The organism is Lacimonas salitolerans, assembly GCF_042677865.1.
GTDB lineage: Bacteria > Pseudomonadota > Alphaproteobacteria > Rhodobacterales > Rhodobacteraceae > Lutimaribacter > Lutimaribacter salitolerans.
The window spans coordinates 1-56,802 of record NZ_JBHUDD010000056.1 but is presented as its reverse complement, the minus strand read 5'-3'; the positions used below and the strand labels follow the sequence as shown (position 1 = coordinate 56,802).

The following is a 56,802-nucleotide window of genomic DNA, read 5'->3' as shown; positions in this document are numbered from 1 at the left end:
CTGATGGGGTTCGGCAAGGATAACGCACAAGCCTTCGCCAGGCTTTTGCGCTGAACGACCTTAACGGAGGACACACCAATGGGTCTACTGACACGAGAGATTGAAAGGGCGCCTTGCACCGTCGAGGTCAGCCACTGTTTCGAAAGCCTGCACGCGCATGTGCGGTTCAACAACGGCGCCGTGATCAACCCCGGCGACACGGTGCAGGTGAAAGGCCCCGAGATCATGGCCGCCTTCGGCGAGGTCGTGACCGAGGACCGCGAGGCGATCATCATCCGCGCCAGCAAGGTCGAACAGCTCTGGACCCGCCTGACCGGCGATTTCGAAGTCATGGAACTGTGTGAATTCTCCTTTTCAGACGAGGTGACGCTATGAACATGCTGCCCAAGCATTCCGCCGACGCCACCACCGCCGAAGAGGGCATCGCCATCCAGGAGGAGCAGGCGAAGTTCGACAGCACCGCCGCGACCGAGCTGGCGATGTCGAACACCCTGCTGACGCCGCGGTTCTACACCACCGATTTCGACGAGCTGGACGCGATCGACGTATCGCCGGTGCGCGAAGAATGGGATGCCCTGATCGCGCAGATGCTGGCGGACCCCAACAAGGGCCACTTCAAGAAGAACGAAGACTGGGATCACGTCGACTGGGACGGGATGGAACCGGGCCTGAAAAAGGAATTCATCGATTTCCTGATCTCAAGCTGCACCGCCGAGTTTTCGGGCTGCGTGCTGTACAAGGAAATGAAGCGGCGCGGCAACAACCCCGACATCACGCAGCTGTTCCAGCTTATGGCCCGCGACGAGGCCCGCCATGCCGGTTTCATCAACGACGCCCTGCGCGAGGCGGGCGTGGCGGTGAACCTCGGGTTTCTGACGCAGAAGAAGAAATACACCTATTTCCGGCCCAAGTTCATCTATTACGCCACCTACCTGTCGGAAAAGATCGGCTATGCCCGTTATATCACGATCTACCGCCATCTTGAGGAACACCCCGAGCATCGGTTCCACCCGATCTTCAAATGGTTCCGCGAATGGTGCAATGACGAGTTCAGCCACGGCGAGGCCTTTGCCCTGCTGATGAAGACCGACCCCAAGCTGACCAGCGGCAAGAACGTCTGGTGGATCAAGTTCTTCCTGACTGCCGTCTATGCCACGATGTATGTGCGCGACCACCAGCGCCCGGCCTTTCATGCCGCCCTTGGGGTGGACCCGGACTGGTACGCGCATGAGGTCTATGTGAAGACATCCGAACTGACCAAGCAGATCTTTCCGGTCACGCTGGATATCGACCACCCGCGTTGGCAGAAGAATCTGGAACGGCTGCATCATGCCAATGTGCAGATCGCCGATGCGAAGAAACAGGGCGGCGTTGCGGGCAAGCTGGCGCAGCTGGCCGGCTCGGCCAAGGCGGGGCTGGCGTTTGTCACGCTGTTCACGATCCCCGTGAAAAAGCACCGGGTGCCCGACAGCCCGCGGCTGGAGCCGGTCTATTGACGGGTTTCGGCGCCGCTGGCGCCGACCGGGCGGGGGCGCTACCCCCGCACCCCCGGAGTTTACCCGGCAAGATGAAGAGGACCTGACAGTGCCGAACGACCCCTGGATAGCAGCACTGGCGGCGTTGTTCCTGTGGTGGTTTTCCACGGGGGCCATTCTGGTGATCGTGCGTCTGGCCGATCGCCGGGGCGGGCGCGCGGGGCTGGTGGCGACGCTGGCCGGGCTGCCGGTGCTGGGACTTGGCATCTGGGGTTACCTGGTGACGCTGGACGCCACCGGGGTGGCGGCAGCGTATTACGGGTTTCTGGCGGCGCTGGCGATCTGGGGCTGGATCGAACTGGCGTTTCTGACCGGCATCGTGACCGGGCCGAACCTGCGCCCCTGCCCCGACGACCTGCCCGAATGGGAGCGGTTCATCCGCGCCTGGGGCACCGTGGCCTATCACGAAATGGCGCTTCTGGCGGCGATGCTGTTCATCTGGATCGCGGGACACGGGGCCGAGAACATCTTTGGCCTGTGGACATTCGTGGTGCTGTACGTGGCGCGCATCTCGGCCAAGCTGAACCTGTATTTCGGGGTGCCGCGCATCAATACCGAGTTCATCCCCGGCGCGTTGCAGCACCTGCCCAGCCATTTCCGCATCCGGCGCGCGAACTGGCTGTTCCCGATCTCGGTTACGGGGCTGTCCTTTGCGGTGGCCTGCTGGCTGGAGCGGCTGTTTGCCGTCGACACGCCGGGCGAGATCGTGGGCTTTGCCCTGCTGGCCGCGATCACCGCGCTGGCACTTGTGGAACACTGGCTGATGGTGGTGCCCCTGCCGGATGCGAAACTATGGCGCTGGATGTTGCCCGCGCCCAAACAGACCAAACGAAAAGTGGAGGGTCATCATGGATTTTGACGCCATGTTCACGGCGCAACTGGATACGTTGCGCGATGAGGGAAACTACCGGATTTTCGCCGAGTTGGAACGTGAATGTGGAACATTTCCGCGCGCGCGCAGCCATGATGACGACGCGCCCGAGCGGGTAACGGTCTGGTGTTCCAACGACTATCTTGCCATGGGCCATAACGAGGTTGTGCGCCAGGCGATGAAGGATGCGGTGGATGCCTGCGGCACGGGTGCCGGTGGCACGCGCAACATCAGCGGCACGGCGCGGCATCACGTCGCGCTTGAGGCAGAGTTGGCCGACCTGCACGGCAAGGAAGCGGCGCTGCTGTTCACCAGCGGCTATGTGTCGAACTGGGCCGCGCTGAGCACGCTGGGCAGCCGCCTGCCCGATGCGGTGATCCTGTCGGACGCGCTGAACCATGCCAGCATGATCGAAGGCATGCGCCACGCACGCTGTCAGAAGGTGATCTGGAAGCACAACGACCCAGAAGATCTGGACCGCAAACTGGCCGCCCTGCCCGCCAACGCGCCCAAGATCGTCGCGTTTGAATCGGTCTATTCGATGGATGGCGACATCAGCCCGATGGAAGAAATCATCGAGGTGGCCGAGAAACACGGTGCCATGACCTATCTGGACGAGGTGCATGCCGTGGGCCTGTACGGTCCGCGCGGCGGCGGTGTGTCCGAGGAACGCGGGCTGGCACACCGGATCGACCTGATCGAGGGCACGCTGGGCAAGGCCTATGGCTGCATGGGCGGCTATATCACCGGCAGCCACGCGCTGTGCGATTTCATCCGGTCCTTTGCCAGCGGCTTCATCTTTACCACCGCCCTGCCCCCGGCCGTGGCCGCGGCGGCGCAGGCGTCGATCGCGCATCTGAAACAGTCGGACAGCGAACGTCAGCAGCAGCGCCGGCAGGTGGCCAAACTGCGCGCCAAACTGGACGCGCGCGGCATCCCGCATCTGGACAACCCCAGCCATATCATCCCGGTGATGATCAAGGACCCGGTGAAATGCCGCCAGATCGCGGATATCCTGATGCGCGACTACGGGATCTATGTGCAGCCGATCAACTATCCCACCGTGCCGAAAGGGACCGAGCGGTTGCGTTTTACCCCAGGCCCGCTGCACTCGGATGCCGATATCGACCACCTGGTCGACGCCCTGTCGGTGCTGTGGAAGCAATGCGCGATCGCCCATGCGGTGGCCTGACATGGTTGACCTGCGCTGATCTGTGCTACGTCTCCTCCTGACAGAAACGACTGACAGGGGGAGAAACCCATGAAGACAATTCTGACATCTGCGGCGCTGATGGCGCTGGCCGGGGCCGTCCACGCCCAAGAGATGACAGGCGACGCCGAGGCGGGCGAGCGCGCGTTCAACCAGTGCAAGGCCTGCCACATGGTGCAGACCGACGACGGCGAGATGATCGTGCGCGCCGGACGCACCGGCCCGAACCTGTGGGGCGTGGTCGGCCGCGAGGCCGGGGCGGTCGAGGATTACCGCTATTCCAGCGCGATGGAGGACGCGGGCGAGGCCGGTCTGGTCTGGACCGAGGAAGAGTTCACCGCCTATGTGATGGACCCGACAGGGTACCTGCGCGAGTATCTCGACGACAGCAGCGCGCGCGGCAAGATGAGCTATCGCCTGCGCGACGCGGACGATGCCGCCGATATCTGGGCGTGGCTCGCGAGCGTGTCACCGGAGCCCGAAACGGACGAAGAGACTGAAGAGTCCATGAGCAACTGATACGGCCAGACAGCCAAACACTGACGGCAAGGGGCGCACCACGGTTGACGCATTTCGCCTCGTGGGACAATGTTTCAGGCCTGCCGGCCTGACAGGGACTGGTCGCGATGTGATCCATCGCGGCCGTTTCCTGTTTTGCAAAGCCTCCCTCGCACAATCTGTGGCTGCTCATATGCTTGGGTTTATCCGGGCCACGACGCGTGGCAGGCGCACAGGGCGGTCTTGGAGCACACTCGCCGGTTCCACGCACCATGGTCCCGTCGCGATTGTAAAATCTATTGACGCAAGTCGCGAATGGCTGCCCAGACTTGGTCTTCGACGTTGGATTTTTTTCCGATGAGACGCATGGCCGTCACGGCGATCTGTGTCGATGGCAGGAGATCGTCAACCGCCGTGACCGTGCTTGCAGTCGGTAGCTGCGCCAACATTGTTTCCGGAACCCATGCGACCCCGATGTCGCACGCCGCAAGCTGGAGTGCTGCAACGGTGAGTGCCGTCTCCACCCGGGCATCGATCCGAAAGCTTTCCTGGATACTGGGAAGAATGTGGGTTTCAAGGAGTTTTCCCAGAAAAACATCCGAAGGATAGGCGACAATCGGAAGATCGCCATTTGCGATCGCGCGCCGCACCTTCGCACTGCACACCGGGATGAGTTTCTCCTGGCTGATTAACTTCTCTTCAATGTATTCTTCCGGGATCGTAGATATCTCTTCAACCGATCTGAAGATTACGATCAGATCAGCCTCTTTCGTGATGAGCATTGCCGTACATTCCGACCGATTGGCTGATCGAAGGCGAATGGTTATGTCAAGACCATCGAATTTGTCCGCGATCAGCGTTGGAAGGATTGATGTGGTGATGGCATGTTGGCTGCCGATCACCACCCGGCTGCGCGAGTGACGTTCGGATTTTCGAAGATCCAGCACAAGGGCCCGCAACTCTTGCGCCATTGTTCGCAGCCGGGTTTCCTGCTCGACCAGCGTAGTGGCCGGGCGGGCGGGCTTGCGGCTTCGGTCGATCAGTTCGACCCCGATGTAGTCCTCGATACTGCGCACCCTGCGGGTAAATGCGGGCTGGGTCAGATGTCGTCGCCCCGCAGCCTCGTTCAAGGACTCGCTTTCGAATATGGCAACGAGATCTTCGATCCATTCCAATCGCATCGCTGGCTCCATATTATGTCATCCCTGCATTTTAGTGTGAGAACTTGGCATTTGAGAAGCCTGAAAACTCGGCGCAAGCTGGGCTTGAAACTGTTACCGGAGAAACAAAATGCATTTTGCGCGATTTGACCGTGTTCGCCTTGCTCACCTTCCCACGCCACTGGAGCCGATGGACAGGCTGTCCAAGGCGCTTGGCGGCCCGCGGCTATGGATCAAGCGCGACGATTGCACAGGCGTGTCAACCGGTGGCAACAAGACCCGCAAGCTGGAGTTCCTGTTGGGCGAGGCGCTGGCGCAAAAGGCGGATGTGATCATCACGCAAGGGGCCACGCAGTCCAATCATGTCCGCCAGACCGCCGCCTTTTGTGCCCGGCTTGGGCTGGAATGCCACGCCATCCTTGAGGACCGCACCGGGTTTGACGATCCGGATTATCGGCTGAACGGCAATGTGTTGCTGGATGCGCTGCACGGTGCGACGATCGAGCATGTTCCGGCAGGCACGGACATGGTTGCGGCCTGTGAAACCGCGGCAGCCGAATTCAGCGGCAAGAACAAGACCCCGTACATCATTCCCGGGGGCGGCTCCAATCCGACCGGCGCCCTGGGCTATGCCAATTGCGCGCTGGAACTGGTGAATCAGGCCAATGACATGGGCTTGCCGATTTCGCGCATCCTCCACGCCACAGGCTCGGCCGGCACGCAGGCGGGTCTGGTCGCCGGGCTGCGCGCGATCAATGCCGGTATCCCGCTGCTGGGAATCGGCGTCCGCGCGCCCAAGGACAAGCAAGAGGCGAATGTGTTTGCGCTGGCTCAGGCCACGGCGGACAAGCTGGGCTGCCCGGGGGTCGTGTCGCGCGATGATGTCGTGGCCAATACCGATTACGTCGGCCCCGGCTACGGCATCCCGAACGCGGCCACGATCGCGGCGATCGAGACGTTTTCGCAGCTCGAGGGCCTCCTGCTTGATCCGGTCTATTCCGGCAAGGGGGCCGCCGGACTGATTGATCTTGTGCGCAAGGGCGCGTTCGCAGACGATCAGAATATCGTCTTTCTGCACACAGGCGGGTCGGCGGGGCTTTTCGGGTATCGCAGTTTCTTCAAGGAACCCGAAATCCGAAACCTGGTCACGTGACCGCACGTATCCACTGAACAGGAGCAGGTCATCTGTCATGCCGCGCGTTATCGGAATTCTGGGTGGCATGGGGCCCGAGGCGACGATTCTTCTGATGTCGCGTATCCTTGCCCTGACCCCGGCAGACACCGACAGCGATCACATCCCGCTGCTGGTGGATAACAACACGCAGGTGCCGTCGCGGATCGCGCATCTTGTCGACGGCACGGGAACGGACCCGACACCGGTTCTGATCGGCATGGCCCGTCGCCTGCACCAGGCCGGAGCCGAGGCGCTGGCCATGCCGTGCAACACTGCCCATTGCTATGCCGATCAGATCGCGGCGGCGGTGCAGGTTCCGTTTCTGGACATGGTGGCACTTACCGCCGCGCAGGTCGCCGACACCAGCCCAGCCAGTCCGGTCGGCCTGCTGGCCTCGCCCGCGGTCGAAAAAACCGGCGTATTCGCAACAGCGTTGGCCCGGCACGGTTGCGCCGTCCTGTATCCCGACAATCGCGATGCCATGCTGGGGGCGATCCGCGCCATCAAGGCCGGGCACGAGGACGAGGCGCTGCCCGTCTTGCAGGCTGCCGTTGCGGAAATGGCCGACGGCGGCGCGTCCTCGGCCATTCTTGGCTGCTCTGAGTTCTCCATTCTGGCACCACGGCTGGGCACGCCTCGGCTGTCGCTGACCGACAGCATGGATGTGCTGGCCGCGGCCTGTGTCAGCTTTGCCCTGCCATCGCCTTTCGTGGGAAAAGAGATCACATGACCGTTCGCTTTCTGAAATCCGCAAAACCCGACAGCGCGCAGCAGCAGTCATCCGTGCGCGACCGCGTGCTGGACATGCTGCACGACATCGAACAGGGCGGTGAGGCGGTCGCCCTGCGCTATGCATCCGAGTTGGATGACTGGCACGGCGATGTGGTCGTGAGTGAAGATGAAATCGCCGCCGCTGCTGCCCGTCTGGACCCGTCAGTGCGCGCCGACATCGAGTTCGCGCATGCCAACATTCAAAAATTCGCCAAGGCACAACGTGCGACGCTGCTGGATATGGAGATCGAAATGGCACCGGGATTCGTTGCCGGTCAACGGTCTATCCCTGTTGTGTCTGCCGGATGCTACGCGCCGGGCGGACGTTTCAGCCATGTGGCATCTGCCTTGATGACAATCACCACGGCCAAGGCCGCCGGAGTCGAGTTCGTGGCCGCCGCATCACCGCCGCGGGGGCCGGACGGGATCGCCGACGAGATGGTCTATGCGATGCATCTGGCCGGGGCGCAGAAGATCCTGTGCATGGGCGGGGTACAGGCCGTGGCCGCGATGGCATTCGGATTTTTCGACATTCCCCGGGCCGATGTTCTGGCCGGTCCCGGCAATGCCTGGGTGGCCGAGGCCAAGCGCCAGCTTTATGGCCGTGTCGGCATCGACATGGTCGCTGGCCCCACCGACAGCCTGATCGTGGCGGACCAGTCTGCCGATCCGGCCGTGGTCGCATGGGACATGGTCGGCCAGATGGAACATGGCGCGGATTCCCCGGTCTGGCTGGTGACGGACAGCAGTGCGCTGGCCAGTGGGGTTCTGGCATTGGTGCCCGAACTGATTGCGACCTTGCCGGCATCCAACGCGAAATCGGCCACGGCCGCATGGGAGAACCTGGCCGAGATCGTGGTATGTGACGACCGCGAGGAAATGGCCACGATGGCCGACCGCTACGCGCCCGAGCACCTGCATGTTCAGGCCCGGGATCTGGACTGGTGGCTGACCCGGCTCAGGGCCTATGGCTCGTTGTTCCTTGGGGCCGAGACGACCGTGGCCTTTGGCGACAAGGCCGCAGGGCCCAACCATGTGCTGCCCACGTCAGGTGCGGCGCGCTATACCGGGGGCCTGTCGGTGCACAAGTTTCTCAAGACTGTGACGTGGCAGCGCGCCACCGGCGAAGCCGCCCGGCAGGTGGCCGAGGTGACAGCGCGCATTTCGCGGCTCGAAGGTATGGAAGCCCATGCAAGAACGGCCGACATCCGCCTGACATCACGGTGATCCCGCAACCGTGATCAAGCCTGGCCGCGTGATGCTTAGGCCACGCGCGAGTCTCGTTGTCGGGTTCATCCGGTCAGGAAATCGGGGCGGCCGATAGACGAATGCACCGCTGCCGGTCCCCATCAAACCTCTTCGGCGTAATGACAGGCGCTGCTGTGGCCATGCGCCATCTGGCGCAGGATGGGCGTTTCGCTGGCGCAGCGTTGGGTCGCCATCGGGCAGCGGGTGCGGAACACACACCCGCTGGGCGGGTCGATGGGGCTGGGCACATCGCCGCTCAGTACCGTGCGGTCGCGCGGGGCGTCGGGATCGGGCAGCGGCACCGCCGAGAGCAGCGCCTTGGTGTAGGGATGGCGCGGATGCGCAAAGATCGAACTGCGATCTGCAATCTCCATGATGCGGCCCAGATACATCACGGCGACCCGGTCGCTCATGTGTTCGACCACCGCCAGATCGTGCGAGATGAACAGCAGCGCAAGCCCCAGCTCGCGTTGCAGATCCATAAGCAGGTTGATGATCTGCGCCTGAACCGAGACATCCAGCGCCGACACGGCCTCGTCGCACACGATGATATCGGGTTCGGACGCCAGCGCGCGCGCGATACAGATGCGCTGCCGCTGCCCGCCCGAGAACTGATGCGGCATCCGCCGCATCGAGTCGCGCGGCAGCCCCACCTTTTCCAGCAGATCACCGACACGGCGGGCCCTTTCGGCGCGTCCCTTGACAAGCCCGTGACTGCGCAGGGGTTCGGCCACCAGCGCCTCGACGCTCATCCGCGGATTGAGGCTGGAATAGGGGTCCTGAAACACGACGTTCAGCCGCTTGCGGATCGGTTTCAGGTCTTTCGGCGGCAGGCTGTCGATGCGCTGACCGTCAAGCGTGATCTCGCCCTCGGTCAGCGGAATGAGCCGGGCAAGGCATTTGCCCACCGTGGATTTCCCGCAGCCGGATTCCCCCACCAGCGACAGCGTCTCGCCGCGCGCGATGTGAAAGCTGACATCGCTGACCGCGTGGACCGATTTGCGCGCCCCGAACAGCCCAGATGCCACGGGAAACCGTTTCACCAGATTGCGCACCTCGATCAGGTGCCGTGGGTGTGTCGTGTCGGTTTGCGTCATGCGACAAAGGCCCCTCTGGCGGCGAAGTGGCACGCAGCGAAATGGCGGTCCGCCTTTTGCTCCAGCGCCGGTTCGATGCGGCGGCAGGCGTCCTGCGCCATCGGGCAGCGTTCGGCAAAGGCGCATCCTGTCAGGGGTTTGGACATATCGGGCACCCGCCCCGGAATCTCGGCAAGCCGCACCGCAGCCCCGTCGCCAAGGGACGACCCCAGCTTGGGCAGCGCGTTCAGCAAGCCTTGCGTGTAGGGGTGGCGCGGCGTGCGGAACAGGTCGGTCACGCTGGCCTCTTCGACCTTGCGCCCGGCATACATGACCAGGACACGCTCGGCGAATTCCGCCACCACGCCCAGATCATGCGTGATCAGCATGACAGCCGAGCCGACCTTGCGCCGCAGATCCTGCATCAGGTCAAGGATCTGCGCCTGAATGGTCACATCCAGTGCCGTCGTCGGCTCGTCCGCCACCAGAAGCGCCGGGTTGCAGGCCAGGGCGATCGCAATCATCGCCCGCTGTCGCATGCCCCCTGAAAGCTGGTGCGGATACTCGTCCACCCGTTGTTCAGGCGAGGGGATGCCGACAAGTTGCAGCATCTCGATGGCGCGGTTGCGGGCCACCGTGCGGCTGGCGTTTTCGTGCAGGCGGACGGATTCGCCGATCTGCTGACCGATGGTGAACACCGGGTTGAGCGAGGTCATGGGTTCCTGAAAGATCATGCTGATCTCGTCGCCGCGCAACTGGCGCATCCGCCGTTCCGATGCCTTCATCAGGTCCTGCCCGCGAAACAGGATCTGCCCCGCAACCTTCCCGGGCGGCTCGGGCAACAGCCGCAGCAGCGCCATGGATGTCACCGACTTGCCGCAACCGCTTTCGCCCACGATGGCCAGTGCCTCGCCTGCATTGATGTCAAAGCTCAGCCCGTCCACCGCCCGGTTCACGCTGGTCGCGGTCCGGAAATGAACCTGAAGGTCGCGCACTTCGAGAAGGGCCATCGCTTACACCTGTTTGGCAAGGCGGGGGTCTACCGCGTCGCGCAGCCCGTCCCCCACCAGATTGACGGCCAGCACCGTGATCGACAGGAACACCGCCGGAAAGAACACCACGTTGGGCTTGACCTGCCAAAGCGCGCGCCCCTCGGCCATGATGTTGCCCCATGACGGGATCGAGGTCGGCGTGCCCGCACCGATAAAGCTCAGGATGGCCTCGGTGATCATCGCCGAGGCGCAGATATAGGTGGCCTGAACCGTCAGCGGCGCCAGCGTGTTTGGCATGATATGGTACCAGATGATCCCGAATGTAGAGGTTCCGCAGGCGGTGCCCGCCTCGACATATGGCTGCTCGCGCACCGACAGGACAACCGACCGCGTCAGCCGCGCGACACGCGGAATCTCGGCGATGGTGATGGCAAGGATCACATTGAAAACCGATCCGCCGCGCATCAGCGTCATCAGCGCGATGGCCAGCAGAATGGCCGGGATCGACATCAGCCCGTCCATCACCCGCATGATGATGTTGTCCGCCCAACGCACAAAGCCCGAGAGCAGGCCGATGGTCAGCCCGATGACCGAGGCAAAGATCGCCACACCGGCCCCCACGATCAGCGACACCCGCGCGCCATAGACCGTGCGCGAGTAGATATCGCGCCCCATCATGTCGGTGCCGAACCAGGCCTCGGCCGAGGGCGGCAACACCCGCTGCGCGGGGTTGAGCGCGCTTGGGTCCGATGTCGCCACCAAGGGCGCGAAAATGGCCATCGCAGTGACCAGAACCAGCAGGGCGGCACCGATCCACAGCGTCGGATGTTCGATCAGCATTCCCATCACCCGCGAGCGTTGCGGCGGCGGGGGCAGGATCACCGGACGCGGGGGCGCTGCGGCAAGCTGATCGTCGGCAATGTCGGAATTGGCGGTCAATAGCGTATCCTCGGGTCGATGATGGTGTAGCTCAGGTCGATGAGCAGGTTGATGAACACATAGACGAAGCTGAAGATCAGGATGATCGCCTGAATGACCGGATAGTCACGCCGCAGGATCGAATCCACAGTCAGACGCCCCAGCCCGGGCAGCGAGAAAACGGTTTCGATCACCACCGCGCCCGAGATCATCAATGCGATCCCCAGGCCAACCACGGTCACGATCGGCACCATCGCGTTGCGCAGCGCGTGAACGAACAGCACCGAGTTGTTGGCGACCCCCTTGGCCCGGGCGGTGCGGATGTAATCCTGTTGCAGGATTTCCAGCATCGTCGCGCGGGTGATCCGGGCAATCAGGGCAATATAGACACCCGACAGGGTGATTGCGGGCAACAGCAGACCGCGCAGCCAGGGCCAGACCCCTTCGGCGATGGGGGTATACCCCTGCACCGGCAGCCAGCCAAGCTGAAGCGCCAGAACCCAGGCCAGCATGTACCCCACCACGAACACCGGCACGGAAAATCCCAGCACCGCGACCAGCATTATCACACGGTCCAGCAACGACCCGCGCTTCCACGCGGCTGCCACGCCCATCGGAATGGCGATGATCAGGGCGATGACAAGGGTCACGACCATCAGCGACAGGGTCGGCTCGACCCGGGTCAGGATCATCCGCGAGACCGGCTCGCGGGTGAAGATCGAGCGCCCGAAATCACCCTGCGCAATCCCGACCGACCATTCGACAAAGCGCACCGGAAAGCTGCGGTCAAGCCCGAGCTCGCGGCGGATGTTCTCGATATCCTGCTGCGTCGCCTGATCCCCGGCCAGGATCGCCGCCGGATCGCCCGGCGCTAGATACAGCAGGCTGAACACGAAGATCATCACGAACAGGACAACCGGCACGGTCGAAAGGATTCGTCGGACGATATAGGTGCTCATTGACAGTAGTGTCCTTTGGAGAAGGCCGCGCGACGCTGCACCGGATCAGGCAGCCGGAGTTCAGGGCGTAAGCTGTCCGGAACCAAGACACGGCTCCGGACGTTTCGGCAGTATCGGGGTCAGGCCCGGTCGACGTTCCAGAACAGGTTGACCGACGCTTCCAGCATGCCCGTCAGGTCCGAGCGCACCGCGCCATCGCCAAAGGATTGACCAAGCGGAACGCTGGGCACCTGATCAAGGGCACGGTTATGCGCCTTGTCAAAGAGGGTCTGCGCCTCTTCCTCGGTCCCGGCACTCAGCCAGTCGGCCACGATCTGCTCCATCTCCTCGTCCTTCGACCAGCCCCACCAGCCGTTCTCGCCAAGCCCGCGCGTGGTGGCGTTGGTGGCCGGATTGGCAATCGAGATCGAGGGCCAAGTGGTGCAGGCGATGCTCCAGCCGCCATTCTCGACCGGCTCTTTCGACACCCGGCGCTGAACCACGGTGCCCCAGTCGGTATCCTGCAGATCGACATTCATGCCGATCTTTTCCAGCAGATCCGCCGTCAGCACCCCCAGGGGATGAATCGAGGCGATATCGGTCGGGTTCAGGATCACCACCCTTTCGCCGTTATAGCCAGCGTCGATCACGGCCTGTCTGGCGGCTTCGACATCCAGCGATCCGATAATGCCATCGCCCAGCTCGTTCACGCCGGGCAGTCCGCACGGAAACGAGGCCAGACACAGATCGCGGTTGCTCTCGTCCGCGGTCACGGCCTGCATGAACGGCGTCTGGTCGACGGCTTTCAGGATCGCGCGGCGCAGTTCCACGTTGTTGAACGGCGGTTGAAGATGGTTGAAGCGCATCACCGACACCACACCGAACGGGTCGCTGCGATGCAGGTTCACCTGTGGGTGCATGTCGATGATCGGGGCCAGATCGGGCAGGATCGTGGCAAGCCAATCGACTTCGCCGGCCTGAATCGCGGCGGCGGCGGTTGCCGGATCTGGGATCACCTGCCAGACCAGCCGGTCAAAGTTCACGACCTTGCCGCCCGAGGTCCAGGCCGCCGCCTCGCTGCGCGGAACGTAGCCCTCGAACTTCTCATAGACCATGCGGTCACCCGAAACGTACTCATCCGCCATGAACCGGAACGGGCCCGAACCGATCATTTCCGTCACCTGCGACGAGATGTCGGTCATCGCCAGCCGTTCGGGCATGATCATCGCCGGCGAGGAATGCGGCTTGCCGATCGCATGAAGAAGCTGACCAAAGGGGCGGGTCAGCTTGATCACGATGGTCTTGTCATCCTTGACGCCAAAGCTCTCGGTGGCGGCGCCCAACGCCTGGCCAAAGCCGTCGCGCTTGGCCCAGCGTGCCAGGCTTGCGGCGCAGTCCTGCGCGCGCACAGGCTCGCCGTCATGGAACATCAGCCCGTCGCGCAGGGTGATCTCCCATGTCAGGCCATCGTCCGAAACGGTGTGGCCCGCAGCCATCTGCGGCACGGGCTGCAGGTTGGCATCCATGCCATACAGCGTGTCAAACACGCAGTAGCCATGGGTGATCGACACTGCCGCCGGAGTGAATACCGGATCAAGTACCGTAAGGTTCGACCCCGGCACATAGCGCAGCGTCTTGGTTCTGTTCTGCGCGATGGACGGCAGCGACAGAAGCGGCGTCGCTGCTGCGGCCCCGATAAGTGTTCTGCGGGTGATCATTTTTGTTGTCCTTCCTGTTGGATAGCTTTGTTTTTTGGTTTCAAACGGTCAATCGGAACAATCAGGCGCGGGGGCAGGGGTGGCCATGTCGTCGGCGGGCCAGAACGGGCGCAGGCGATGCGTCCAGTCGACATCCTGCAACCGCAGCGGCGCGCCACCGGGCCCATGCAGGGCGATGTACTGCACACCCGGCCCCAGAAGCTTGCGATAGTTCATCAGATTCTTGAACGAGACAATCTTGCAGTCGGCAATGTCGATGCCGTTGGCGGCATAGTGCTCGTCCATATGCTCGTAGAACGGAAAGCTGCCCGCCACGATCCGCACGCCGCCGACCTTCAGCACAGCGGTCAGCCCGGTCGATGTCGTCGCACCTGAGGCCGGACCACCCTTGTAGGTGAATTTTCCGTCGCCCAGCCGGTGCACCGTTGCCCGCACCGAAAGCGGTTTGAACCAGCGATCATCCTGGCTGGCACCGATCAGAAACTCTGCGGTCTGGCCTTCGCCGATCTCCTGCGCCTTTTGCGCAGCAGCCGGATCAACGATATAGACCGCCGCGGCCGTATCCGGGGCAACGTCCAGCAGTGCGGCCAGAAGCGCGGGCGAGTCGCCCTGCGCACCGGCCCCCATCGAATCCGGGGCGTCGACGATCAACGTCCGACCCTCGGCCGCGACGGCAGCCGTCACCGCCTCTTGCGGTGTCATCGCGGGCAGTTCGAATTCGCGCCGCCGGTCCCAGATCGCATCCAGCACGTCCTGGGCCACTGCATCGGCGGCATCGGGGTCACCATCAGTCACCGCAAGCCCGGTGATCCCGACATCGGCCATGTCCAGCCAGGGCTGAACCGGGAAATAGCTGGCAGACAGCGCACGGCCCTCCGCCTCGGCGGTGCGGGCAATCGCGGCCACCTGCGCCATCGGCTCGTCGCCCAGCGTCGCCCCGCCCAGAACGGGCACGATTGCATTGTACTTGCGGATGCGCGTCACCGGGCGGATGTCCCCCCGCAGCGCCCGCAACAGGAACCCGGCGGCCTTGGCGCCGGTCTGATAGGCATCGACATGCGGATAGGTCTCGTACCCCACGATGATCTGCGCGTCGCGCGCCATGCGCGGCGTGACATGGGCATGCAGGTCCAGACTGACGGCAATCGGGATGTCCGGGTCATTCAGCGTCCGGCGCACCGCCGAGATGATGACACCTTCGGGGTCTTTTTCGGTGCCGCAGATCATGGCTCCGTGCAGGGCCAGATAAACCCCGTCAAGCGGCATGGCCGCAGCAACGCCGTCGGTGATCCGCGCTTTCATGTCTTCGAAAAAGCTGTCCTCGACATGGCCACCAGATACGCAGCGGGCCAGGACGATGGGTTCGATACTGACGCTTTCGGTTGTCAGGACATCCAGCCCGCCGGTAAGGGCCAGTTGCTTGCCCGCCGCCATTTCCAGCATCGCCGCGCCCGAAAAGATGCCAAGCCGTTCGAAATCCTCGCGCCGTGCCACCCGCAGGGACAGGCTGTTGCCCTCGAATTCGAAGCTTGCGACTGCAACTTTCATTCTGATCTCCCAGCAAATCCGCACAGGGCTTCCCTGATCAGGAGTATCGAGCCAGCCCTCAGAAACGTCCGCGTCGTTACGTAAACCCTCGCAGCGGATTGCATAGGTATCAAATGCCAATTGAGATCATAATTATGCATGTTCTGCATCATTTTGCGCATCACCATGCCATGGGGCATGATCTGGCCCGGGTACTTCCCTGAAACATGCGGTCGCAGGATGGCCACGCAACAAGGGTCGCGGCCCCGGTTACGGTTTCGCATCGCGAGGCAAAACCAAAGAGCACCCTGTCAATCGCTCATCCCGGTCGCCAGGCGGCTTTCAAGCAGTTCCGACTCGACCAGCACATAGATGTCATTCGGTGGGGTCGTCAGGCCATGCACCATGACGCCCGGATCGACGCCCATCTCGATCAGGTAACCCATCGTTTCCCCCTGACCGCGCTGGATATCCTCGACCGCAAAGAACACCGGCATGTAGCCGGGTGTTTCATAGTAATGCTGGTGCAGCCCCACCGCGCCGGTCCGGGACACGCGGCGTTCGACGCCGGCGGCCAGGACATAGGGGCACGACGACAGGCAGGCCATGCCGGGCAGGATCAGCGTATCCAGGCTGGCTTCCCGGACCAGCCGCCCGACCGCCAGCGCCTCGTCCACGATGCCGCCGGGGCTGTTCAGGGCGACGGCATCGGGCATGTCCTCCAGATCTGCCAGATAGGCCTCGAACCTGTCGGCGTCGCCACCCGTGATCGCCCCGTTCATCATCAGCAGGGCGCCAAGCTCGGCATCCTGCTGCATCGTGAATTCAAGCCGCGGTGGCAGATCGTCGGGCAGGTTGATCTCGGGCCCGTTGCCGGGGTTGGTGAATTGCGGTCTGGGCCGGGTCGGATCGTAGCGGCGCACCTGATCCCCGGGCGAGACAGGACCGGTCGGCCCGGGCTGGTCGAACCAACGGTCAAACCGCCAGCGCGCCTCGATATCGGTGACCAGCAGGACAACCGCGATCAGCACCTGCACCAGCAGGACCGACCTCAGCCATTGGCCGATCGTCATCGCGCGGCCCCTGTCAACAAGACTGCGCACGGGTCACCCCTGCCCCGGCGTGCGGTCTTTGCCCGGTGGCGCATCCTCGCGCAGACGCCGCAGGATCTCGGTATCCGCATCGCCCATGGATGCCTCGACATCCTTCATGGCGTTGATCGCCGCCTTGAGGTCGGCCAGCGTCAGGGTTTCCTCGATGCTCAGCCCGTCCCGGCCGCTGCGGATCGCCGCCTGCGTGACCGCCAGCACGAACACAAGAACCCCCGGCAGCAGGTCGATGGCGATCGCCCCCGCCCAGGACGGCACGAAGTTGCCCGCATAGCGGATGACCGCATCCGCGCTTGAGATCGGGTTATAGGCGGTCTCCTGCGGGGGCTCCATTTCCAGCACCTGCGCGGCGGCCTGCCCCAGCGTGCGGCTGCGCTGGTCCAGCGCCTCAAGCACCGATCCGATGGTCGTGGATTGCGCCGCGCGGATGCTCGAGGTGCGGCCATCGAGTTCCGGCAGCACCACAGAAGCCGGCAGATCGGCGGCGGCGCGCGCCACCAGCAGCGCCACGGAATACTGGTTGAGGTTCGAGATCACCCCGGCCAGCCGCACGCTTTCCTCGGAAAACGCGACCGAACGCGGATCGACCGGGCCGGGGGCCACGGTCAGGCCGCGCATGCGCCCCAGAATTTCGTTGCCCCGTTCATAGGCAGACACGATCAGGGGCTGTTGCTCGGTGATCTGCGCCTCGAGGCTTTGCAGTTCTTCGGTCTTTTGCCGCAAGACGCGGTAGACCGCGCCCTGCCCCGCCGTCCCCGACAGCTCGCCCGAGCGTTCCTGCTCGGCCAGCGCCTCGAACGCCTCGCGGGCCCGGCGCACCTCTTGCCGCAGGGCCTGCGCCGACAGCGCGATGTCATGGGCCTGTTCCAGCGCGCCCTGATAGTCGCGCACGGTGCGTTCCAGATGCTGTTCCACCGCGGCCGAGCCTGCCAGCGCGGCGGCGTTCAGCCAGCTTGACATGGCGATGATCGCCAGCGACCCCACGATGGTCGAGACGGTCAGACCGATGAACCCGCCCGCGCTGCGCATCGACGGCAACAGGCGCAGCATATAGCTCCAGAACACGAAGATCCCGACCGACACCGCGACCGAATAGGCGACAGCGGCGAAAAAGCTCATCGCGCCGGTGTCTTCCAGCAGCGAGGACACGCCGATATAGGTATAGATGCCCGACGCGATCGCCAGAACGCCCAAAGCCGCAGGCGTGAACGTGTCAAGCCAGACAAGATGGCCCTCAAGCTCTTTGGCGGTACGCAGGCCCTTGGTCTCTGCCGCGGTCAGCCGCCGGTCCGGGTTGGTCATGGATGTATCCTTGGTAGCTGCGATGGCCCGGGCGCAGGCAGGGAAAAAGGCCGGTGCCATTTGAGCCGAGGTTGACGCCGATGTCGACCGGCTGACCGCCCATATCACGCAAACATGTGCCGACCCTGCCCTGAGCCTTCCGTCGTGCCCATGCCCTCCGCGCGCCAAAGGGGCGGCCATGTCTTACGTCTCTGGCACCAGCGCCGCGGCCACCAGATCGCGGGCGGCCATGCCCTTGTGCGCGCCAAGCGCCGCCGCCGCCAGGTTGAAGGCCGAGATCACCCCATCCTGCCAGGTGGACCGCGCATCGCCGATCCGCGCGCTGGCAGCGGCCACCGTGGCGGCGGCAATTCCCCTGCCCTGCAACACCGGCAGGCGCGATGTGGCCGCCCCGCCCGCGTCGTTGAACAGCGCCAGCCACGCATCGACCTTCAGGGCATTGGCCGCGTTGCCCCCGAACACCGCACCGTGCGAGCCGGTGACCACCACCTGACCGGCATCCGCCGCCTGCACCAGGCTGGCGGAATCCACCAGGATCAGACGCCGCCCGCCGGGCACGGGTGTGGTTTCGTGCCGGGCCTCTTGCAGATCCGGGCAATCCCCGCCGTGGGGTGGCGCCACCTGCAACAAGCCCGCCGCCTGCGCGCAGCCCATCCCGGGATGAACGCCAAGCTCCAGTGCAGGCGCATTGGCGTGCGAGATGACCCCGCGCGCCTGCATCACCGCCGCCTCACCGATGGGCGCGCTGTGGTGATCCACCGCCGCGGCGGCCATGCCCTGCGCCGCCAGCCAGTCCAGCCCGCCGATCCCGGCATCGTCCAACCCCACGCCTGCATCGTGGAAGATCGCCGCGCGGCACTCGGCCTTGCGCGCCATGAAAGCGGCGAAAACACCCCCGTGCGAGCCGGTGATCACCACCCGTCCCACCGCCTCGGGGCCCAGACGGGTGACACTGTCCGCCAGCAGGGGCTCAGGCAATCCGGTCGCCTTTCTTGATCTGCGCTGCGCGGCTGTCGGCGGCGGGCAGCATCTTGCCCGGATCGCGGGTCACGATCACGTCCAGCACCGTGGGCCGCCCGGTTTCCGCCAGCGCCCGCGCCAGCGCATCGGCCAGCGCATCGGGGGTTTCCACCCGGATGCCAAGACAGCCCATCGCATTGGCCACACCCGCGTAATCGGTCTCCTCAAGATCCGACGACTGGTAATTGCCCTCGCCATACATCAGATGCTGCAAGGCTTTGACGTAGCCCGAGGCGGCATTGTTCACCACGATGATGGTCGGGGCCAGTCCCATGCGGCGGGCGGTCTCGATCTCGCCCAGCACCATGTTGAAACCGCCGTCGCCGGTGATCGCCACCACGGCCCGGTCGGGCGCGCCAAGACAGGCCCCGATCGCCCCGGGCAGGCCATAGCCGATCGAGGCAAAGCCACGGTCAGGCACGAACCCGCGCCCCGCACGGCGACTGTCATAGAACAGCCCACTCCAATGCGCGGCGAAACCGCCGTCGGCGATCAGGATCGCATCCTCGGGCAGGATCTTGTTCAGCTCGCCCAGCATGCGGCCCATAGATACGGGCACCTCCTCGCTTGTCAGGCGTGCGTTGGCCATGTCGCGCCAGGCGGTCATCCGGGTCACCACATCGTCGCACCAGTCCTTGCGCGCGACGGGGGCGGCCTTGCCCGTCAGGGCGGCGCCCAGATCGCGGATGCCCGCGCGCGCATCACCCCACAGCGGCAGGGTCGGGGCATAGGTGCGCCCGATCTCTTCGGCGACGCAATCCAGATGGATCATCGTCTTGCCCGGCGTGGGCACGGTATAGCGCTTGGTCGCGATCTCGCCCAGCTTGCACCCGATGACCAGCAGGCAATCGCTGTCCTCGATCAGCCCGTTGGCGATCCGGTCATAGCGCCCGAACAGCCCCGCCGACAGCGGGCTGGTGCAGGCAATGGCGCCCTTGCCGCTCATGGTGTGGGCCACGGGGATCTGCGCGGCCTCGGCCAGCGCCTGCAAATCCGGGGCCGCCTGCGAGATATGCACCCCGCCCCCCGCCAGGATCAGCGGACGCTCGGCCGCCGCCAGCAGCGCCGCCGCCTCGGCCAGCGCATCGGCATCGGGGCGGCAGCGCAGGGCCGGGGCCGCCTGATAGCGCGGATCATAGTCAAAATCCCTGTCCTCGAACCCGTAGGTGCCGTGGCACAGATCCTCGGGCACGATCAGAACCACCGGCCCGGGCCGGCCTGTGGTGGCCACCATGAAGGCCCGGCCCAGCAGTTCCGGGATGCGCTTGATCGACTCCACCCGGATCACCTCCTTGGCGGCGGGGCGCAGGATTTCGGCCTGTCGGGATTCCTGCGTCATGTTCTTCCAGGCGTGATCGCGATGGGCATCCCCCACGATGGCGACGATGGGCGAGCCTGCGTTCAACGCCTCGACCAGCCCGGTCACCAGGTTCGTCGCCCCCGGCCCCAGCGTCGCATCCACCAGCCCCACCCGGCCCGTCACCTTGGCATAGGCGTCGGCGGCAAAGGCCCCGCAGCGCTCGTCGTTTATCAGGTGGTGGCGCAGCCCCAACCGTCGCGCAGCGTCATAGAACGGCAGCAACTGGAACCCGCCCATGCCAAAGATCGGCCCGGCGTCATGCGCCAGCAAGGCGCGCACCAGTGCCTCGCCCCCGGTCATTTCGTTTGTTGATGTCATGTAAGCCTCGATTGAGTTCAGGTGATACGATAGCCAAGCACCCTTGGCAGCCACAGGGCGATTTCCGGAAAGGCCAGGATCAGACCCAGCGCCACGGCCATGCCCAGCAACAGCCAGCCGACCCAGCGGAAGGTGGATTCCAGCGGTATGCCCGCGATCCGCGCCGTGACCATGAGGTTGACCGCCACCGGTGGCGTGAACTGCCCCATGGCGATGTTGATCGCCATGACGACGCCGAACCATGTGTAGGACCAGCCGAATGTGTTCACGATCGGCACCAGCAGCGGCAGCGTGATCAGGTAGATCGACACGCCGTCCAGCACCATGCCCGCCAGCAGGATGACGATCATCACCAGCAGCAGGATCACCCATTGATTGTCACTGACCGACAGCAGCAATTCGGCGGTCGCGCTGAACGCGCCCATGGTCGATCCGGCCCAGGCAAACAGCCCCGCAAGCGACAGGATGATCATCAGCACACCCGAGATGCGCGCGCTTTCGGCCAGCACGTTGTAGATGTCGCGCCAGCCCATGGTGCGGTAGATGACCGTGCCGACGAACAGCCCGTAGAACACCGCGACAACGGCGGTTTCCGTGGGCGTGAACAGGCCCGAGCGCAACCCGCCAAGGATGATCACCGGGGCCATCAGCCCGGGCAGGGCAAGGCGAAAGCTGGGCCAGAACGGTGGGCGTTGTTCCGTCTCGCCCGATCCGAACCCGTGCTTGCGGCTCAGCAGCAGGGTCGGCACGGCCACGGCCAGACCCAGCAACAGGCCGGGGATCAGGCCGGCGGCAAACAGCGCGCGCAGGTCCATGCCGGGGATGATCACCGAATAGACGATCATCGCGATCGACGGCGGAATCAGGATCGCGGTCGAGGCCGAGGCCGCGATCACACTGGCGGTAAAGGGCCGTGGGTATCCCGCCTTGATCATCGAGGGCAGCATCACGGTGGCCACCGCGGCGGCATCCGCCGGGCCCGAGCCAGACATGCCGCCCATGATCATGCAGACCAGAATGGCGACCAGCGCCAGCCCACCGGGGCGCGGACCGATCAGGGATTGCGCGAACTGCACCAGATGCGCGGCCACGCCCGAGCGTTCGAACACCGCGCCGGTCAGGATGAACAGCGGAATCGCGATCAGCGGATACTTGGCAATGGCGGCATAGGTGTTCGGCCCGATCATGCCCAACGCGGCCTGATCCAGCCCGAAATAGACGCCCGCGGCCCCGCCCAGCCCCAGCGCCACGGCAATCGGCGCGCCGATGACCATCAGCCCGATAAAGACGCCCAGCAGCAGCAGGTTCGGCAGGATCATCGCGCCGCCCTCTGCCGGACCAGATGCGCCCAGCCCCGCCCCAGCACCCGCAGGATGATTGCGATGCTGAGGATCGGCATCCAGATCGTGTAGATCCACGTCGGATTGCCAAGCCCGGGCGTGGTTTCCTCCCAGTACCATTCCGAATAGGTCACCCGCGCACCGTAATAGACGATCAGCGCGAACATCAGCGTCGTCGCCAGCAGGGTCGCGACCTCGCACAGCCAGTGCAGGCGCGGTGGCAGGCGGTTCAGCACAAAGGTGATGCGGATATGCTCGGCCCGCGCAAACGCGGCGGACGCCCCCACGAAGGTCATGAACACCAGCAGAAAGACCGAGTATTCCTCGGTAAAGGCAAAGGACACGTTGGTGGCATAGCGCGCGATCACGTTGCTCATCGAGATCAGGCAGATCAGCGCCATCGCCGCCGCCCCCAGCGCGTCCTCGATGCGGACGGGAACGATGGTGTGCTCGGCAGACCTGTCGCGGGTGTCGTCGGGCATCGGTGCCTCGGGCGGAATATCACCCATTCCGGCCTCCTGTCTTTCGGGTCATGGGAAACGGGCCCGCGCGTCTGCGCAGGCCCGGCACGCGATCAGCGGTTCGCGATCGACTCTTCGGCCATGTTGACCAGATCGGCCCCGACCTTGTCCTTCCACGCGTCATAGACATCGCGCGTCGCATCGACAAAGGCCTGCCGCTCCTCCTCGGTCAGGGTCACCACGTTGACGCCATAGCCCTTGATTTCTTCGATCAGGCTCTGGTCGCCATCGGTCATTCCCTTGCGCGCGACCTCGATGCCATGGGCACCGGCATCGACCGCCGCCTGTTTCAGGATTTCCTGATCCTCAGGGGTAAAGCTGTCCCAGACCTGCTGGTTGACCGCAAAGATCAGCGGGTCGGCCACATAGCCCCAGAGGGTCACGTTGGTCTGGCCCAGTTCGTGCATCTTCAGCACGCTGTAGATGGTCAGCGGGTTTTCCTGCCCGTCAACCGCGCCGGTGGTCAGCGCAGGTTGCGCGTCGGCCCAGCTCATCTGCGTGGGGTTTGCGCCCAGGGCGGTGAACATGTCGTTGTAGATCGGCGAGCCGACAACCCGCAGCTTCAGCCCCTGCATATCGGCCGGTGTGCGGATCTCGACCTTGGAATTGGTGACCTCGCGAAACCCGTTCTCGGCCCATGCCAGCGGCACCGCGCCCTTGGCCTGCACCACCTCGAATATCTTTTCACCCACCGGGCCTTGGGTCAGCGCGTCCATCGCCGCGTAATCCGGCATCAGGAACGGCAAGGAGAACAGGTTCAGCTCGGTGATCTGCGGCGACCAGTTGATGGTCGAGCCGACCGCCATGTCGATCACACCCTGACGCAGGGCGGTAAACTCGCGGGTCTGGTCGCCCTGCACAAGCTGCACACCGGGATAGACCTTGAGGTTGATCCGCCCGTCGGTCCGCTCGGCGGTCAGTTCGGCCCATCTCTCGGTCGCGATCCCCCAGGGGAACGGTGCGGGCACCACGGTCGAGACGCGGTATTCGTCCTTGTAATTGTCCTGCGCCATCGCTGGGGTCAGCCCCAGCATGGTCATCGCGGCACCTGCGGCGATCACGGTCTTGAAATTTCTCATCTTTTTTCCTCCCTTGGTGTTGATGACGGGCCTCCCAGCACCGCCGGTCTTACGAAACGGCCACCGGGGCCATCAGCCCCCGAAGCGCCGCAATGATCGCCTCGTCGCTGACGCGGGCCTGATCCTCCATACCCGGCGAATAGGCGATCGGAATGCGCGGCGCGCCAAGGCGGCGCACCGCGGCCTTCAGTTGAAAATGCAACGCCTCGGCCACGCTGGCGGCAATCTCGGCGCCAAAGCCCGAGACGGAAACCGCCTCTTGCACGACAAGCAGCCGCCCGGTGCTTGCGACCGAGTCGAACACGGTGTCCCGATCCCAGGGCCAGAGCGTGCGCAGGTCGATCACCTCGGCCTCGATCCCCTCACCCGCCAGCGCCTCGGCGGCGCGCAGGCACCCGTGCCGCATGCCCGACCATGTCACGATGGTCACATCCCGGCCCGCCCGCGCGACATCGGCCTTGCCCAGCGGCACCAGATGTTCGCCGTCCGGCACCGGGCCTTCCAGCGCCCACAGGTTCTTGTGCTCCATGTAGACCACGGGATCATCGCTGCGGATCGCGGATTTCAGCAGGCCCAGGTTGTCGGCAGGGGTCGCCGGGGCGACCACCACAAGACCGGGGATATGCGTGTACCACGATTCCAGCGATTGCGAATGCTGCGCGGCCGAGGACCGCCACATGCCGATGGGTTCGCGCACCACCAGCGGCACGCGCATCTGCCCGCCGAACATGAACCGCGCCTTGGCCGCCTGATTGACCAGCTCATCCACCGCGCATAGCGCGAAATCGGAGAACCGCATTTCCACGATGGGCCGCGTGCCAGTCATCGCGGCCCCCACGGCGGCCCCCATGATGCAGGCCTCGGAAATCGGGGTGTCGGCGATCCGGCCCTTGCCGAACATCTCCTGCAAGTCGCGGTACTGGCCAAACACCCCGCCACGTCCCAGATCCTCGCCAAGCGCCCAGACGCTGGCGTCGCGTTCCATTTCCTCGATCACCGCGCGGCGGCCCGCATCCAGATAGGTCATCTGCATCATCAGTATGCCCTTTCGCGCGGATCGCCGATGTCCTGCACATCGGTGTAGGCCCCGGCGGGGTCGGGCCATCCGGTCTCGCGCGCGGTGCGGGCAATGGCGGCCAGCTCGCGCGCCGCTGTCTGCTGCACCTGGTGCAGCCGCGCATCCTCCTCGCCCGCCAGCCTGAGCACCGCCTCGAGCCGTGCAATGGGGCAGGTGGCGCGCGCGTCCTCGACCTCCTGCGCGGGGCGATAGCTGGCCGGGTCAACTGCCGTGTGGCCGGTGATGCGATAGGTGCGGCAGGTCATCAGCATCGGCCCTGCCCCGCCCCGGATCGCGTCGATCGCCGCCCGGGCGGCGGCATCCACGGCGATCACGTCATTGCCATCCACCTCGACCGTATCCAGCCCAAGGCTGGCGGCGCGCGCACCGGCCCCGTCACCGCCGGTCATCTCGCGGGTGCGGGTGGTGGCGGAAAAGCCGTTGTCCTCGCAGACGAACAACACCGGCAGGTCGAACACCCGCGCCCAGTTCAACCCTTCAAGGAACGGCCCACGGTTCACCGCGCCATCGCCAAAGATGCACACCACGATCTGCCGCGAGCCCTGAAGCTTCAGCGCATGGGCCGCGCCGGTGGCGATCGGGATATTGGCCCCGACCACACCGTTGGCGCCCAGCATCCCGACCCCGAAATCGGCGATATGCATCGACCCGCCCTTGCCGCCGCAGGTGCCGCCCTCGCGGCCAAACAGCTCGCGCATCATCGCCAGCGGTTCTGCCCCCTTGGCCAGCGTATGGCCGTGGCCCCGATGGGTCGACAGCAGCAGATCGGCGGTTTCCAGATTGCCGCAGATGCCCGCCGCCACGGCTTCCTGCCCGATGGATGGGTGAATGGCCCCCAGCACCAGTCCCTCTTTCTGCGCCGCGATCGCCTCTTGTTCAAAGGCGCGGATGCGGTGCATCACGCCCAGCATGTCGACGAGGCGCGCGCGGTCCAGATTATCAAGTCGGGTGTCGTGCACTATCGCTCCTCGCTGACTGTCAGAGGTTCCCTCTGCGCCGCAGCCGCATTGCGACTGTCCAGCGCCTGCCCGATCGCGCGTGCCTCGGCCTGCAACTGCGCGACCAGCTCCTGCAGGCGCGGCCTCTCCATACGCTCGCGTATTGCAGCGATGGACAGCGCGCAGGCAACCCGCCCCGCCTGATCCAGAACCGGCACGCCCACCGCGTTCATCGCGCTGACAATACGCCCGTCGTTGAACGAATAGCCCTGCGCGCGCGTCTCGGCGATCATCGCGCGCAGATGCGCATCCTCAAAGCTGCTGTAGCTGCGCCGTGCATCGCGGCTGGCGGTCAGGATGCGGTCGATCTCGGCGTCGCTTTCGAACGCCAGCAGCGCCAGCGATCCGGCCCCCACCCCCAGCGGCCTGCGATCCCCCACCGACAGGGTCAGCGTGCGGATCGGATAGGATCCGGTCTGCCTGTGCACGCATTGCGCCTGCTGCCCGTCGCGCAGCGACAAGAACACCGTGTCGCCCGTGGCCGCGGCCAGCCGGGTCAGCCCCGGGCGCGCCAGTTCGATGATGTGAAACCGCCGCGCCGATGTGCCAAGGTTGAACAGGCAATAGCCCAGACGATACAGCTTGGTGCTCTCGTCATACTCGACATAGCCGACCTCGGTCAGCGCCTTGAGCAGCCGCAGCGCGGTCGTCTTGCCCAGACCGATATGCCCGGCCACATCCGACAGCCGCATGCCGCCCGACGTGCCCTCGGACAGCGCCTTGAGCACATGAGACACACGGGCAATGGTTTGCACGGATGCAATCGGTCTGTCTGGCAATGCCCCCTCCCGTACCGGCCCCGCTCGCGGCCGGTTCCGTTCAGTGAAACCGATTCGTCCGTTTTATGGAACAAAAATGTGACACGGCCTGAGGGCCATGCGACGGCAGAGTCGTCATTGCGCGATACCAGATTCTGGAAAACCCGGATTACGGACGGACCTTTGATGCTGCGCGCGATCTGATCCACAAAGGCCGTCTTCGGCAGGCAATCGCGAGACGGACCCTCAGTCCACGATCCGTATCTCGGCCACGTCCTCGTCGACCTCCTGGCAGGCGGCCAGGATGCGGCTTGCCAGATGGGTCTGCACATAGGCCGCGTGAAACCGGCTGGGCGCGCGCAGGGTCAACCGGCCCCCTGCCCTTTCGACCCGTTTCAACGCCCGCAGCCAGGACGCATAGCTGCCCGCGTCCTGCGCATGCAGCAGCGCCTGCGCCAGCACCCATTCGGTGCCCGAGGTCAGGTCGGGCGGCGGCACATCGCCCTTGACCGGCAACGGCACCACCTGATCGGGCGCATCCCCCGCCCCCATGCGCAGCGCGAAATCGGGGCCCACACTGGCCCAGGCCGGTTGCGTGTCGGTCAGCATCCTGTCGATCCCCAGCCGGTATTCGGTGACACGGCCACGCGCGCCCTGCCGTTTCACCAGCAGCCAGCCGCGCGCCCGCAACTGTGCCATCTCGCGTTTCACCGTGCGCTCATCGACCGACCACATCGCCGCAATCTCGCGCTGACCCACGGCCAGCTCGTCCCGGCCCCAGTTGTAGCGCGCGGTGATCAATGTCATCAGCCGCAGAACCCGCCGTTGCTCGGCCTTGGGCTGGGCCAGCGCATGCGCGCCAAGCGCGGTCAACAGGTCATACTTGCGGGCACTGGCCCCGCGGCCCACAGGGCGGATGGCGTGCATCATCTGCTCTCACTTGTCTCCGGCTGTCACCGGGTTCTGCCTCGGATCGGTTAACCGCTGATGAAGTCACCGATCTTATCTCGCCCCGTTTCCCGGCGCTTTTCCGTATCGTGTTCTGATTTGCGTCCGGAATGGCGATTCTGTCAAGGAAGAAACCGGATTGCGGCTCTTGCCTCTCAAATCCTGATTTGAAAAATCGGTATCATAGGTATTGGGGGACATCCTATCTGTCCCCTATTGGCGCAGTTTTGTCCCCCAATGTGTCGTGGGCGGCGGCAAGCTGTCCCCCTATCCCTAGCGGTCCCACCAAGACGCAGCCCCCTGCCCCTGCGAATCGGTCTGTGGCTGGTTGGCACAGTGAACACAGGCCTAAACGCAAATTCCGGAAACCTGCGGATTAACGATATTCGCTTTTGCCTTTTTTGCAAATGCAGCGTAAATCAGGATTGGCAAGGAAATAGCGTCCCCGCGGGGACAGGGAAAAAGAGGCAGAGCATGTTCACCCATACCGATCTTGCGCGGATGCAATCGCAGTCGCTGAAACTTCAGGGCCATATTCGTGCCCAGACCTACAGCCCCGAGCGTGAAAAAAGCCTGCGCCGGTTCTCAAGCTGGGAGGTGGCCGAGCTGATCCTCAAGGTCAACCAATCCACCCTGCGCGGCAAGCTGGCCGCCGACCCCTCCCTGCCTCAGGGGCTGGTCGAGGAAGACGGCCGCCAACGCTGGTACACCCTGGACGAGGTGAACGAGATCCGGCGCAAGCTGCGCATCAACCGCCGCTCGCTGATGCCGGTCCGTCCGGCGGGAAAACGCGCGATCCGCGCCGCCATCGCCAACTTCAAGGGCGGGGCCGGCAAATCCACCGTGGCTTTGCACTTCGCCCACGCCGCCGCCCTTGATGGCTACCGCGTGCTGTGCGTCGATTTCGACCCGCAGGCCACGCTGAGCCATTCCATGGGCCTGACCGATGTCTCCGAGGAATACACCGTCTGGGGCATCATGGCCCGCGATCTGGCGCGCGAGACCGAGCGGATGAACAGCGCCGCGCGCGGGGCGGAATCGGGGGCCAGCCTGCCGCAGCGCCGCCTGCCCGCCTCGATCAGCGAAATGGGTCTGGCCGATCTGCGCCTGACCGATTTCATCAAGCCCACCAACTGGTCCACCATCGACATCGTGCCCAGCTGCGCCAACGCGGCCTTTGTCGAATTCGCCAGCGCGCAATACCGGCACATGAACCCCGAATGGTCGTTCTTTGCTGCCGTCGCGCGGTTTCTGGATCAACTGCCGCCCGACGCCTATGACATGGTGATCTTCGACTGCCCGCCCGCCATCGGCTATCAGTCGATGAACGCGGTCTTTGCCGCCGATGTCCTCTATATCCCGTCCGGACCGGGCTATTGGGAATACGATTCCACCACCTCCTTCATTGGTCAGCTGGCCGAGGCGCTGGAGGATCTGGGCCGCTTTGCCGGGCTTGTCCCCGCGGGGACACTGCATCTGCCCAAAGAATTTCTGGATGTGCGGTTCCTGCTGACACGGTTCGAGCCCAACAACGATCTGCACCGCGCGATGCAATCAGCCTTTGGCAAGGTGTTCGGTGACAGACTGGCCGCGCATCCGATCGAACTGACCCGCGCGGTGGAACAATCGGGCCGCTTTCTCTCCTCGGTCTACGAGATCGACTACCGCGACATGACCCGCGAAACCTGGCGGCGCGCGCGCGGCTCGTTCGACCGGGCATTCGATGAATTCAAGACAAACCTGATCACCGCATGGGATCGGATGGAGGCCACGTCATGACCAAGAAACGCCGCGTCTTTGATATCGACTTCGACGACCAGCCCGAGGATGTCCCCGCGGGGACAGAGCCCGAAACCCGCCGTGGTCCGATGGCCGCCGCGATCACCGAAAACGCCGCAGCCCTGGCCCATCGCCAACAGGCCGAAACCGCCATCCGCGAGGAAAACGACCGGCTGGCGCATCAGTTCGTGGAACTGAAGAAACGAGGCCTGATCGTCGATCTGGTGCCGATCGACCAGATCTACAGCGAAAAGCTGATCCGCGACCGGGCGCCCAAACGCGACGCCGAGATTGACGAGCTGAAGGACTCGATCAAGGCCGTCGGCCTGTCCAACCCCATTCAGGTCGAGGAAAGCAGCGAAGGCTGGGAGCTGGTGCAGGGCTGGCGCCGCCTGACCGCCTATCGCGAGCTGTACAAGGAAACCGGCGATCCGGCCTATGCCCGCATCCCCGCCGGTCTGATGGCCAAGGGCGCGCGGCTCGAAGAGCTGTATCAGCGCATGGTCGATGAAAACCTTGTGCGTCGTGACATTTCCTTTGCCGAGATGGCGCAGCTTGCGGTGTCCTTTGCCAAGGATCCGCAAACGAACGCGGTCTCGCCGCATGACGCGGTGGACAAGCTGTTTGTCAGCGCGGGGCGGCAAAAGCGCGCCTATATCAAGCATTTCACCACGCTGATCCGCAACCTTGGCCTTGTCCTGCGCTTTGCCGATGCGATCCCGCGCCGTCTGGGTCTGGATCTAGTCAAGCGGCTTGAGGACAATCCCGATCTGGTGGTCGATATCCAGCATGCGCTGCTGAACACCCAACGCCCGGATGCCGAAACCGAACTGGCGGTGTTGCAGCGGTTCGCCAAGCCTGTCCCCGCGGGGACAGCCCCGCGCCCGGTGGCGCGCAGCACGGCGAAAACCACATTCAAGCTGACCCGCCCCGAAGGCGTGGCGAAATGCACCGCCGCCGATGGCCGGCTTGAGGTTCGGTTGAACCGCGATTTCTCCGAGCTGGACCGCCACCGGCTGGAACAGGCGGTTCAGGCGTTTCTGGACACGCTGTCGGACTGACCGGAATTCACGAAAGACAGGATGCGCCCGGCGACAAGGTCGGGCGCTTCTTCATGGGCCAGGTGGCCCAGATCGGGCAGGGTTTCCACAACCGCCCCCGGTATCGACGCCCCTGCCCTTTGCGCCACTTTCACCGGCACCGCGCTGTCGGTTTCACCCGCCAGGAACAGGCAGCGCGCGGTGATCCCGGGCAGGTCCGCAATCAGCGCATCCAACTGCCAGCTGGCCATCATCTGCAACGTCCCGCCGACATGCCCGCGATCGCCCATCAGGCGGGAATAGAGCCTGTATCCCTCGTCTGTCAGCGTTGATCCCGTCCGCTCGATCAACTGCCGTGTGCGCCGGTCTGACGCGCCGCCAAGGGTGAACAGCAGCGGCGTCAACGGGTTCAGCGCCAGCGCCTTGGCCAGCACCGGAAACAGCCAGCCGGCGATGCCGTCGAACTTGTCCAGCGCGGGGTTGATGCCCACCACATCGGGGGCCTGTCCCCGCGGGGACAGCACGATTTGCGACAGTCGCAGCGCCACGGCGGCCCCGGCGGAATGGCCCACGATGGCGGTCGGCTGCCAGCCCTCTTGGGCGCAGAGCGCCGCGATATCCTCTGCCGTCTGCATCATGCCCGACCGTGCCCGCGTGCCCGCCTGCGTGAATCCCTGTCCCGGCAGATCCAGCGCGATGACGCGTGCCTGTTTCGCCAGCAAGGGCATCACATCGCGCCAACTGTGCGTTGCCCCGCCAGCCCCGTGAATCAACAAGATCACCGGCCCGTCGCCCATCTGCTGCACATGCCAGCGATGCGGGCGGCAGGCGATGCGACTGGACTGTTCGGCCAGCGGCCAGCCTGTCAGATCGCGGGGCCAGTCCATCGCTCAACCCTCCAGGGCATCGTTGATCGCGGCGCTGACGCGCTGCGCATCGGCGCGGGGCAAAGGCAGATAGCGCGCGCCCATTGCGGCGGCCAGTTGCCCCAGTTGCGGGGTGGGTCGGTTGCCCACGTCCAGCACGACGCCGGGCAGGCCACTTGCGCGCAGCCATATGGCAATCCGCGTGGCATCCTCGGCCGCCTGCGCGCGGTTGGCCGAGCCATCCAGCGCGATGTTGGCGCGGCCATCGGTCAGCACGGCGATGGCGGGCGACAGCCCGTGCCCTCGCGCGTGATCGGCCAGTTCGCCCGCGGCGCGCAGCCCTGCGGCCAGCGGCGTGCCACCGCCGCCTGGCAGGGCCGACAGGCGGCGTTTGGTCTGCACCAGCGAGCGCGTGGGCGGCAGCAGCAGGTCGGCCCCGTCGCCGCGAAACGCGATCAGGGCGACGTGATCGCGCCGCGCATAGGCCTGCGCCAGCAGCAATTCCACCGCGCCCTTGGCCTCGGACAACCGCGCCAATGCGGCCGAGCCCGACGCATCCACGGCAAAGATCAGCAGGCGGTCGGACCGGTCCTCGAACCGTTTCAGATGGATGTCGCCGGGGTGGATCAGCAGCTTTTGTCCCCGCGGGGACAGTTTGCGGCGCAGCGGTTGCCACGGGGCGGCGGCGCGCAAGGTTGCCACCAGATCGATCCGCGCGCGCCCGTCCAGCCGACCGGGACGCGAGGGCAGGGGGCGGCCACGGCGGTTGCCCTTGCGCCGCGCCCCGGCGCCCGATCCGCGCGCGCCGCGGGCTGTCCCCGCGGGGACAAGCGTTTCCAGCATCCCGTCGGGCAGCATCGCGCGCACCGCCTCGATCAGCATGTCCTGCGGGATTTCCATTTCATCCTCGCCCTGATCCTGGTCCTGATCCTGCGGGCTGTCATCCGGCGACTCGTCGGGCGGGGGTTCGTCCTCCTCCTCCGCTGGCATCTGCGTGGCGCGATGGGCATAGACCAACCCCGAGGCCGCTGCGATGTCCTCGGATGAAAGGCTGATCCGCGCGAAAAGCGCCGCATGCGCCCGGGCGGCGCGCAGCGCGAACAACGGCGCGCGGGCGCTGTCGATGCCGTAGCGCGCGGCCAGAACGGTGACGGCCTCGATCGCCTCGTCCGTCACCATGACACGCGGATACAGCGCGCGGGCGGTTTCGGGGTCGGGCAGGTCGCTGTCGGTGGCCTGCATCCGGCCGATGCCGTCCAGATCGGCGCGAAAGGCCACACGCTCGGACAGGGCAGGGGGGGTGCGTTCGTCAGGCTCGGCCCCTTCGTCCAGAGCGATCAGCGCATGTTGTCCTGCAATATCAAGGGTTTGTGCCAGCTTCGCGGCCAGATCGGGGGGCGTGCGTTCGGCCATGGTCAGGATCACGGCACAGGGGTCATGCATAACGCCTTGGGAGTAAACGATTTTTTGCGCACTCAGCGTGGCAGACAGGTCCAGCCCGCCAAACAGCGCGTCATCGGAAATATCGGGATGAATCCGGCGGCGGGGCAGGGGAACAGACCCTAATCCGGCCAGAAATGCATCGCGCACAGGGCCGGATCGCGCGCGGATCACCATGCCGCCAAGGCCAACGGGATCAACCGACAAAAGCGCCAGCGCAAGCTGCGCGGCGTCCCATTGCGGCGATGTCATCCCAGCACCTCGGACACGGTGCGCGCGACGCGGGTTGCGCTGCCGGCCTCGTCCAGCGGATCGCGGCGCAGGCGGTGCGACAGGGCCAGCGGCGCGACGCGGCGCAGATGTCTGCGATCAAGGCTGGTGTCGCCCTGAAACGCGGCCCAGGCCCGCCCGGCGCGCAGCAGCGTCAGCTCGCCGCGCAAACCGTCCGATCCCAGCGCCACGCACAGCTCGGCGCAGTCGCGCAGGGCGTCGGTTTTCGTCTCTATTCCGGCCAGACCCGCCCTTGCGGTCAGGATGTGATCGCGAAGTTTCGTATCCTCTACGCCCCATGTCGCCATGAAGGTTTCGACGTCGGTTTCAAACGCATCGCGGCGGCGGATCACCTCGATCCGGTCGTCGATATCGGTGGGGCTGCGCACCTCGACCGACAGGCCGAACCGGTCCAGAAGTTGCGGGCGCAATTCGCCCTCTTCGGGGTTGCCCGAGCCGACCAGCACGAACCGCGCGGCGTGGCGGATGCTGAGCCCTTCGCGTTCCACGACATTCTCGCCCGATTGCGCCACATCCAGCAGCAGATCGACGATGTGATCCTCAAGCAGGTTCACCTCGTCGATATAGAGATACCCGCGATTGGCCTGCGCCAGCAAACCGGGCTGAAACGCCTTTTCGCCCTGGGTCAGCGCGCGTTCGATGTCCAGCGCCCCTGTCACGCGGTCCTCGGTCACGCCAAGCGGCAGATCGACCACCGGGGTGGGCCGTTCGACCATCTGATGTGTCTCTAACCTTGCCCAGTCGGGTACATCGGCGGGATCGGCGGAATTGACCGGGCAGCCCTGCACCGCCTGAATCGGCGGCAGCAAAGCGGCCAGCGCGCGCACGGCGGTGGATTTGCCGGTGCCACGGTCGCCAAAGACCAGAACGCCGCCCAGTTTCGGATCGACCGCGGTCAGGATCATGGCAAGTTTCATGTCGTCCTGCCCGACGATGGCAGAGAAGGGGAAGGCGTGTTTCATATGTGTCCTTGTGATTGGGCGAGGGGGCTGACCCCGCCCCATGTGCCGCGTTCGCCGGTGACGCGAAAGCGGGCATAGAGTTCCTCGTTGAACCAGTTGCCGGTGCGCACCGACTGGATGGCCTGCGCGTGCGGACCGTCCGGGGTGCGTGCGAATTCCTCCATGCTGCGCGCATCGGGCCAGATTGAAAAGGTCACCTGATGCAAAAGGGGCACCTCGCCGATGCCGATCTTGAACATCACGTTCGGGTCGTCCCCGATGACGGTCGAGATGTCGGGCACGCGGGCCCAGAATTTCAGCGCGTGTTTCGGTTTCACCGTCGCGCGGGTCATCGCCGCCAGCAGGCCGGTTTCGGGCGGTGTTTGTGCCGAAAACGGCGTGACGCCCGACCAGTGCCCGCGCACCGATGTGGGGGTCAGGAACACGGTCCAGTCCTCGGATGCGCGGGCGCGGTAGCGGCGGAACAGCCCGGCGTCGGCGATCCGGTCGCGCGCCGTGTCGGCATCGGGCCAGACGCACAGCACCGCATAGACGTGCCAGTTGGGGCGGGGGGTGAACCCCTCGCCTGTGCCCGAACCGCAGAGTTTCCAGAACATCAGGCCCGGCACGCGGGGCAGGGCGAATCGCGCCGCCCCCATCATGCCAAAGGCCCAAAGCCGGGCGGCAAGGCTGTCAAAGCGAAACAGGCTGAGTGTGACGGTCTGCAACGGGCTGGCCTCAAAAAGGTGTCAATTAAGTCTGACAGATATTCATTTAAGATGGAAGATGCGTCAGAAAGTATGTAAACTAAACCTGACATTTTGACCCGCGGGTAAATCCAAGGAGCGCGCCATGACAAGAATAGACACTTCGCTGCCGGTGCAGGCGGCGCAAGCAGGCGCGCCTCATGCGGTGGTGATCGGTGCGGGGCTGGGTGGTCTGGCGGCGGCGATGCGGCTGGGGGCCAAGGGCTATCGGGTTTCGGTGCTGGACCGGCTGGACCGGGTCGGCGGGCGCGGCTCGTCGCTCCAGCGCGACGGTCACCGATTCGATCTGGGGCCGACGATCGTCACCGTGCCGCAGATTTTTCGCGAGCTGTGGGCCGTCTGTGGCCGCGATTTCGACACCGATGTCGATCTGCGCCCGGTCGATCCGTTCTATGAAATCCGCTGGCCGGACGGGTCGAAGTTCAGCGCCTGTCAGGACACCGCCAAGATGCGAGAAGAGGTGCGGCGCCTGTCGCCCGGCGATGTGAAGGGATACGAGCAGTTCCTGCGCGACAGCGAGGCGCGATACTGGTTCGGGTTCGAGGATCTGGGCCGACGGTCGATGCACAGGTTCGCCGATCTGATCAAGGTGCTGCCCCGGTTCGCCATGCTGCGCGCCGATCGCAGCGTCTATGCCCACGCGGCCCGGCGGTTCAAGGACGAACGCCTGCGCATGGCGTTCTCGTTCCATCCGCTGTTCATCGGCGGCGATCCGTTCAACGTGACCTCGATGTATATCCTTGTCAGCCATCTGGAGAAAGAGTTCGGCGTGCATTACGCCATGGGTGGCGTGCAGGCGATTGCCGATGCGATGGCCGGTGTGATCGAGGATCAGGGCGGGCATGTGCGGCTGCACACCGGCGTGGACGAGATCCTGCTGAAGGACGGTGCCGCCAAGGGCGTGCGGCTGGACGGCGGCGAGATGCTGCGCGCCGATGTGGTGGTTTCGAACGCCGATGCGGGCCACACCTATGACACGCTGTTGCGCAACCATCGCAAGCGCCGCTGGTCGAGGGCCAAGCTGGATCGCTCGCGCTGGTCGATGGGGCTGTTCGTGTGGTATTTCGGCACCAAGGGCACGCGCGGCAAATGGGGCGATGTGGGTCATCACACCATCCTGAACGGCCCGCGCTACAAGGGTCTGATCCGCGACATCTTCATCAAGGGCAAGCTGTCGGATGACATGAGCCTCTATGTCCACCGCCCAAGCGTGGTCGATCCCGGCGTGGCGCCCGAGGGCGACGATACCTTCTATGCGCTGTCGCCGGTGCCGCATCTGAATTTCGACAACTCGGTGGATTGGGCCGCCGAGGGCGAGGCCTATCGCCAGAAGGTGCAGGCGGTGCTGGAGGATCAGTTGCTGCCCGGTCTGGGCGATCATCTGGGCCCGTCCGAGGTGTTCACGCCCGATACGTTCCGCGACCGATACCTGTCGCCCCATGGCTCGGGCTTTTCGATCGAGCCGCGGATTCTGCAAAGCGCCTATTTCCGGCCCCATAACGTCAGCGAAGAGGCCAAGGGCCTGTTTCTGGTCGGCGCGGGCACCCATCCCGGCGCGGGGCTGCCCGGTGTGATCTCGTCCGCCGAGGTGCTGGCCAAGCTGGTGCCGACGCCGGTTTCATCCGGGGTGACGGCATCATGATGGACGGGGCCGATCTGCTGCACTGCCGCGAGGCGATCCGCCATGGGTCGCTGTCGTTTCACGCCGCCAGCAGGCTGTTGCCCGCCCGCGTGCGCGATCCCGCGCTGGCGCTCTATGCGTTCTGCCGGCTGGCGGATGACGAGGTGGACCTGAAGGAAGACAAGGCGGCATCGGTGCTGGCCCTGCGCGAACGGCTGGAGCTGGCCTATGCCGGGCGGCCCCGCAATGCCGCGCCCGACCGGGCCTTTACCGCCCTGATCGAGGAATTCGACATGCCCCGCGCCCTGCCCGAGGCGATGCTCGAGGGGTTGGCCTGGGACGCGATGGAGCGGCGCTATGCCACGCTGTCGGACCTGCATGCCTATTCCGCCCGCGTCGCCAGCGCGGTTGGCGCGATGATGTGCGTGCTGATGCGGGTGCGCGATGCCGATGCGCTGGCGCGGGCCTGTGATCTGGGTGTGGCGATGCAGCTGACCAACATTGCCCGCGACGTGGGCGAGGATGCCCGCGAGGGGCGGCTGTACCTGCCGACCGACTGGCTGGCCGAGGCAGGAATCGACCCGGCCGAGATGCTGGCCAGTCCGCGTGCCACCCCGGCGCTGCGCGGTGTCGTGCGGCGGCTGCTGCGGCAGGCGGACGAGCTGTATCACAGGTCCGAGGCCGGTGTGGCCGCGCTGCCGGTCGATTGCCGCCCCGGCATCTTTGCCGCGCGCCATATCTACGCCGGGATCGGCGGGCAGGTCCGCGCGCAGGGGTTTGACAGCATCACCGCCCGCGCCCGCACCAACACGGGCCAGAAGATCGGCTGGCTGGGCCTGTCGATGATCCGCGCCGGTGTCACGCTGGTGATGCCGCGCCGCGCCACGATCTATGCCAGACCGCTGCCCGAGGTGGCGTTCCTGGTCGATGCCGCATCGCGCAGCGACGCGCCCCGCAATGCGTGGTCGGATCGTGTGGTATCCTTGCTGGGCCAGATCGAGGCGCAGGAGAGGGCGCGAAAAGCGTCCTTGCAAGCCGGGGCGGCACGCACTACCTCGTAACCCATGATATGGGTGTATTTTGTCATTTTTCTGGGTGCCTGCTTTGCCGCGGGCGCGAACGGCGCGATTTTTCCGCCGGGCCCGTGGTATCGGGCACTGTCCAAGCCCAGCTGGACCCCGCCCGACTGGCTGTTCCCGGTCGCATGGTCGATCATCTACATCTGCATGGCGGCCGCAGGCGCGCGCGCGGCTGTCAGTGACGCGGGCACGCTGGCGATGGCGCTCTGGGCGTTGCAGATCGCGCTGAACGGGTTGTGGACGCCGGTGTTCTTCGGCCTGCAGAACATTCGTGGCGGGATGCTGGTGCTGTCGCTGCTGTGGGCCAGCGTGGCGGTGACGACGCTTGCCCTGTGGCAGGTCGACATGATCACCGGGCTGCTGTTCGTGCCCTATCTGGCCTGGGTCACCGTGGCGGGCGCGCTGAACCTGTCGGTTCTGCGCCTGAACCCGCAGGTGGCGGCGAACCCGCCCAAGCCCCAGCGCTGATCCGGTCCTGCTTCATCTTGCCGGATAAACTCCGGGGGGAGTCCGCGGCACGCGGTCGGGGGGCTGGCCCCCTTGCTGCGTTTCAATCCTGAAACTGCCATCCGGCCCGGCGCGGCACCCGCACCGCCAGCATGGGTTTGAGCAGCGGCGCGCGAAAGCGGCGCAGGTCCAGCGCCTCGTGCACGCCGATCGTGGCTTCACCATCCAGCACCGTGCGCACCATCGAGCGCGAATAGAACGGCGCGTCCAGCATGTTCATCACCTGACGCGGTGCGCATCCCGCATCGCCGCGCGTCTCACGGTGCACCCGCCACAGGCTGGGATTCACCCGTTGCAGGGGCGGCGGCGTGATCTCGATTGCCTGTCCCGCGTGATCGAAATGCACCGCCTGCGCCAGCCTTGTGCCATCCACCCGCGTGGCGTCGTAAAAGCACGTCGCGCCATCCGTCACCGGGAAGCGCCCCCAGGTCCAGAAATCGAAATTCTGTTCCAGCGCGCGGGTGCCGAAATTGGCGTCGAAATAGCCGTGGCCCTGCCATTGCCAGCCTGTCGCCTCCAGCGCCACATCGACCGTCGCCACCGGGGCAAAGGGCCGCCAGACATGCGCGCCATCCGGCGTCAGCGGCAGTTCGACCCGGGTGATGGCCTGCGGGGTCAGGGTGATCGTGCCGCGCACGGGCGTCACCATCGGCAGCGCGCCCCATTCGTTGACCGTGATCACCAGCTTGCCGTCGACCCAACGCATTTCCGATGGGCCGACGCTCAGCGCGCCGTCATCGGTGCGCAGCGCCGCGCGGCCCCGGTCGGTCATGGTAAAGCGCCCGCCGGGGCCGTAGGTGGCCACGTTGATGCAGCAGTGATTGGCCGGATCGCGCCGCCCCGACCACGCGTACCACGGCGAGAACACCGAGCCGATGAAGCCGATCACCGACAGGGCGCGGGTGCCGCAGGCGCTGATCGCGTCCATGTACCACCAGGCATAGCCGTTGGGTGGCACGTCTAGATCGAAGTTCGGTCCTTCAGTATCGCCGCGACCGCATGCTGGCCTGAGAGCGCCGCCATCGGCACCCCCGCCCCCGGATGCGTGCCGCCCCCCGCCAGGTACAGGCCCTGAACCGCCGTCCGCGCCCGTGGCCGTTTCAGCGACGCCGTCATCCCGTGCGGGGATTGCCCGTACAGCGACCCGGCGCTGGCCGGAAACAGCCGGTTGAAGGTCGATGGCGTCGTCAGCGCGTCGCGCCCGGGTTCGGGGCTGAAGGTCAGGCCGAACCGGGCCAGTGTCGGGAATGTCCGCTGGTGGCATGTCTGGGCCTCCTTCTCGGGGCGCTGCGCGGTGGTCAGGGGGGCGGCGTTCAGGATGATCTCGAACCGCTCCAGATATGGCGGCGGTGTGGGCTGGCCACGGTCCTGCGCGCAGACATAGATGCTGGGATCGTGCGGCATGTCGCCCGCGGCGATGCTGGTGAATTCCTCGTCCGGGTCATCGGCGAAAAAGATGTTGTGATGGGCCAGATCGGGGCCGTCCGGCGCCGTCTGCGGTGTGCCGGCAAAGGCCCAGACCCGCGCCGACAGGCTGCGCGGTGTGGTCAGGGTCTGCGCGGCCACATGGGCGGTGCCGGTGCCAAGCGCGCAGGTCGCCAGCGCACGCGGATCGCCGTTGAACACCACCACGTCGGCGGGGAGGCGCGTGCCGTCCAACAGGGTCACGCCACTGGCGCGGCCTTGGGTGGTTTCGATCCGGCTGACCTCGGCCCCCAGGCGGAGATCAGCGCCCTTGGCCTGCGCCAGATCGGCCACCGCGCGGGCCAGCGCCTGCATCCCGCCCTGCACGACCCAGACGCCCTGTTCCTCGGCGTGCCAGATCAGCGACAGCAGGGCAGGGGTCTGCAACGGGTGCCCGCCCACATAGGTGGCATAGCGCGCGAAAAGCTGCGCCAGGCGCGGATCGCTGAACCGGCGGCGCAGGTCGCGCGCCACGGTGGACAGCGGGGCCATGATCGGGATCAGCCCCGGATCGCGCATCACCCGCGCGGTCAGCGCGAGCAGCGACGGATCGGGCGCGCGCATCATCGGCGCGTCGAACGCGGTGAACAGCCGCTGCATGTCGGTGCAAAAGCGGCGGAACTGATCCGCCGCGCGCGGCCCGGCAAAGGCGTCGATCGCCTCGGCGTTGGCGGCGCGATCACTGGTCAGGGTCAGGCTGCTGCCATCGGGCCAGAAATGGCGCGCCAGCGTGTCCTGCGCGATCAGCGTCACATGATCGTCCAGACGCGCGCCGACATCGGCAAACAAGGTCTCGAACACCGGGCGCAGGGTCAGCACGGTGGGGCCTGCATCGACCGGCCCGGCGGGCGAGGGCACGGTGCGCATCTTGCCCCCCGGTGCGGCGTGGCGATCAAGGATCGTGACGGCATGCCCGGCATGGGCCAGACGCAGCGCGCAGCACAGCCCGCCGATGCCTGCGCCGATGATCACGGTGCGGGTTTTTTCATTGGCGCTCATCGGCCTGTCATCCATAGATACAATTCTTGACTCGGAAACCAAAACTGTCCAGTCTGATTTACACATTGATGTAACATCAAACTGACATTACCGACCGGACGAGGGCATAATGGGACTAAGCGAACGCATCGACAAGGCCGTGACAGACGCGGTGACGATCGGGCAGGGCGGCGTTGCGCCCCGGCAACTCAGCGCGGCGCTGACCTATGCCACAACGCCCGGCGGCGCGCGTATCCGTCCCACGATCCTGACCTCGGTCGCGATGGCCTGCGGCGACGATCAACCGCAGATCACCGATGCGGCGGCGGCGGCGCTGGAGCTGATCCACTGCGCCAGCCTTGTGCATGACGATCTGCCCTGTTTCGACGATGCCGCCACCCGGCGCGGCAAGCCCTCGGTGCATCGCGCCTATGGCGAGCCGCTGGCGGTGCTGACCGGCGACAGCCTGATCGTGCTGGCGTTCGAGGTGCTGGCCAAGGTCGCGCCCCTGGACCCGATGCGCAGCGCGCAACTGGTTCTGACGCTGGCGCGGCGCACCGGCATGCCGGGCGGCATCTGCGCGGGGCAGGGGTGGGAAAGCGAGCCCGAGATCGATCTGCGCGCCTATCACCGTTCCAAGACGGGCGCGCTGTTCATTGCCGCCACCCAGATGGGGGCGATCTCCGCCGGGCAAGAGCCCGAAGAGTGGGAAGAGCTGGGCGCGCGCATCGGCGAGGCGTTCCAAGTGGCCGACGATCTGCGCGATGCGCTGTATGATTCGCAGACGCTGGGCAAGCCTGTCGGGCAGGATGATCTGCACGGCCGGCCCAACGCGGTGGCCGAACTGGGCGTCGATGGCGCGATCCGGCGGCTGACCGATATCCTGTCGGGGGCCATCTCTTCGATCCCGTCCTGTCCGGGCGAGGCCAAGCTGGCGCATATGGTGCGGATGCAGGCCGAGCGGCTGACACCCGTGATCACCCCGGCGACCCGGCGGGCGTAACAGATGGCCGATACCGCCGCGCCCAAGTCAGGCATGACATTGCGCGGTGCCATGGCACGGCTGATCGCGCGCCCCGGGTTTCAGGCCTGGGCGGCGCGCTTTCCCCTGACACGCGGCATGGCGCGGCGCGACGGGGCAGAGATTTTCCGGATCGTGCAAGGCTTCGTCGAGGCGCAGGCGCTGACCGCGCTGGTCGAGCTTGACGTGCTGGACCGGCTGACCGCCGGGCCTGCGCGCGCCGCCACGCTGGCCCATGCCCACGGGCTGGACGAAGAACGGATGCAGATACTGCTTCAGGCGGGGGCGGCGATGGGGCTGCTGAAGCGGCACCGCGACGGGCGGTTTTCGCTGGGGCGCAAGGGCGCGGCCCTGCTGGGCGTGCCCGGCCTGCGCCAGATGATCCGCCATCACGGGGCCTTCTATCGTGACATGGAAGATCCGGTTGCCCTGCTGCGTGGCGGGGCCGAGACCGAGCTGGCGGCGTTCTGGCCCTATGTGTTCGGCGCGCGCGGCGCGGTCGATCCGGAGGTGACCGCCACCTATTCCGATCTGATGGCCGACAGTCAGGCGCTGGTGGCGCAGGACACGCTGGCCACGGTGCCGATGCGCGGCATCCGTCATCTGATGGACATCGGCGGCGGCACGGGCGCGTTCCTGTCCGCCGTGGGGCGGGCGCATCCCGGCATGGCGATGACGCTGGTCGATCTTCCGCAGGTGCTGGAGGGGGCGGGCGCGCGGCTGTCGCGTGCCGGTCTGGCGGATCGTGTCACGCTGCATCCCGCATCCTTTCGCGACGACCCGCTGCCCGGTGGCGCGGATGCGATCAGCCTGATTCGCGTGCTCTATGATCACCGCGACGACACGGTGCGCGCGCTGCTGTCCAAAATACATGACACTCTGCCCACGGGTGGTCGGCTGATCATATCCGAGCCGATGTCGGGGGGCGCGCGGCCCGACAGAATCACGGATGTGTATTTTGCCTTTTACACCATGGCGATGGGCACGGGCCGCACGCGGTCGGCCGCCCGGATCGCTGAAATGTGTGTACAGGCAGGGTTTGAGGGCATCGCGACACCGCGCGCGCGCCGCCCGTTCGTCACCTCGGTCGTGACCTGTGTCAAATCCGTCTGACGGTTTCTCTTGTCAAGACGTCAATATTTATTGACAGGACAGAGTGTAAAGTTAAACTGACACATAACGAAACCAAAGTGGCCGAGTCTTCCCTGACCTTGTGCCGCCGCGTGACGATACGGAGGGGCTCTTGCAGACATCGGTTGTCCTTCTCAACGGACCAAAGGATCTTGGCATCGAGGTGCTGAACCTGACCGCACCCGGGCCGAATGACCTGGTGGTGCGGATCGCCCATTCGGGTATTTCCACAGGTACGGAAAAACTGTTCTGGTCCGGCCAGATGCCGCCGTTTCCCGGCATGGGCTATCCGCTGGTGCCCGGCTATGAAGCCGCGGGCGAGGTGGTCGAGGCCGGGGCCGACACGGGTTTCAAGACTGGCGAATGGGTGTTCGTGCCCGGCGCCAACTGCTTCGAGGGCGCGTTTGGCCTGTTCGGTGGCGCGGCGTCGATGCTGGTGACCGATGCCGACCGTGTCACGCGGATTGATTCGGGACTGGGGGCGCAAGGCGCGCTGCTTGCCCTGGCCGCCACCGCGCGGCATGCGATGGCCGGGATGGACAAGACCGTGCCTGACCTGATCGTGGGGCATGGCGTGCTGGGCCGGTTGCTGGCGCGGCTGACCATCGCGGCGGGCGCACCTGCGCCGACCGTATGGGAAATCGACGCCGACCGCATGGGCGGCGCCGAAGGCTATGACGTCATCCATCCCGATACCGACGCGCGTCGCGACTATGCCGCGATCTATGACGCGTCGGGCAATGGCGGGCTGCTGAACGATCTGGTGGGCCGTATCGCCAAGGGCGGCGAAATCGTTCTGGCCGGGTTCTATACCCAGCCGCTGCAATTCGCCTTTCCCCCCGCATTCATGAAAGAGGCGCGGTTTCGCGTCGCTGCCGAATGGGATCGCGCCGACCTGGCCGCGACCCGCGCGCTGGTTGAAAACGGCGCACTGAGCCTTGGCGGGCTTATCACGCACGAGGTGCAGGCGGCACAGGCCACGACGGCCTATGTGACCGCCTTCGAAGATCCCGCCTGCCTGAAAATGATACTGAACTGGGAGCAAGCCGCATGAAAGACGAAGTGCCGAATCTTAAGGACTACGACGCGCGGTTGCGGGAAGAGGCCGCCGAGGGCATGGAAGTGCCGATTGGCGAACCCACCAAGAAAACGCAGATCATCGCCATCTACGGCAAGGGCGGTATCGGCAAGTCGTTCACCCTGGCCAACCTGTCGTGCATGATGGCCGAGCAGGGCAAGCGCGTGCTGCTGATCGGGTGCGACCCGAAATCGGACACCACCAGCCTGCTGTTCGGCGGCAAGGCCTGCCCCACCATCATCGAGACATCGACTCGCAAGAAGCTGGCCGGTGAAGAGGTTGCCATCGGCGACGTCTGCTTCAAGCGCAACGGCGTCTTCGCGATGGAGCTGGGCGGGCCCGAGGTCGGCCGCGGCTGCGGCGGGCGCGGGATCATCCACGGGTTCGAACTGTTGGAGAAGCTGGGCTTTCACGACTGGGACTTTGACTATGTCCTGCTGGATTTCCTGGGCGACGTGGTCTGCGGCGGCTTTGGCCTGCCCATCGCCCGCGACATGGCGCAAAAGGTGATCCTGGTTGCCAGCAACGATCTGCAATCGCTGTACGTGGCCAACAACGTCTGCTCGGCGGTGGAATACTTCCGCAAGCTGGGTGGCAATGTCGGCGTCGCCGGGCTGGTCGTGAACAAGGATGACCATTCGGGCGAGGCGCAGGCCTTTGCCAATGCGGTCGGCATCCCGATCCTGGCCTCGATCCCGCAGGATGACGACCTGCGCAAGAAGTCGGCCAATTACCAGATCGTCGGCACGGGTGACTCGCAGTGGGGCGCGCTGTTTGCCGAGCTGGGCGTGAACGTGTCCGAGGCACCGCCGATGCGGCCCACGGCGCTGACGCAGGATGGCTTGCTGGAGCTGTTCGACAGCAAGGACACCGGCGGCGACATCGTGCTGGAACCGGCGACCGCAACCGACATGCGCGGCAAGAACGCCGCGCCGATGGAATCCCTGGAAGTGGTGTACGACGATGTTTGACCTGGATGAACTGGCCCGCTGGGACCGCGCCCTGAAGCAGCTTGAGCGCGCACCGCAACCCTCACACGACGAGGCGAAATGAGCCGCGAAGAGACATACGACACCGCCCATGAGGCCGAAGTGACGCTGGGCACGCCCGGTGAAGAGGCGCCAGCCTTGCAGGGCGATCCCGCCCTGGGCTGCCACGCCGGATCGACCATGGAGCAGGCGGCACGCGATGCGGGCCAGTCCGAGCTTCTGGACAAATTCGCAGCCGACTATCCCACCGGCCCGCATGACAAGCCGCAGTCGATGTGCCCTGCCTTCGGGTCACTGCGTGTCGGTCTGCGGATGAAGCGGGTGGCGACGGTGCTGTCGGGTTCGGCCTGCTGTGTCTATGGGCTGACCTTTGTCAGCCACTTCTACGGTGCGCGCCGCTCGGTCGGGTATGTGCCGTTCAATTCGGAATCTCTGGTCACCGGCAAGCTGTTCGAGGATATCCGCGACGCGGTGCATGAACTGGCCGATCCCGACCGTTATGATGCGGTTGTGGTGACCAACCTGTGCGTGCCCACCGCCAGCGGCGTGCCGCTGCGGCTGCTGCCCGACGAGATCAACGGCGTGCGCATCGTCGGCATCGACGTGCCCGGGTTCGGCGTGCCAACCCACGCCGAGGCCAAGGACGTTCTGGCCGGTGCGATGCTGAAATATGCCCGCGAAGAGGCGCAGGCCGGCCCCGTGCCCCGCCCTGATGGCGGCACATCCGACCGGCCCACCGTGACCCTGCTGGGCGAGATGTTCCCGGCGGATCCGATGATGATCGGCGCGATGCTGGCCCCGATGGGTCTGGCCGCCGGTCCGGTCGTGCCCTGCCGCGAATGGCGCGAGCTTTACGCCGCGCTGGATTGTTCGGTCGTGGCCGCGATCCACCCGTTCTATACCGCCGCCGTGCGCGAGTTTCAGACCGCGGGCCGCCCCGTCGTCGGATCGGCCCCCGTGGGTGTCGAGGGCACGCATGCATGGCTGGCCGCGATCGGCGAGGCCCATGGCGTGCCCGCCGAGCAGATTGCCGCCGCGCAGAACGCCTTTGTTCCCGCGATCAGGGACGCGCTGGCCGCGGCCCCGATCAAGGGCACGATCACCCTGTCGGGATACGAGGGCAGCGAATTGCTGGTCGCCCGGCTGCTGATCGAAAGCGGCGCGGACCTGCCCTACGTCGGCACCGCCTGTCCCAAGACGCCCTGGAACGCCGCCGATGCCGCATGGCTTGAGGCGCGGGGCGTGAAGGTGAAATTCCGCGCGTCGCTGGAAGATGACTGTGCCGCGATGGAAGCGATCCAGCCGAACCTGGCCATCGGGACGACCCCGGTCGTGCAGAAGGCCAAGGAGCTGACCATCCCGTCGCTGTATTTCACCAACCTGATTTCGGCGCGGCCGCTCATGGGGCCTGCGGGTGCCGGCAGCCTGGCCGAGGTGATCAATGCCGCGATGGCCAACAAGGACCGCATGGACCACATGGCCGAGTTCTTTGACGGAGTGGGTTCCGGCGATACCGCCGGCATCTGGGAAGGGTCGCCCAACCTGCGTCCCGATTTCCGCGCCCAGCATCAAAAGAAGCTCGACAAGCTGGCCCGTGCCGCCAAAGCGCAGGAGATGATCTGATGCTTGTTCAGGATCATGATCGCGCGGGCGGATACTGGGGGGCCGTTTACGCCTTTACCGCCGTCAAGGGTTTGCAGGTGGTGATCGACGGCCCGGTGGGCTGCGAGAACCTGCCGGTGACATCGGTGCTGCATTACACCGACGCGCTGCCGCCGCATGAACTGCCGATCGTGGTGACTGGCCTTGCCGAAGAGGAAATGGGCAAGGGCACCGAAGAGGCGATGGAACGGGCGTGGAAGACGCTGGACCCGGCGCTGCCTTGCGTGGTTGTCACCGGCTCGATCGCGGAAATGATCGGCGGCGGTGTCACGCCGCAGGGCACCAACATCCAGCGGTTCCTGCCGCGCACCATCGACGAGGATCAGTGGCAAAGCGCGGATCGCGCGATGACCTGGATCTTTACCGAATTCGGCATGACCAAGGGTCGTATGCCGCCCGAGAAAAAGCGCGAAGAGGGGGCTGCCCCCCGCGTCAACATACTCGGGCCGATGTATGGCACGTTCAATATGCCAAGCGATCTGGCCGAGATCCGGCGCCTGGTTCAGGGGATCGGCGCCGAGGTCAACATGGTGATGCCGCTGGGCAGCCATCTGGCCGAGATGCGCAACCTTGTGAATGCGGATGTGAACATCTGCATGTATCGTGAGTTTGGCCGTGGTCTGGCCGAGGTTCTGGGCAAGCCCTATCTGCAGGCGCCCATCGGCATCGACAGCACAACGCGGTTCCTGCGCAAGCTGGGCGACATGCTGGGGCTGGACCCGGAACCTTTCATCGCACAGGAAAAGCATTCGACCATCAAGCCCGTCTGGGATCTGTGGCGCAGCGTGACGCAGGATTTCTTTGCCACCGCCAGTTTCGGCATCGTGGCATCCGAAACCTACGCCCGCGGCATCCGGCATTACATGGAAAGCGATCTGGGCCTACCCTGCGCCTTTGCCGTGGCCCGGACGCGCGGGGCCAAGACCAACAACGAAGAAGTGCGCGCGATGATCCATCAAAAGCGCCCGCTGATCGTGATGGGGTCGATCAACGAAAAGATGTACATGGCCGAGATGAAGGCCGGGCATGGGCCGCAACCCGCGTTCATCCCCGCGTCCTTTCCCGGTGCGGCGATCCGGCGGCACACCGGCACGCCCTTCATGGGCTATGCGGGAGCGACATATCTGCTGCAAGAGGTGTGCAACGGGCTGTTCGATGCGCTGTTCCACATCCTGCCGCTGGGCAGCCAGATGGACGAGGCCCCGGCCACGCCCACACCGCTGCGCCGCGATTTCCCCTGGGACACCGATGCCCAGGCCGAGCTGGACCGCATCGTGTCCAGCCATCCGATACTGACTCGTATTTCCGCCGCCAAGCAACTGCGCGACGCCGCCGAAGAGCGGGCGCTGCGTCAGGGTGACGAGCGCGTGGTGATCGAGACCGTCCAGGCGCTTGCCCCCAAGGGCAAGACCGCCGCGAAACCCATCCAACAGGAGGAAGACACATGACTGATGTGACCTCGAAACTGCCAACCCGGGGCTACCGGAATATCTCGCGCCGCAGCGCGGAATTCCGGGTGTTCTTTGGCCTTTTCTTTGTCGTGGCGATCCCGTTCGCGACAATTGCCTGGGTTCAGGCCGTGGCGCGCGAAAAGACCTTGCTGACACGGGGGCCGCTGGCCCGCGCGTGGGCCGAGGCCGACCGCATCACGCCCATCGTATTTTCGGTCTGAAAGGACCGAACCCGAAACTGACCGTTCCACATGGGGCGGACAGGCCCGACGGGTCCAGCAATGGACCCCGAAGGACCCTGCCGCGAGGGGTTCGCGGCCTCAGCTTTACTATCCGGAGGAAAGTTCATGGCTGATAATACCGACCTGTCATTCACGGGTCTCACCGACGAGCAAGCGCAGGAGCTGCATTCCGTCTACATGAGCGGCCTCTGGCTGTTCACGGCGGTTGCAGTGGTTGCCCACCTGGCGACCTACATCTGGGCACCTTGGTTCTGAAGGGGATCTAAACAATGGCAAATTTCTACAAAATCTGGCTGATCTTCGATCCCCGCCGCGTTTTCGTGGCACAGGGCGTGTTCCTGTTCCTGCTGGCCGTCATGATCCACCTGGTGGTCCTGTCGAACGGTGTGAACTGGTTCGAGAACGCCGCGGCATCGCGCGCAGCAGCCGAGTGACCCCAGGGCCGAAGGCCCCAATGAACACCGCTGCGGGCGGCATGCCCGGCCGCAGCAAAACTTGAAAGAAACGACGGCTTTGGTCTGAACGGGCCGCGCCGCCAAACGCGGAGACTTAGGAAGATGGCGCTGCTCAGCTTCGAAAAAAAGTATCGCGTCCGCGGAGGGACGCTGATCGGCGGCGATCTGTTCGACTTCTGGGTAGGTCCATTCTTTGTGGGCTTCTTCGGGGTCACGACCGCCTTTTTTGCCCTATTGGGCACTATACTCATTTTCTGGGGGGCTGCCCAGCAGGGCACGTTTAACCCCTGGTTGATCAACATCGCGCCGCCTGACCTGTCCTATGGTCTGGGCATCGCACCGCTGAACGAAGGCGGGCTGTGGCAGTTCATCACGATCTGCGCCACCGCATCCTTCATCAGCTGGGCGCTGCGCGAGGTCGAGATCTGCCGCAAGCTGGGTATCGGGTATCACGTGCCCTTCGCCTTCAGCTTTGCGATCCTGGCCTATGTGACGCTGGTGATCTTTCGTCCGGTCCTGATGGGCGCCTGGGGGCATGGGTTCCCGTATGGCATCTTCAGCCATCTCGATTGGGTCAGCAACACCGGCTACGCCTATCTGCACTTTCACTACAACCCCGCGCATATGCTGGCTGTGACGTTCTTTTTCACCACCACGCTGGCGCTGGCGCTGCATGGCGGTCTGATCCTGTCGGCGGCGAACCCGGAAAAGGGTGAAGTTGCAAAGACGCCAGACCACGAAGACACGTTCTTTCGCGATTTCATCGGCTATTCGGTCGGCACGCTGGGCATCCACCGCGTCGGTCTGTTCCTGGCGCTGAACGCGGGGTTCTGGTCGGCGGTCTGCATCATCATTTCCGGTCCGGTCTGGACTGCGGGCTGGCCCGAATGGTGGAACTGGTGGCTTGAGCTGCCGATATGGCCTTCTCAGGTGGGGATGTAATCATGGCTGAATATCAGAACATTTTCACACAGGTGCAGGTGCGCGGTAACCCGGAATGGGGCACCGACGACCTGGGCACCCTGACCGAAGACCGCTCGGGCACGCCATTCTTTTCCAATCTGCTGGGTTGGTTCGGAAACGCGCAGATCGGCCCCATCAACACAGGCATGGTCGGCATCGCCGCCATCGCCTCGGGGCTGGTGTGGTTTGTCATTGTCGGCATGAACATGCTGTCACAGGTGGGTTGGTCGATCCCCGAATTCATCCGGCAGCTTTTCTGGCTGGCGCTTGAGCCGCCCAGCCCGGAATACGGGCTGACCATCCCGCCGCTGAACGATGGCGGCTGGTACGTCATCTCCAGCTTCTTCCTGCTGGTGGCGGTGATGTTGTGGTGGCTGCGGTCCTGGCAACTGGCGGCCGAGCAAAAGATGGGCAAGCACGTCTTCTGGGCCTTCGGGTCGGCGATCTGGCTGTTCCTGGTGCTGGGCCTGTTCCGCCCGATCCTGATGGGATCGTGGAGCGAGGCCGTGCCTTACGGCATCTTCCCGCACCTCGACTGGACCACGGCCTTCTCGATCCGCTACGGCAACCTGTACTACAACCCGTTCCATTGTCTGTCGATCGTGTTCCTGTACGGCTCGGTTCTGCTGTTCGCGATGCACGGGGCCACCATCCTGTCGGTCACCCGTTTCGGCGGCGACCGCGAGCTGGAGCAGATCTATGACCGGGGCACCGCGACCGAGCGTGCCGCCCTGTTCTGGCGCTGGACCATGGGCTTCAACGCCACGATGGAAGGTATCCACAGGTGGGCGTGGTGGTTCGCCGTTCTTACCCCGATAACGGGCGGTATCGGCATCCTGCTGACCGGGACGGTGGTGGACAACTGGTTCATCTGGGCGCAGGAACACAACTTTGCCCCTATGTATGATGGTTCCTACGGATACGAGGATTTCCGGTCCTACGAATCCTTCATCGGACAGGAGGGCTGAGATCATGCTTCCCAAATGGTTCACCAAGTGGAACGAGAGTAACCCCACGAACATCTACGGCCCGGCCATTCTGGTCGGGGGCGTGGGTGGGGCGGTCGTGGTGGCGGCATTGCTGGTGTCATGGGGGCAACCCTTTGCCACCGACAGCCTGCAGACCGGCCCGCGCGGCACCGGCATGTCGGTGCCCGAGTTCACCGCCGATCTGGCAACGCCCGACCCGGACATCGAAGCCATCCTCGAGGATGAGCCCTTTATCCCGACGGGCGACGAGCCGCTGGCGCGCGACATCTACGAGAACGTCCAGGTTCTGGGCGATCTGACCGAGGACAACTTCAACCGCGTCATGCTGGCGATGACCCAATGGGTGTCGCCGGACGAGGGCTGCGCCTATTGCCACGGCGATGTCGCGCTTGAGGAGTACGGGGCGGATGATCTGTACACCAAGGTCGTGTCGCGCCGGATGATCCAGATGACCCAGAACATCAACGAGAACTGGGATGGACACGTCAACGCCAACAAGGAAGTGGGTGTGACCTGTTACACCTGCCACCGCGGCGAGAACGTGCCCAGCGACATCTGGTTCCGCCTTGGGCCGGTCAACGAGAATGCGGCCGGCTGGTCGGCGGTGCAGAACCGCGTGACGGTGCAGTCGCAATACACCTCGCTGCCGTCTGATGCGCTGGAATCCTTTCTGCTGAACTACGAGCAGATCGCGGTGCACAACCTAGAAAGCCGCGTGGCGGAAGACGTGACCGACCCGGCCACGCAGACCTGGCAGGATACCGAGCGGACCTACTCGCTGATGAACTATTTCAGCAACTCGCTGGGGGTGAACTGCGTGTTCTGTCACAACAGCCGCGCGTTCTATGACGTGGGGCAGGCGACGCCGCAGTGGTCCACCTCCAGCCTGGGCATCGCGATGGTTCAGGAAATGAACAACGACTACCTGGTGCCGTTGAAGGACGAGTATCCCGAGCATCGTCTGGGCCCGGTCTTTGGCGATGCGCCCAAGGCCGCCTGTGCGACCTGCCACAAGGGCTATCAACAACCCTTGCAAGGCACCAACGTGATCGCCGACTGGCCCGAGCTGGCCACCACCGGCGCGCCGACCTACGAGGCGGCAACGCAATAGGCGGGCCCGCGGTCCGGCGCACCGGACCGCACCCTGCCTGGCCCTGTTCGGTCCCCGATTGTGTCCCGGGGGCTGAATGCCGGGGGGTCCGCCCTCCGCGTCCCTTCCTGTTGGCGACAGGAGCCTGGCGCCGCATCTGGGACAGCTCAGATGCGGCGCTTTGACCTTATCCGAAAGGACCCTGCCATGACCCGTCCCGAAACCCCGCTGCTTGACCGCGTTGCCGGCCCCGCCGATCTGCGGGCGCTGCCCGATGCCGATCTGCGACGATTGTCGGATGAGCTGCGATCCGAGCTGATCCATGCCGTGTCGGAAACCGGCGGGCATCTGGGGTCATCGCTGGGCGTGGTCGAACTCAGCGTGGCGATCCATGCGGTGTTTCACACGCCGATGGACAAGCTGATCTGGGATGTCGGCCACCAATGCTATCCGCACAAGATCCTGACCGGACGGCGCGACCGCATCCGCACCCTGCGCCAGAAGGACGGGCTGAGCGGGTTCACCAAGCGCGCCGAGTCCGATTACGATCCGTTTGGCGCGGCCCATTCCAGCACCTCGATTTCCGCCGCCCTGGGGTTCACCATCGGGCGCGACATGGGGATGCCCACGGGCGATGCGATCGCCGTGATCGGCGATGGCGCGATCAGTGCAGGCATGGCCTATGAGGCGATGAACAACGCCGGCGCCGAAGGTCGGCGGATGTTCGTGATCCTGAATGACAATGAAATGAGCATCGCCCCCCCGGTCGGCGCGATGTCGGCCTATCTGAGCCGCCTTTACGCCAACGAGCCGTTGCAGAAGATGCGCGCGCTGGCCGAAGGGTTCGAGGCCGCGCTGCCGCCGCCGATGCGCGAAGGCGCGCGGCGGGCCCGGCAACTGGTGACCGGCATGGGCGGGCAGGGCGGCCTGTTCGAGGATCTGGGGTTCGATTACATCGGCCCGATCGACGGCCACGACCTGTCCCAGCTTTTGCCGGTGCTGCGCGCGGCGCGGGCGCGGGCCACCGGGCCGACCCTGATCCATGTCTGCACGGTCAAGGGCAAGGGCTATGCCCCGGCGGAATCCTCGGCCTGCAAGTATCACGGGGTGGCGAAATTCGACCCCGCCACCGGCACGCAGGCCAAATCGGCCCCCGGCGCGCCCAGCTATACATCCGTATTCGGCAAGACCCTGACCGAAGAGGCCGCCCGCGATCCGCGCGTCGTGGCGGTGACCGCCGCCATGCCCGGCGGCACCGGGCTGGACATCATGGCCCAACGCTTTCCGGCCCGGGTGCATGACGTGGGCATCGCCGAACAGCACGCCGTGACCTGCGCCGCCGCCATGGCCGCCAGCGGGCTGCGCCCCTTTGCGGCGATCTATTCCACCTTCCTGCAACGCGGATATGATCAGGTGGTGCATGATGTGGCGCTGCAGAACCTGCCCGTGCGCTTTGCCATCGACCGCGCCGGGCTGGTGGGGGCCGATGGGCCGACCCATGCCGGGGCCTATGATCTGGCCTACCTGTGCAACCTGCCCGGGTTCACCGTGATGGCGGCGGGTGACGAGGCCGAGCTGATGCACATGGTCGCCACCGCCGTGGCCTTTGACGAAGGGCCGATCGCGTTCCGCTATCCGCGCGGCGCGGGCGAAGGGGTGGAGCTGCCCGAGCGCGGCACGGTGCTGGAAATCGGCAAGGGCCGGGTGATCTCGGAAGGCACCGATGTGGCGATCCTGAGCCTCGGCGCGCATCTGGGCGAGTGCCGCCGCGCTGCCGCGGCGCTGGAAGGCGATGGGATCAGCGTGACGCTGGCCGATGCGCGCTTTGCCAAGCCGCTGGACCGCGAGCTGCTGCACCGGCTGGCCCGCGAACACCGCGCGCTGATCACGGTAGAGCAGGGGGTGCAGGGCGGGTTCGGCGCCATGGTGCTGCATGATCTGGCCGCCAACGGCCTGCTGGATCGCGGTCTGGCCGTGCGCACGATGACCTTGCCTGACCGCGTGATCGACCACGCCAGCCCGGCGGACATGTACGCCGACGCGGGCCTGACCGCCGACAGCATCGCCACCACCGCGCGGACCATCCTGCGCCCGGCTGGCAGGGTCGTCAGCCTGTCCAGCGTGGTCTGATCCGATTGAGCGCCTTCGGCGCGCTGGGTTTCTCGGCTTGCGCCTCGGGTCGCGGGTTGCACGCGGCGCGTCCGTGACCTGCGCGCCGCAACCCGCTTCAGGCACTCTTTCCCCGACAACGCCCTGAAAAACGCATTTTTGCGTGTGCTTGCCTGTTAGGCCGGGCAGAACCCGTGGTGACACAAGTGCTTTCCAGGGAAATCGTTAGTCAGTTGCGCGGGACACTATCGCCGCGCGCGCTGCCTCTTGCCGGAACGCCAGCGGCGAAAGGCCCGTCCACCGCCGGAAGCTTCTCGAAAAGCTGTTGGCATCGCGGAAGGCCAGGACATTCGCGATCTCGTCCGCGCGCAGGGTGGTCTTGGTGAGATACCGGATCGCAATGTCGCGCCGCGTGGCATCCAGCACCGCCTGATACGACGTCTCCTCTTCGCGCAACCGCCTCTGCAACGTGCTGCGGCTCAGCCCAAGGGCTGCGGCGACATCTTCTGCTCCCGTTCGTCCCGCCGGCATCAGATCGACCAATGCCCCCCGCACCCGATCGGCGACAGGCCAACGGTCGTTCTGTGCCGCCAGCTGAAGATTGAGGTCGGCCTCGATATCGGCCCAAAGGGGGGGATTCTCGGAAATGAACCGGCGTTTGGCATCCTCGGGCGAAAAGGCGACGTAAGCGGCATGCGAACGCTCGGGCATTACGCCGAGATGACCGGCGATCATGCGCCGTTCCTCCTCGGATCCATCGAAGCCAGCCGCAACCGGGCAAACCAGATGGCCTGCAGCCCCGCGGATCTTCTCCACCGCGACCACAAGTTGCAGGGCGCCAAAGCTCGATGGCATGGGGGCGCGGGCGTCCACGCTGTCAAATTCCAGTCGCAACCGTGCATCGTCCCAGAACACCCGCATGAGCGTCGGTCCCAGCAGCGACTTGAACCGCGCCAGCCGCATCAGTCCGGTTTCCAGATCGGGCGCGCAGGACAGCGTGAAAAAGACCGGGATCACCGGCCCGCGCGAAATCGTGATACCAAGGTGGGGCACATAGTCGGGGCGCGGTGACAACAGGGCCATCGTGTTCCAGCAGTCGAAATACTGCTGCGCCGTGCCGCGCACCTCGGTCCGGCCATAGGGAAGCGCGCCAAGGCCTGCCGTCTCCAGCATCACCTGCGGATCGACGCCGAGGATCCGGCACGCCACGTCGGTCGCCATATACAGGGAATAGGTCTGTGAACTGTCCATGCGCCCGAACTCTCAAGTATCTTGCCTGAATGCCACGGGCCCTTGGGCAGGACCAGCCTATGAATACCGACTGACCCAATCTGCATGCGAATGACCACATATGCATATCGCCGCACCGCGCCGACGGGCCTAGCTTGGAGTGATTGATACGCCAAGTCTCGTCCAACAGCCGACTGGAGAAAGCAATGGACCTTACGATAAACGGCACCAGTCACACGGTTGACCTGCCAGATGACATGCCGCTGCTTTGGGCGCTGCGGGACGGTCTGAACATCACCAGCGTCAAGTATGGCTGTGGGATCGCGCAGTGCGGCGCCTGCACCGTGCATATCGATGGTGAGGCCGTGCGGTCCTGCCAGGTGGCGCTGGCCGATGTCTGGGGCGAGATCACGACGATCGAGGGGCTTGGCAGCGCGGGCGCGCTGCACGCCATTCAGGCGGCCTGGATCGACCACCAAGTGGCGCAATGCGGCTACTGCCAGTCCGGCCAGATCATGCAGGCCGCCGACCTTCTGGCCCGCAACCCCGAGCCGACCAATGACGATATCGACGCCGCGATGTCGGGCAACCTGTGCCGCTGCGGGACCTATCCCCGCATCCGTGCCGCCGTCCATTCTGCCGCCACCGCGCTGCGGGAGGCTTGAACGATGGGACGCGCCAGAACCATCGCCCGCCGCACATTCCTGATCGGGTCCGCCGCCATTCTCGGCGGGGTCGCCTTCGGGGCCTATTTCGTCACCCGCGCGACGCCAAATCCCCTGCTTGATGGTCTGGGGACGGGCGAGGCAGCACTTACCCCTTTCGTCAAGATCACGCCGGACGGGATCACGCTGATCGTGCCGCGCGCGGATGTGGGCCAAGGCATCGCCTCGACCCAGGCCATGCTGATCGCAGAGGAGTTGGACATCGATCCCGCCACCGCCACGCTCGACCCCGAGCAGCCGCATCAGGCCTATTTCAACGGCATCATCGCCGCCGAGAGCATGCCGTTCCCGGCCTGGGAGCACGGGTTTGTGGCCAGCACGGTGCGCGACCTGATGATGAACGTCTCGCGCCTGACCGGCTCGCAGTTCACCGGCGGATCGTCATCTGTCGCCGACCTGCACGAGACCCTGCGGCTGGCTGGGGCCACGGCCCGCGAAACCCTCAAGTCCGCCGCGGCGGCGCGCACGGGCGTCCCGCGCGCCGACCTGCGGACCGAGGACGGGCAGGTCGTTCTGCCGGACGGCACGCGCATTCCCTATACCGAGCTTGCCGGCGAGGCGGCGGCCATCGAGCCTGTCACCGACGTGACGCTCCGCCCCGCCTCCGCGTGGACGCGCCTGGGCAAGCCCTATCAACGGCTCGACATCGTCGCGAAATCGACAGGAACGCAGGACTACGGCATTGACGTGGTCCTGCCCGGGATGCTGCACGCAACCGTGCGCGCGAACCCGGGGCGTGGGGGTGCGATGGCAAGCTATTCCGCCGATGCCGCTCTGGCGATGCAGGGCGTGCGGTCGGTCGTCGAGGTGAACGAGGGGCTGGCCGTCATCGCCGACAACACCTGGTTCGCGTTTCAGGCGGCGCAGGCGCTGGAGGTCGACTGGTTGCCCCCCGACTATCCCGCCAGCTCTACCGAGATGTGGCAGGCGTTGTCGGAAGCCCGGACCGATGAGTTCCGCAACAGCCGCCTGCGCGACGACGGCGATGTCGAGGCCGCGCTGAACGGGGCCACCGTGATCGAGGCGGAGTACCGATCGCCTTTCCTCGCCCATGCAGCCCTCGAGCCGCTCAGCGCCACGGTGCTGGTCGAGGCGGACAGGGTGCAGATCTGGACCGCGACGCAGATCCCCGCCGTGGTACGCGATGCGGCGGTCGCGTTGACCGGCCTCGATCCGTCCCAGGTCACCCTCCATGTCCTGCCCGCAGGCGGCAGCTTCGGCCGCAGGCTCGACCACGACTACGTGGTGCAGGCGATCCAGATCGCCGCCACCATGCCCGGCACGCCCATCAAGACCACTGGAGCCGGGAGGAGGACATGACCCATGACTATCCCCGCCCGCTCCACATGGGGTAGATTCCGGTAGGGGGCAGGATCGTATCACAAGGCATTTTGGCGGTGCCGCCTGACGATGTCCGTGACGGTGTT

Annotated in this window: 54 protein-coding genes (1 of these 54 only partly in view); 29 read left to right on the top strand and 25 right to left on the bottom strand. The window is 65.3% G+C overall.

What is annotated here, in order from left to right; genetic code table 11:
- From puhC to ACFTOW_RS10785, 6 genes are all read left to right on the top strand, one after another.
- Positions 1 to 54: the 3' end of a photosynthetic complex assembly protein PuhC gene (puhC, locus tag ACFTOW_RS10810; protein WP_379915519.1), read on the top strand. It extends 411 nt beyond the left edge of the window; the window shows 54 of its 465 coding nt (coding positions 412-465); the start codon falls outside the window, past its left edge; the stop codon is at positions 52 to 54.
- Positions 55 to 78: 24 nt separating this feature from the next.
- The gene (locus ACFTOW_RS10805; RefSeq protein WP_379915517.1) at positions 79 to 375 is read left to right on the top strand and encodes a hypothetical protein; all 297 of its coding nucleotides are present in this window, start codon (positions 79 to 81) and stop codon (positions 373 to 375) included.
- Positions 372 to 1,496, top strand: a complete 1,125-nt coding sequence (acsF, locus tag ACFTOW_RS10800; RefSeq protein ID WP_379915515.1) for a magnesium-protoporphyrin IX monomethyl ester (oxidative) cyclase — start codon at positions 372 to 374, stop codon at positions 1,494 to 1,496. Before ACFTOW_RS10805 ends, acsF begins: the two co-directional genes overlap by 4 nt.
- A gap of 88 nt (positions 1,497 to 1,584) precedes the next feature.
- A complete protein-coding gene (puhE, locus tag ACFTOW_RS10795) occupies positions 1,585 to 2,394 on the top strand; it encodes a putative photosynthetic complex assembly protein PuhE (protein WP_379915513.1) in 810 nt (269 codons plus the stop codon).
- Complete coding sequence (hemA, locus tag ACFTOW_RS10790; protein ID WP_379915511.1) at positions 2,384 to 3,598, top strand: 5-aminolevulinate synthase; 1,215 nt, start codon at positions 2,384 to 2,386, stop codon at positions 3,596 to 3,598. Before puhE ends, hemA begins: the two co-directional genes overlap by 11 nt.
- A 69-nt stretch (positions 3,599 to 3,667) precedes the next feature.
- Positions 3,668 to 4,135 (top strand): c-type cytochrome, encoded by a 468-nt coding sequence (locus ACFTOW_RS10785; protein WP_379915509.1) that lies wholly within the window; start codon positions 3,668 to 3,670, stop codon positions 4,133 to 4,135.
- A 275-nt stretch (positions 4,136 to 4,410) separates the two neighbouring features.
- Here the strand turns inward: ACFTOW_RS10785 and ACFTOW_RS10780 are convergent, their stop codons facing one another.
- The gene (locus tag ACFTOW_RS10780; protein ID WP_379915507.1) at positions 4,411 to 5,289 is read right to left on the bottom strand and encodes a LysR family transcriptional regulator; all 879 of its coding nucleotides are present in this window, start codon (positions 5,287 to 5,289) and stop codon (positions 4,411 to 4,413) included.
- 115 nt (positions 5,290 to 5,404) lie between these two features.
- Here ACFTOW_RS10780 and cuyA point away from each other — a divergent pair, with 115 nt between their 5' ends.
- The 3 genes from cuyA to hisD are packed head-to-tail and all read left to right on the top strand — an operon-like array spanning position 5,405 to position 8,446.
- Positions 5,405 to 6,427, top strand: coding sequence for a D-cysteate sulfo-lyase (gene cuyA / locus ACFTOW_RS10775; RefSeq protein ID WP_379915505.1), 1,023 nt, complete (start codon positions 5,405 to 5,407; stop codon positions 6,425 to 6,427).
- A 37-nt stretch (positions 6,428 to 6,464) separates the two neighbouring features.
- Positions 6,465 to 7,178, top strand: a complete 714-nt coding sequence (gene cuyB / locus ACFTOW_RS10770) for a cysteate racemase (protein WP_379915503.1) — start codon at positions 6,465 to 6,467, stop codon at positions 7,176 to 7,178.
- Complete coding sequence (hisD, locus tag ACFTOW_RS10765; protein WP_379915501.1) at positions 7,175 to 8,446, top strand: histidinol dehydrogenase; 1,272 nt, start codon at positions 7,175 to 7,177, stop codon at positions 8,444 to 8,446. The genes cuyB and hisD overlap by 4 nt, the downstream gene beginning before the upstream one ends.
- Positions 8,447 to 8,568: 122 nt before the next feature.
- Here hisD and ACFTOW_RS10760 read toward each other — a convergent pair whose 3' ends face one another.
- From ACFTOW_RS10760 to ACFTOW_RS10680, 17 genes are all read right to left on the bottom strand, one after another.
- Positions 8,569 to 9,564 (bottom strand): ABC transporter ATP-binding protein, encoded by a 996-nt coding sequence (locus ACFTOW_RS10760; protein ID WP_379915499.1) that lies wholly within the window; start codon positions 9,562 to 9,564, stop codon positions 8,569 to 8,571.
- Complete coding sequence (locus tag ACFTOW_RS10755; protein WP_379915497.1) at positions 9,561 to 10,553, bottom strand: ABC transporter ATP-binding protein; 993 nt, start codon at positions 10,551 to 10,553, stop codon at positions 9,561 to 9,563. Before ACFTOW_RS10755 ends, ACFTOW_RS10760 begins: the two co-directional genes overlap by 4 nt.
- 3 nt (positions 10,554 to 10,556) lie before the next feature.
- Positions 10,557 to 11,474 (bottom strand): ABC transporter permease, encoded by a 918-nt coding sequence (locus ACFTOW_RS10750; RefSeq protein WP_379915495.1) that lies wholly within the window; start codon positions 11,472 to 11,474, stop codon positions 10,557 to 10,559.
- On the bottom strand, positions 11,471 to 12,412 hold the full coding sequence (locus ACFTOW_RS10745) for an ABC transporter permease (RefSeq protein ID WP_379915493.1): 942 nt from the start codon (positions 12,410 to 12,412) through the stop codon (positions 11,471 to 11,473). The genes ACFTOW_RS10750 and ACFTOW_RS10745 overlap by 4 nt, the downstream gene beginning before the upstream one ends.
- 119 nt (positions 12,413 to 12,531) lie before the next feature.
- Entirely contained in the window at positions 12,532 to 14,109 is a 1,578-nt protein-coding gene (locus ACFTOW_RS10740; RefSeq protein WP_379915491.1) for an ABC transporter substrate-binding protein, read from the bottom strand.
- Between the two features lie 48 nt (positions 14,110 to 14,157).
- Entirely contained in the window at positions 14,158 to 15,657 is a 1,500-nt protein-coding gene (locus tag ACFTOW_RS10735; RefSeq protein ID WP_379915489.1) for a M81 family metallopeptidase, read from the bottom strand.
- Positions 15,658 to 15,947: 290 nt separating this feature from the next.
- On the bottom strand, positions 15,948 to 16,709 hold the full coding sequence (locus ACFTOW_RS10730) for a COG3904 family protein (protein ID WP_379915487.1): 762 nt from the start codon (positions 16,707 to 16,709) through the stop codon (positions 15,948 to 15,950).
- 33 nt (positions 16,710 to 16,742) lie between these two features.
- On the bottom strand, positions 16,743 to 18,047 hold the full coding sequence (locus ACFTOW_RS10725) for a hypothetical protein (protein WP_379915485.1): 1,305 nt from the start codon (positions 18,045 to 18,047) through the stop codon (positions 16,743 to 16,745).
- Positions 18,048 to 18,230: 183 nt separating this feature from the next.
- Positions 18,231 to 19,025, bottom strand: coding sequence for a hypothetical protein (locus ACFTOW_RS10720; RefSeq protein ID WP_379915483.1), 795 nt, complete (start codon positions 19,023 to 19,025; stop codon positions 18,231 to 18,233).
- Entirely contained in the window at positions 19,018 to 20,745 is a 1,728-nt protein-coding gene (locus tag ACFTOW_RS10715) for a thiamine pyrophosphate-binding protein (protein ID WP_379915481.1), read from the bottom strand. The genes ACFTOW_RS10720 and ACFTOW_RS10715 overlap by 8 nt, the downstream gene beginning before the upstream one ends.
- A gap of 17 nt (positions 20,746 to 20,762) precedes the next feature.
- Positions 20,763 to 22,064: a TRAP transporter large permease gene (locus tag ACFTOW_RS10710; RefSeq protein ID WP_379915479.1), complete on the bottom strand. Its 1,302-nt coding sequence runs from the start codon at positions 22,062 to 22,064 to the stop codon at positions 20,763 to 20,765.
- Positions 22,061 to 22,594: a TRAP transporter small permease gene (locus ACFTOW_RS10705; RefSeq protein ID WP_379915477.1), complete on the bottom strand. Its 534-nt coding sequence runs from the start codon at positions 22,592 to 22,594 to the stop codon at positions 22,061 to 22,063. Before ACFTOW_RS10705 ends, ACFTOW_RS10710 begins: the two co-directional genes overlap by 4 nt.
- A 65-nt stretch (positions 22,595 to 22,659) precedes the next feature.
- Complete coding sequence (dctP, locus tag ACFTOW_RS10700; protein ID WP_379915475.1) at positions 22,660 to 23,685, bottom strand: DctP family TRAP transporter solute-binding subunit; 1,026 nt, start codon at positions 23,683 to 23,685, stop codon at positions 22,660 to 22,662.
- 49 nt (positions 23,686 to 23,734) lie between these two features.
- A complete protein-coding gene (locus ACFTOW_RS10695) occupies positions 23,735 to 24,721 on the bottom strand; it encodes an alpha-ketoacid dehydrogenase subunit beta (RefSeq protein WP_379915473.1) in 987 nt (328 codons plus the stop codon).
- Positions 24,721 to 25,722, bottom strand: a complete 1,002-nt coding sequence (locus tag ACFTOW_RS10690; RefSeq protein ID WP_379915471.1) for a thiamine pyrophosphate-dependent dehydrogenase E1 component subunit alpha — start codon at positions 25,720 to 25,722, stop codon at positions 24,721 to 24,723. The genes ACFTOW_RS10695 and ACFTOW_RS10690 overlap by 1 nt, the downstream gene beginning before the upstream one ends.
- On the bottom strand, positions 25,722 to 26,516 hold the full coding sequence (locus ACFTOW_RS10685; protein ID WP_379915469.1) for an IclR family transcriptional regulator: 795 nt from the start codon (positions 26,514 to 26,516) through the stop codon (positions 25,722 to 25,724). The genes ACFTOW_RS10690 and ACFTOW_RS10685 overlap by 1 nt, the downstream gene beginning before the upstream one ends.
- Before the next feature lie 249 nt (positions 26,517 to 26,765).
- Positions 26,766 to 27,446, bottom strand: a complete 681-nt coding sequence (locus ACFTOW_RS10680; protein WP_379915547.1) for a DnaA N-terminal domain-containing protein — start codon at positions 27,444 to 27,446, stop codon at positions 26,766 to 26,768.
- 495 nt (positions 27,447 to 27,941) lie between these two features.
- Here ACFTOW_RS10680 and ACFTOW_RS10675 point away from each other — a divergent pair, with 495 nt between their 5' ends.
- Positions 27,942 to 29,246 carry an AAA family ATPase gene (locus tag ACFTOW_RS10675; protein WP_379915467.1) on the top strand — a complete coding sequence of 435 codons (1,305 nt, stop codon included), beginning with the start codon at positions 27,942 to 27,944 and terminating at the stop codon, positions 29,244 to 29,246.
- A complete protein-coding gene (locus ACFTOW_RS10670; RefSeq protein WP_379915465.1) occupies positions 29,243 to 30,307 on the top strand; it encodes a ParB/RepB/Spo0J family partition protein in 1,065 nt (354 codons plus the stop codon). Before ACFTOW_RS10675 ends, ACFTOW_RS10670 begins: the two co-directional genes overlap by 4 nt.
- Here ACFTOW_RS10670 and bchO read toward each other — a convergent pair.
- From bchO to crtA, 4 genes are read right to left on the bottom strand one after another with little or no spacing between them, the layout of a single operon-like run.
- Positions 30,277 to 31,173 (bottom strand): alpha/beta fold hydrolase BchO, encoded by an 897-nt coding sequence (gene bchO, locus ACFTOW_RS10665; RefSeq protein ID WP_379915463.1) that lies wholly within the window; start codon positions 31,171 to 31,173, stop codon positions 30,277 to 30,279. The genes ACFTOW_RS10670 and bchO overlap by 31 nt on opposite strands.
- A gap of 3 nt (positions 31,174 to 31,176) precedes the next feature.
- On the bottom strand, positions 31,177 to 32,844 hold the full coding sequence (locus ACFTOW_RS10660) for a magnesium chelatase subunit D (RefSeq protein ID WP_379915461.1): 1,668 nt from the start codon (positions 32,842 to 32,844) through the stop codon (positions 31,177 to 31,179).
- Entirely contained in the window at positions 32,841 to 33,845 is a 1,005-nt protein-coding gene (gene bchI, locus ACFTOW_RS10655) for a magnesium chelatase ATPase subunit I (protein WP_379915459.1), read from the bottom strand. Before bchI ends, ACFTOW_RS10660 begins: the two co-directional genes overlap by 4 nt.
- Positions 33,842 to 34,552 carry a spheroidene monooxygenase gene (crtA, locus tag ACFTOW_RS10650; protein WP_379915457.1) on the bottom strand — a complete coding sequence of 237 codons (711 nt, stop codon included), beginning with the start codon at positions 34,550 to 34,552 and terminating at the stop codon, positions 33,842 to 33,844. The genes bchI and crtA overlap by 4 nt, the downstream gene beginning before the upstream one ends.
- A 124-nt stretch (positions 34,553 to 34,676) precedes the next feature.
- On the opposite strand from crtA, the gene ACFTOW_RS10645 reads away from it, so the two are divergent.
- Genes ACFTOW_RS10645 through tspO form a run of 3 tightly spaced genes read left to right on the top strand, consistent with a single transcriptional unit; the run spans position 34,677 to position 37,759 of the window.
- A complete protein-coding gene (locus tag ACFTOW_RS10645) occupies positions 34,677 to 36,233 on the top strand; it encodes a phytoene desaturase (protein WP_379915455.1) in 1,557 nt (518 codons plus the stop codon).
- On the top strand, positions 36,230 to 37,273 hold the full coding sequence (gene crtB / locus ACFTOW_RS10640; protein ID WP_379915453.1) for a 15-cis-phytoene synthase: 1,044 nt from the start codon (positions 36,230 to 36,232) through the stop codon (positions 37,271 to 37,273). Before ACFTOW_RS10645 ends, crtB begins: the two co-directional genes overlap by 4 nt.
- A gap of 3 nt (positions 37,274 to 37,276) precedes the next feature.
- Complete coding sequence (tspO, locus tag ACFTOW_RS10635; protein WP_379915451.1) at positions 37,277 to 37,759, top strand: tryptophan-rich sensory protein TspO; 483 nt, start codon at positions 37,277 to 37,279, stop codon at positions 37,757 to 37,759.
- Between the two features lie 82 nt (positions 37,760 to 37,841).
- Here tspO and crtC read toward each other — a convergent pair whose 3' ends face one another.
- Together crtC and crtD are read right to left on the bottom strand one after the other, a co-directional pair.
- Complete coding sequence (crtC, locus tag ACFTOW_RS10630) at positions 37,842 to 38,726, bottom strand: carotenoid 1,2-hydratase (protein ID WP_379915449.1); 885 nt, start codon at positions 38,724 to 38,726, stop codon at positions 37,842 to 37,844.
- A gap of 32 nt (positions 38,727 to 38,758) precedes the next feature.
- On the bottom strand, positions 38,759 to 40,261 hold the full coding sequence (gene crtD, locus ACFTOW_RS10625) for a 1-hydroxycarotenoid 3,4-desaturase CrtD (protein ID WP_379915447.1): 1,503 nt from the start codon (positions 40,259 to 40,261) through the stop codon (positions 38,759 to 38,761).
- 109 nt (positions 40,262 to 40,370) lie between these two features.
- Here crtD and ACFTOW_RS10620 point away from each other — a divergent pair, with 109 nt between their 5' ends.
- The 13 genes from ACFTOW_RS10620 (at position 40,371) to dxs (ending at position 53,441) form a co-directional block, all read left to right on the top strand.
- A complete protein-coding gene (locus tag ACFTOW_RS10620) occupies positions 40,371 to 41,243 on the top strand; it encodes a polyprenyl synthetase family protein (RefSeq protein WP_379915445.1) in 873 nt (290 codons plus the stop codon).
- A gap of 3 nt (positions 41,244 to 41,246) precedes the next feature.
- Positions 41,247 to 42,374: a methyltransferase gene (locus ACFTOW_RS10615; RefSeq protein ID WP_379915443.1), complete on the top strand. Its 1,128-nt coding sequence runs from the start codon at positions 41,247 to 41,249 to the stop codon at positions 42,372 to 42,374.
- Positions 42,375 to 42,504: 130 nt separating this feature from the next.
- On the top strand, positions 42,505 to 43,446 hold the full coding sequence (bchC, locus tag ACFTOW_RS10610) for a chlorophyll synthesis pathway protein BchC (RefSeq protein ID WP_379915441.1): 942 nt from the start codon (positions 42,505 to 42,507) through the stop codon (positions 43,444 to 43,446).
- A complete protein-coding gene (locus ACFTOW_RS10605) occupies positions 43,443 to 44,441 on the top strand; it encodes a chlorophyllide a reductase iron protein subunit X (RefSeq protein WP_379915439.1) in 999 nt (332 codons plus the stop codon). The genes bchC and ACFTOW_RS10605 overlap by 4 nt, the downstream gene beginning before the upstream one ends.
- Before the next feature lie 78 nt (positions 44,442 to 44,519).
- Positions 44,520 to 46,082, top strand: coding sequence for a chlorophyllide a reductase subunit Y (bchY, locus tag ACFTOW_RS10600; protein ID WP_379915437.1), 1,563 nt, complete (start codon positions 44,520 to 44,522; stop codon positions 46,080 to 46,082).
- Positions 46,082 to 47,569: a chlorophyllide a reductase subunit Z gene (gene bchZ, locus ACFTOW_RS10595; RefSeq protein WP_379915435.1), complete on the top strand. Its 1,488-nt coding sequence runs from the start codon at positions 46,082 to 46,084 to the stop codon at positions 47,567 to 47,569. The genes bchY and bchZ overlap by 1 nt, the downstream gene beginning before the upstream one ends.
- Positions 47,566 to 47,793 (top strand): cytochrome PufQ, encoded by a 228-nt coding sequence (gene pufQ / locus ACFTOW_RS10590; RefSeq protein ID WP_379915433.1) that lies wholly within the window; start codon positions 47,566 to 47,568, stop codon positions 47,791 to 47,793. Before bchZ ends, pufQ begins: the two co-directional genes overlap by 4 nt.
- Positions 47,794 to 47,919: 126 nt before the next feature.
- Positions 47,920 to 48,069, top strand: coding sequence for a light-harvesting antenna LH1, beta subunit (pufB, locus tag ACFTOW_RS10585; protein WP_024808877.1), 150 nt, complete (start codon positions 47,920 to 47,922; stop codon positions 48,067 to 48,069).
- A 14-nt stretch (positions 48,070 to 48,083) separates the two neighbouring features.
- A complete protein-coding gene (gene pufA, locus ACFTOW_RS10580; RefSeq protein WP_379915430.1) occupies positions 48,084 to 48,248 on the top strand; it encodes a light-harvesting antenna LH1, alpha subunit in 165 nt (54 codons plus the stop codon).
- Between the two features lie 123 nt (positions 48,249 to 48,371).
- Positions 48,372 to 49,211, top strand: coding sequence for a photosynthetic reaction center subunit L (gene pufL / locus ACFTOW_RS10575; protein WP_379915428.1), 840 nt, complete (start codon positions 48,372 to 48,374; stop codon positions 49,209 to 49,211).
- A 2-nt stretch (positions 49,212 to 49,213) separates the two neighbouring features.
- Positions 49,214 to 50,200, top strand: a complete 987-nt coding sequence (gene pufM, locus ACFTOW_RS10570; protein ID WP_379915426.1) for a photosynthetic reaction center subunit M — start codon at positions 49,214 to 49,216, stop codon at positions 50,198 to 50,200.
- A 4-nt stretch (positions 50,201 to 50,204) separates the two neighbouring features.
- Positions 50,205 to 51,332, top strand: a complete 1,128-nt coding sequence (pufC, locus tag ACFTOW_RS10565) for a photosynthetic reaction center cytochrome PufC (protein ID WP_379915425.1) — start codon at positions 50,205 to 50,207, stop codon at positions 51,330 to 51,332.
- Between the two features lie 186 nt (positions 51,333 to 51,518).
- Complete coding sequence (dxs, locus tag ACFTOW_RS10560) at positions 51,519 to 53,441, top strand: 1-deoxy-D-xylulose-5-phosphate synthase (RefSeq protein WP_379915423.1); 1,923 nt, start codon at positions 51,519 to 51,521, stop codon at positions 53,439 to 53,441.
- Positions 53,442 to 53,645: 204 nt separating this feature from the next.
- Here the strand turns inward: dxs and ACFTOW_RS10555 are convergent, their stop codons facing one another.
- Entirely contained in the window at positions 53,646 to 54,671 is a 1,026-nt protein-coding gene (locus tag ACFTOW_RS10555) for a helix-turn-helix domain-containing protein (RefSeq protein WP_379915421.1), read from the bottom strand.
- Between the two features lie 185 nt (positions 54,672 to 54,856).
- On the opposite strand from ACFTOW_RS10555, the gene ACFTOW_RS10550 reads away from it, so the two are divergent.
- Positions 54,857 to 55,315 (top strand): (2Fe-2S)-binding protein, encoded by a 459-nt coding sequence (locus ACFTOW_RS10550; protein ID WP_379915419.1) that lies wholly within the window; start codon positions 54,857 to 54,859, stop codon positions 55,313 to 55,315.
- Between the two features lie 3 nt (positions 55,316 to 55,318).
- Positions 55,319 to 56,695 carry a molybdopterin cofactor-binding domain-containing protein gene (locus ACFTOW_RS10545; RefSeq protein ID WP_379915417.1) on the top strand — a complete coding sequence of 459 codons (1,377 nt, stop codon included), beginning with the start codon at positions 55,319 to 55,321 and terminating at the stop codon, positions 56,693 to 56,695.
- Positions 56,696 to 56,802: the final 107 nt, after the last annotated feature.

Excerpts from the sequence above, each read along its gene's own strand:
- ACFTOW_RS10550 (WP_379915419.1), top strand. The coding sequence starts at position 54,857 with ATGGACCTTACGATAAACGGCACCAGTCACACGGTTGACCTGCCAGAT.
- ACFTOW_RS10545 (WP_379915417.1), top strand. The coding sequence starts at position 55,319 with ATGGGACGCGCCAGAACCATCGCCCGCCGCACATTCCTGATCGGGTCC.
- ACFTOW_RS10745 (WP_379915493.1), bottom strand. The coding sequence starts at position 12,412 with ATGAGCACCTATATCGTCCGACGAATCCTTTCGACCGTGCCGGTTGTC.
- hisD (WP_379915501.1), top strand. The coding sequence starts at position 7,175 with ATGACCGTTCGCTTTCTGAAATCCGCAAAACCCGACAGCGCGCAGCAG.
- ACFTOW_RS10785 (WP_379915509.1), top strand. The coding sequence starts at position 3,668 with ATGAAGACAATTCTGACATCTGCGGCGCTGATGGCGCTGGCCGGGGCC.
- pufM (WP_379915426.1), top strand. The coding sequence starts at position 49,214 with ATGGCTGAATATCAGAACATTTTCACACAGGTGCAGGTGCGCGGTAAC.
- ACFTOW_RS10705 (WP_379915477.1), bottom strand. The coding sequence starts at position 22,594 with ATGGGTGATATTCCGCCCGAGGCACCGATGCCCGACGACACCCGCGAC.
- pufA (WP_379915430.1), top strand. The coding sequence starts at position 48,084 with ATGGCAAATTTCTACAAAATCTGGCTGATCTTCGATCCCCGCCGCGTT.
- ACFTOW_RS10710 (WP_379915479.1), bottom strand. The coding sequence starts at position 22,064 with ATGATCCTGCCGAACCTGCTGCTGCTGGGCGTCTTTATCGGGCTGATG.
- ACFTOW_RS10620 (WP_379915445.1), top strand. The coding sequence starts at position 40,371 with ATGGGACTAAGCGAACGCATCGACAAGGCCGTGACAGACGCGGTGACG.
- bchO (WP_379915463.1), bottom strand. The coding sequence starts at position 31,173 with ATGGACTGGCCCCGCGATCTGACAGGCTGGCCGCTGGCCGAACAGTCC.
- cuyA (WP_379915505.1), top strand. The coding sequence starts at position 5,405 with ATGCATTTTGCGCGATTTGACCGTGTTCGCCTTGCTCACCTTCCCACG.
- pufQ (WP_379915433.1), top strand. The coding sequence starts at position 47,566 with ATGACTGATGTGACCTCGAAACTGCCAACCCGGGGCTACCGGAATATC.
- ACFTOW_RS10740 (WP_379915491.1), bottom strand. The coding sequence starts at position 14,109 with ATGATCACCCGCAGAACACTTATCGGGGCCGCAGCAGCGACGCCGCTT.
- tspO (WP_379915451.1), top strand. The coding sequence starts at position 37,277 with ATGATATGGGTGTATTTTGTCATTTTTCTGGGTGCCTGCTTTGCCGCG.
- ACFTOW_RS10660 (WP_379915461.1), bottom strand. The coding sequence starts at position 32,844 with ATGACATCGCCGCAATGGGACGCCGCGCAGCTTGCGCTGGCGCTTTTG.
- ACFTOW_RS10755 (WP_379915497.1), bottom strand. The coding sequence starts at position 10,553 with ATGGCCCTTCTCGAAGTGCGCGACCTTCAGGTTCATTTCCGGACCGCG.
- ACFTOW_RS10605 (WP_379915439.1), top strand. The coding sequence starts at position 43,443 with ATGAAAGACGAAGTGCCGAATCTTAAGGACTACGACGCGCGGTTGCGG.
- pufL (WP_379915428.1), top strand. The coding sequence starts at position 48,372 with ATGGCGCTGCTCAGCTTCGAAAAAAAGTATCGCGTCCGCGGAGGGACG.
- ACFTOW_RS10680 (WP_379915547.1), bottom strand. The coding sequence starts at position 27,446 with ATGCACGCCATCCGCCCTGTGGGCCGCGGGGCCAGTGCCCGCAAGTAT.
- ACFTOW_RS10675 (WP_379915467.1), top strand. The coding sequence starts at position 27,942 with ATGTTCACCCATACCGATCTTGCGCGGATGCAATCGCAGTCGCTGAAA.
- crtB (WP_379915453.1), top strand. The coding sequence starts at position 36,230 with ATGATGGACGGGGCCGATCTGCTGCACTGCCGCGAGGCGATCCGCCAT.
- hemA (WP_379915511.1), top strand. The coding sequence starts at position 2,384 with ATGGATTTTGACGCCATGTTCACGGCGCAACTGGATACGTTGCGCGAT.
- ACFTOW_RS10615 (WP_379915443.1), top strand. The coding sequence starts at position 41,247 with ATGGCCGATACCGCCGCGCCCAAGTCAGGCATGACATTGCGCGGTGCC.
- dctP (WP_379915475.1), bottom strand. The coding sequence starts at position 23,685 with ATGAGAAATTTCAAGACCGTGATCGCCGCAGGTGCCGCGATGACCATG.
- crtC (WP_379915449.1), bottom strand. The coding sequence starts at position 38,726 with ATGGACGCGATCAGCGCCTGCGGCACCCGCGCCCTGTCGGTGATCGGC.
- pufC (WP_379915425.1), top strand. The coding sequence starts at position 50,205 with ATGCTTCCCAAATGGTTCACCAAGTGGAACGAGAGTAACCCCACGAAC.
- bchY (WP_379915437.1), top strand. The coding sequence starts at position 44,520 with ATGAGCCGCGAAGAGACATACGACACCGCCCATGAGGCCGAAGTGACG.
- pufB (WP_024808877.1), top strand. The coding sequence starts at position 47,920 with ATGGCTGATAATACCGACCTGTCATTCACGGGTCTCACCGACGAGCAA.
- crtD (WP_379915447.1), bottom strand. The coding sequence starts at position 40,261 with ATGAGCGCCAATGAAAAAACCCGCACCGTGATCATCGGCGCAGGCATC.
- ACFTOW_RS10715 (WP_379915481.1), bottom strand. The coding sequence starts at position 20,745 with ATGACATCAACAAACGAAATGACCGGGGGCGAGGCACTGGTGCGCGCC.
- ACFTOW_RS10730 (WP_379915487.1), bottom strand. The coding sequence starts at position 16,709 with ATGACGATCGGCCAATGGCTGAGGTCGGTCCTGCTGGTGCAGGTGCTG.
- bchZ (WP_379915435.1), top strand. The coding sequence starts at position 46,082 with ATGCTTGTTCAGGATCATGATCGCGCGGGCGGATACTGGGGGGCCGTT.
- cuyB (WP_379915503.1), top strand. The coding sequence starts at position 6,465 with ATGCCGCGCGTTATCGGAATTCTGGGTGGCATGGGGCCCGAGGCGACG.
- ACFTOW_RS10760 (WP_379915499.1), bottom strand. The coding sequence starts at position 9,564 with ATGACGCAAACCGACACGACACACCCACGGCACCTGATCGAGGTGCGC.
- ACFTOW_RS10805 (WP_379915517.1), top strand. The coding sequence starts at position 79 with ATGGGTCTACTGACACGAGAGATTGAAAGGGCGCCTTGCACCGTCGAG.
- ACFTOW_RS10555 (WP_379915421.1), bottom strand. The coding sequence starts at position 54,671 with ATGGACAGTTCACAGACCTATTCCCTGTATATGGCGACCGACGTGGCG.
- acsF (WP_379915515.1), top strand. The coding sequence starts at position 372 with ATGAACATGCTGCCCAAGCATTCCGCCGACGCCACCACCGCCGAAGAG.
- bchI (WP_379915459.1), bottom strand. The coding sequence starts at position 33,845 with ATGAAACACGCCTTCCCCTTCTCTGCCATCGTCGGGCAGGACGACATG.
- ACFTOW_RS10645 (WP_379915455.1), top strand. The coding sequence starts at position 34,677 with ATGACAAGAATAGACACTTCGCTGCCGGTGCAGGCGGCGCAAGCAGGC.
- ACFTOW_RS10735 (WP_379915489.1), bottom strand. The coding sequence starts at position 15,657 with ATGAAAGTTGCAGTCGCAAGCTTCGAATTCGAGGGCAACAGCCTGTCC.
- ACFTOW_RS10695 (WP_379915473.1), bottom strand. The coding sequence starts at position 24,721 with ATGATGCAGATGACCTATCTGGATGCGGGCCGCCGCGCGGTGATCGAG.
- dxs (WP_379915423.1), top strand. The coding sequence starts at position 51,519 with ATGACCCGTCCCGAAACCCCGCTGCTTGACCGCGTTGCCGGCCCCGCC.
- ACFTOW_RS10725 (WP_379915485.1), bottom strand. The coding sequence starts at position 18,047 with ATGACCAACCCGGACCGGCGGCTGACCGCGGCAGAGACCAAGGGCCTG.
- ACFTOW_RS10670 (WP_379915465.1), top strand. The coding sequence starts at position 29,243 with ATGACCAAGAAACGCCGCGTCTTTGATATCGACTTCGACGACCAGCCC.